This window comes from Sporosarcina sp. P32b, from assembly GCF_002743335.1.
In the GTDB taxonomy this organism is placed as follows: Bacteria; Bacillota; Bacilli; order Bacillales_A; family Planococcaceae; genus Sporosarcina.
On sequence record NZ_PDZB01000020.1, the window covers coordinates 1 to 57671 of the forward strand.

The window sequence follows — 57671 nt, forward strand, 5'->3', positions numbered from 1 at the left end:
ACGTATCACCTTTCTCTTTGACTTGTTTCTCGACAATTCAAGTATAAAAGAAATTGGTGATCACGTGCATTTTTTTGTTCAATTGTTTGAGAACCCCAACATTTATTATAGAACCAAAAAACCGACTCTCTTTCGTTAGTGAAAGAGAGTCGGTTTGGAATGGTTATTAGTTTTGTACTGTCGCTTTTTGTTTTGCTTTTGCTTTCGCTTCAATACGTCGAGCATGCAAGATTGGCTCTGTATATCCACTCGGCTGTTCTGCTCCTTTAAAGATCAGGTCAGATGCAGCTTGGAACGCGATGGAATCATCATAGTTCGGTGCCATCGGCTGATACAATTCATCATCCGCGTTTTGCTGATCCACTACTTTTGCCATTCTCTCCAACGTTTCCTCTACTTGTTCTTTCGTACAAACGCCATGACGTAACCAGTTTGCAATGTGCTGACTCGAAATTCGTAATGTCGCACGGTCTTCCATTAATCCGACATCATTGATATCAGGAACTGTTGAACACCCTACTCCTTGGTCGATCCAGCGAACTACATAACCTAGGATTCCTTGTGCGTTGTTATCTAGTTCCGATTGTACTTCTTCAGCAGACCAGTCCGCATTAGGTGCCAATGGAATATCAAGGATACCATCGCGGTAATCAATTGAACTATCGATTCCGGCTTGCACTTCTTTAACATTTACTTCATGGTAATGCAATGCATGCAAAATGGCAGCTGTTGGTGATGGAACCCATGCAGTGCTCGCTCCCGCTTTTGGATGAGCGATTTTCTGTTCAAGCATCGCAGCCATTAAGTCAGGCATAGCCCACATTCCTTTACCAATTTGCGCGTGTCCAGGTAGACCCGCTCCTATTCCTACTGCCACGTTTGCAGATTCATAAGAAGATAGCCATTCAGATGTCTTCATATCCGCTTTGCGAATGACTGGGCCTGCTTCCATAGATGTATGGATTTCGTCACCTGTACGGTCAAGGAATCCAGTATTGATAAATGCAATACGCTCTTTCACTTCGTTAATTGCAGATTTCAGATTCAGTGACATTCTGCGCTCTTCATCCATAACCCCAATTTTAATCGTATTGCGCTCAACACCTAGTAGATCTTCAATACGATCAAATAGTTTGTTTGCAAATGCCGCCTCAGCTGGACTATGCATTTTCGGCTTTACGATGTAAATGGATTTGTGAAGCGAGTTTTTAAACTCTGCGTTTTCTTTAAAGTTATGCGTAGCAATCAAAGATGTAAGAACACCGTCCAAGATGCCTTCAGGTACTTCGTTGCCATTTTCGTCGAGGATCGCATTGTTAGTCATTAAGTGACCTACGTTACGTACGAACATTAATGAACGACCACGCAGCGTCAACTGCTTGCCATCACCAGTATACGTACGATCGGCATTTAGTTTTCTTGTAACTGTTTTACTACCGCGCTTGAATGTAGATTCCAAGTCACCCTTCATTAGACCAAGCCAGTTACGGTATACGCCAACTTTATCTTCAGCATCCACTGCGGCAATCGAATCTTCACAGTCCATCAACGTAGAAAGTGCCGCTTCAAGTACTAGATCTTTCACGCCCGCTTTATCACTTTTACCGATTGGATTATTCTTGTCGATTGCGATTTCGATATGCAACCCATTATTCACTAACAATACAGCAGTCGGCGCGTCTTCACTGCCGTTATATCCAACGAACTTGGACTCATCTTGCAATAGAGCTGTGTTACCGCTTTCAAGCGTCACTTGAAGTTTACCTTCTACAATTTTATAAGCTGTTACGTCTGCATGAGAACCCTCAGCTAAAGGTGCTGCTTGATCTAATAAGTTCTTCGCAAAATCAATAACCTTCTGTCCACGAATCGGATTGTATTGAACACCAGCTTCAGCACCCGCTTCATCACTAATTACATCCGATCCGTAAAGTGCATCGTATAGACTTCCCCATCTAGCATTCGCTGCATTTAATGCATAACGAGCATTATCAATCGGTACTACTAATTGTGAGCCTGCTTGGTTTGCGACTTCATTGTCAACGTTAGCTGTTGTCACTTTGAAGTCCTCAGGAACTGGCTCTAAATAGCCAATCTCTTGTAAAAACTCTTTATATTTAGCGAAATCAATCTCGCCTTTATTATTTTGGTGCCATTCGCTAATGGTCTTTTGCAATTCATCGCGTTTTTCTAATAGCGCTTTGTTTTCAGGAGCAAGTTCATGAATGAGCGAATCAAAGTTTGTCCAAAATTGTTCATTTTGAATTTCTAAGCCCGGAAGAACTTCTTCTTTAACGAAGTTATATAGTTCTGTTGCGACTTGCAATTTACCTACTTTTTCATAGTTTGTCATGGATAAAAGCCACCCCTTAATATTTTTTGCGCTATTCTGTTGTATAACATATAGCGATGAACACCTATCATCGTCTAGTATTCGGCAACACCCCATAGCCTGTCGATCAAAAATCGACACATAAAAGACCAATGACTTCTTCGATTGAAGACGTGTTAGTACATATCATACCTAAAGTCTAGTATACTTTCAACCGAATTGTGAAAATTTCCACATCATTGCTATTTGGATTTAATACGTGCTATTTTCAACAGTTATATAACAGTAGAGCTATTATTCCGTTTCATTATTTAAGTTCACTATTTTTTAAAAAAGTATCCTTGATTAAATTCTGTTAGCAAGTTGACACACTATTTTGCATGTGATAGCTTTAGAGACAATCATCTGAATTGAATAGTTTGAAAAGTAGGTGGAATGAAAATACTTTCATTTCTTAAAAGGGAATCCTTTTCTCGGAGCGGTCCCGCCACTGTGAAGACGCTGATGCGTCCAGCCAGACACCTGCCTATTTTTCATGACGCTTAATCCTACGGTGAATAGGGAAGTGTTAGACAGACGCAGTCTATAAACGCATGTTATTTATGGCATGTTATTTTATATGTACTCGCATTTCTAACATTTCCCCTAGAAATGTTTTTTTATTGCAAAAAAATTCAAGGGGGAAATTATCCATGGTAAAAAGCAGCATAGCGGGCTATCCCGTAATAGGTGAAAATCGTGAATGGAAACGAGCACTTGAGGCATTTTGGTCAAAGAAGATTTCAGAAGATGAGCTTCTTCAAACAACGAAAGAGATTCGCTTAGCGAACTTGAAGAAACAGCAAGATGCTGGGGTTGATGTCATTGCTGTAGGCGACTTTACATTGTACGATCGCGTACTGGATACGTCTGCGATGTTCGGAATTATTCCTTCACGGTATAACTGGAAAGGCGGACAAGTTTCTACTTCGACATACTTTTCGATGGCTCGTGGTAATGATGAGGCAGTCGCTTCCGAAATGACAAAATGGTTCAATACGAACTATCACTATATCGTGCCTGAATACGAAGGTCAGCGTTTTGAACTGACTGAAAACAAACCGCTAGCTGCTTATCGTGAAGCAAAGAAAGAACTAGGTATTGAAGGTAAACCTGTTCTACTTGGCCCCTATACATTACTTAAATTATCTAAAGGGTTTGAAGATAAAGATGTACCATCCATCATCCTACAACTGATTCCACTTTATCAAAGAGTACTAAAGGAATTACAGGATGAAGGTGTACAATGGGTTCAAATCGACGAGCCAATTCTATGTACATCGATTAGCTTAGATGAAATGAAGACCGTTACAGAAATTTATTCACAGCTGACGAAAAATCTGAATGGACTGAACATTCTTCTACAGACATATTTCGATTCAGTAGAACATTATACAGAAACAATCGCGTTACCAGTTGCAGCGATCGGTCTCGATTTCGTCCACGGACGCGAGAAAAATTTAGAATATCTGAAGCAATATGGTTTCCCTGGAGACAAAGTGCTTGCAGCAGGGATTATAGATGGACGAAACGTATGGCGATCAAATTTACATGAAAAACTAACATTGGCTGAAACTATCCATCAGCAAGTCTCACTTGATAAATTGTGGATTCAACCTTCATGTAGCTTGCTCCACTCACCTGTGACGACTCGCTCGGAACAGAAACTAGATCCAACTATCTTGAACGCATTAGCATTCGCCGACGAGAAGTTGCAAGAAATAAAAGCTATTCAAACAGCTCTACAATACGGAAAAGAAAAATTCACTAATGTATTTGAAAACAGTGAAGCAGCATTGACTGCATTTAACGCCCTTCCCGCACGCAATAATAAAGAAGTGCGTGAAGCGACTTCCGGAAGTCTACTCTCTGATAGTAAGCGGAATCTTCCTTTCGCGGAGCGTAAAGTAAAGCAACAGGAAAAATTCCAATTGCCGCTCCTTCCCACTACTACAATCGGTAGTTTCCCACAAACACCAGAAGTACGGGCTACACGGAATAAATGGAGAAAAGGCGAAATTACGAATCAGCAATACAAAGACTTCGTTCATGCTGAAATTAAAGAATGGATCGATATTCAAGAGGACTTGGGACTTGATGTCTTGGTGCATGGTGAATTTGAACGTACAGACATGGTGGAATATTTCGGTGAAAAGTTAGACGGCTTTGTCTTTACTGAAAAAGCATGGGTACAATCCTACGGTTCACGTTGTGTTAAGCCACCAATTATCTTTGGAGATGTTGCGTTCACGAAGCCAATGACTGTTGAAGAATCTGTTTACGCGAAATCTCTTACTGATCATGAAGTAAAAGGAATGCTTACGGGCCCTGTAACCATTTTAAATTGGTCATTCGTTCGTGATGACCTGTCCAGAGAAGAAGTAACAAACCAAATCGCACTTGCTTTGCGTAAGGAAATTGAAGCGCTTGAGGCAGCTGGTATTCATATGATTCAAGTCGACGAGCCAGCACTTCGCGAAGGTCTTCCATTGAAGAAAACTGAATGGAAACACTATCTAGATTGGGCTGTTAATGCATTCCGCGTATCTACTGCTTCAGTGGAGGATACGACGCAAGTTCATACGCATATGTGTTATTGTGATTTCAACGACTTTATCGAAGCGATTAGCGCACTGGATGCAGACGTAATCTCTATCGAAACTTCACGTAGTCACGGCGACTTGGTCGAGGCTTTCAATGAGTATCATTATGACAAAGGAATCGGTCTAGGCGTCTACGACATCCATAGCCCACGCGTCCCTGCAGTCGAAGAGATGACGGAAATTATCAACAAAGGTCTTGAAGTTCTCGAGCCTAACCAGTTCTGGATCAATCCGGATTGTGGTTTGAAGACGAGAAAGCGCGAGGAGACTGTTGCAGCATTGAAGAATATGGTGATTGCGACTGTACAGGCACGAGAAAAGTTAGGCGTAGTAGCGGTAAAATAACGAATTTAAGACAGTTCAAGAAATCAACACGATTTCTCGGACTGTCTTTTGTTCGTATCGAGATGGATATAGAACAACATGTATAGGAGTTCATGATGGGTTTTGCGCTACACAGGGACTAGTTAGAAGACCCCGCCACCCCCTTGCAATGTCAGTGGGTGATGTAAGTACCCTCACTTGGTAAGTAGGATTGAAACGGAACCTCGAGCTTCAATCCTTTCGTTGACACACTATGAATTTGAATTACACAGTATAAAAGAGGACGCCCCGTGAAGTAAAGTAACTTCCAGGACATCCTCTTTTCACTTTATTAATAATCAGTCAAACTGCTTCGTTAGATTTGCCATCTCAATAGCGGACACTGCTGCGTCCCAGCCTTTGTTCCCCGCCTTAGTCCCTGCACGTTCGATTGATTGCTCAATCGTATCCGTTGTGAGTACGCCGAAGATTACCGGGACACCCGATTGCATGCCAGCTTGTGAAACACCTTTTGCCACTTCATTACAAACAAAGTCAAAATGAGGAGTTGCACCACGAATGACCGTACCGAGCGTAATGACTGCATCATACTTTTTCGAATCCGCCATTTTCTTTGCAATCAATGAGATTTCGAATGCGCCTGGCACCCATGCTATGTCTACATCTGCCTCGTCTACACCATGACGTTTAAACGCGTCCTGTGCACCTGAAAGTAACTTCCCTGTGATGAATTCGTTAAACCGCCCTACGACGATGCCTACCTTTAAACCCGTACCTACTAAATGCCCTTCGAATAAATTACCCATTTTCATCTCTCCTCATAAAGTTAATAAATGACCTAGTTTTTCCGCCTTTGTGTGTAAATACTTTTCATTTGCTTCATTAAAAGGTAGCTGGATTGCAACGCGTTCCACTACTTCCAATTCATATCCTTTTAAACCAGCGATTTTCTTTGGATTATTCGTTAACAAACGCATTTGCGTAATACCAAGTTCCCGTAGAATTTGTGCACCGATACCGTAATCACGTAAATCAGCAGCAAACCCAAGTTTTTCATTCGCTTCTACCGTGTCATAGCCTTGTTCTTGCAGTTCATAGGCTTTTAGTTTATTGATCAAACCTATACCTCTGCCCTCTTGTCGCATATACAACAATACACCGCGCCCTTCTTCTTCAATTTGGGAAAGAGCAGCTTGCAGTTGTGGACCACAGTCACAACGGCATGATCCAAAAACGTCACCTGTTAAACATTCTGAATGAACTCTAACTAGGACCGGTTCTAGCGTCGTAACATCACCTTTTACTAATGCAACATGTTCTTTTCCTGTCAAGGTTTCGGTATAGCCAACCATACGGAACTCGCCATAATCTGTCGGCAACTTAATCTCTGCTTCACGAATGACTAATTGCTCTCGCTGTAGACGATAATGAATGAGGTCTTGAATGGTGATTAGTTTCAAATCTAGCTCTTGCGCCATCTGACGTAACTCCGGTACACGCGCCATCGTTCCGTCCTCACTCATGATTTCACAAATTACACCGGCCGACGCGCTGCCTGCCAATCGCGCCAAATCTACTGCAGCTTCAGTATGTCCTGTACGTTCTAGTACACCACCTGACTTCGCTACAAGTGGAAATATATGCCCCGGACGTTTGAATTCGCCTGCTGTTGCATTCGTTTCCATCATTTTTACGATTGTATCTGCTCGTTCAAATGCACTGATTCCGGTATGCGTAGAGTTGTGATCGACACTAATCGTAAACGCAGTACCATGTGAATCTGTATTATTATCGGTCATCATTTGCAAACCTAGTTGTCTTGCTTTTTGTTCTGTTACAGGAACACAAATCAAGCCTCGACCTTTTGTTGCCATGAAGTTGATAATTTCAGGCGTAACCTTGTCGGCCAACGCCACAAAATCCCCTTCATTTTCTCGATCTTCATCATCCACCACGATGACAACTTTACCTTGACGTAAATCTTCTAACGCATCTTCGATTGTATGAAACATCTTCATTCACTCCTTCACATAAATCCGTGTTGTTGTAAAAAGTCTTTCGACATCGTTTGATCTGTATCTAATCTTTTTCGCAACATGTTCTCAACATATTTAGCGAGCATATCGCATTCGAAATTGACTATATCCCCTACTTGCTTTTTCGCAATGACGGTCATTTCTTGTGAGTGCGGGATCAACGAAATCGTTATATCCGTATCTTTCACTTCGAAGATCGTCAATGAAGTACCATCCAATGCGATTGAGCCCTTATGTAATAAATAGGGATTATATCCTTGCGGTAAGGACAAGCGTATATATAACGCATTATCAACAGTTCGCTTTTTACGGATTGTGGCTATTCCATCTACATGTCCCGTGACAAAATGTCCACCCAATCTGCCATTTGCTGCGAGTGCTCGCTCTAGGTTCACAGGACTTCCCGTTGCTAATTTTCTTAAGGATGTAGAGGATACGGTTTCAGGCATAACGTCCGCCGCAAACCGGTCTTTTGAAAAGCTCTTTACCGTTAAACAGACACCATTGACCGCGATACTGTCTCCAACACTCACATCTGTCAATACAAGAGATGCAGCGATCGTTAGAGTCATAGATTGAGCACCAGGTTGTATTTGCTGAACTAAACCAATCTCTTCAATTATTCCTGTAAACACTGTTCAATCACTCTCTTTCAGTACAGCTGTGATTTTAATGTCCGGACCGATCATTTCCACACTTTTAAATGTTAACGGAAGAGCCTCACTCATCAATAGGGGGTCCAGTCCACTAATCGGTGTCAAAGATCCAATTCCACCTAGTAATTTGGGCGCTACGTAGCAAATGACTTTCTGCACAGCTCGCGCTTTTACGAATGAAGCATTAATAGCCGCCCCACCTTCTACGAGCAACGTCATGACATTACGTCTTCCTAGCTCTAGTAGAATATCTTCTACAATTAGTTGAGGTTTCTGCATTCGGATAATCTGGACATGCGGTTTCTTGAGTAACTTTTCACGTGATAATTCCGCATATTTTCCGCAAAAAATCCACGTCGGTGCTTCTGCATTTTGAATGATCTGGCTAGATTCCGGTGTTCGTAAAGATGTATCTAAAATAACTCGAATAGGATGTTGTCCACCTAGGGGCAGTCTGGTGGTGAGAAGAGGATTATCATGAAGAAGCGTTTGCACACCTACTAAAATTGCATCTTGCGTATGTCGAAGCTGATGGACATCGAGTCGTGCTTGCTCACTCGTCACCCACTTACTATCTCCTTTTGAAGTCGCAATCTTACCGTCTATCGTCATAGCTGTTTTCATTGTCACATGAGGTGTTTTGTTTTTGATAAAATGAACAAATGGTTCGTATAGTTTTTTTGCGCGTTCAACACAAACCGCCTCCGTTACCTCCACTCCTGCTCCACGAAGTTTTGCAATGCCTTTACCTGCGACAAGCGGATTTGGATCCGTTATCGCAACATAGACACGTTTGATACCCGCTTGAATAACGGCATCAGCACAAGGTGAAGTTTTACCAGTGTGTGAACAAGGTTCCAGCGTTACAAACAAATCAGCACCCGTTGCATTTGCTCCCGCCATATCAAGTGCGACTCGTTCTGCATGACGCTCTCCCGCTTGTAAATGTGCACCCATTCCAATAATTCGGCCATCTTTTACGATGACTGCACCTACCGGAGGGTTAGGAGAGGTTTGACCTGCCACATTTTCAGCGAGTTGCAAAGCCATTTCCATATAATTTTGATTCATTGAGCAACACTCCACTTACGGTATTCCTCTAGTGACAATTCTACATACAAAAAGCCCCGCAAAAGAGTATGCGGGGCTTGTAACCATGACTAAATAAACGTTATAAACAGTAATGAAAAATTCATTACATGTAGTATATACGCACTGTTCCTTCTCTCATCCAGACTTTAACTGTCGGCTTTGGAGTTTCACCAAATCCACCTTCTGCTTTAAATAAAGCATCCGGGTCACGGACTAAGAGCCTGTAAGCTCATCACCGTCGGTAGGGAATTACGCCCTGCCCCGAAGGAAACATATTCGATTAATTATGAGTCTAGCACATGTGATGACTAAATAACAACAGCTGAATAATTATTCAGATAAAAATACCCATTTGTCGACTGTAAATTGTTCCACTGCTTTCATGTTAGGAATATACCCTATACCATCTTCGGTCGGAACCGTAATATAACCTTCAGTAGCCACTACTTCTGGCGTAATAATATCTTGTTCCCAATAACGTGAAGACCCTGCTGTGTCGCCTGGCAACGTGAAATTAGGTAATGTCGTCAAGGCGATGTTTTGCGCTCGGCCAATACCCGATTCCAGCATGCCGCCACACCATACATCGATACCTTTTGTTGCACAATAATCATGGATTTTCTTCGCTTCTGATAAGCCACCCACTCTACCAATTTTCACATTAATAATTTTACAACTACCCAGTTCGATAGCTTTACGTGTATCTTCCAACGAATGAATACTCTCATCTAGACAGATAGGTGTCTTAATTTGTTTTTGCAGTGTTGCGTGATCAATAATATCATCCGAAGCGAGTGGTTGCTCAATCATCATCAAATTAAACTGGTCCAATTCTTTCAACAACTCTACATCCTCTAGCGTATATGCTGAGTTGGCATCCGCCATTAATGGTACATCAGGATAGGCTTGTCGAATGGCGCGAATCACCTCCACATCATACCCCGGTTTAATTTTCACTTTAATGCGCTTATATCCTTCTTCTATAAAGCTTGTAATATTGGCCAATAAATCTTCAACATTTTCTTCAATTCCAATGCTGATACCAACTTCAATACGTTGACGTTTCCCTCCGAGTGCTGCGGCGAGCGTCATATGGTGATGCTTCGCATATACATCCCATATCGCCCCTTCAATTGTTGCTTTAGCCATATTATTTTTGCGGATATGTCCAAATAAGCCACTTACTTCATCAGGATGTGTAATAGTTTTGCCAAGTACTGCTGGAATCAAGAAATCGCGCAGCATATGAATCGTAGTTTCGGTCGTCTCTTCACTATACCAAGGTGCCGTAAACGCGACAGACTCTCCCCACCCCTCATGACCATCCGCGTCTGCGACAGTCGCCAACAGAAAGTCTTTCTTCTGAATCGTTCCGAAACTTGTAGTAAACGGATGTTTCATCGTCATGTTCATTCTACGAAGTGTAACCGAATTAATTTTCATTGGATAAGCTCCTTTAATTTTGCAACGGAATAATGGATTTCTTGCAGAACCGATAGTATTGTACAGATTCTTCTGTTCTGCATACATCAATCAAAGCAAATCCTTCGCCACTCAGTTGCTGAAATATAGTTCTCGTCTTCATTCGCCATTCATAAGACAATTGCGGATTTTCTTTCTTGATCAATTGAATATGTTTAGGAACTGGTACTTCTATCGCTTCCGCCTGTAACCATTCATTCGTTTCCGGCAATTGCATGATCGGGTGCGCCTCATCACTCAAGCGAATTGGAAAGGGACGACTATACACTAGATTAGGTTGCCATTTCTCCAACACACGCGGACTATCAATCCACCAGGCAACTTGAAAACGATCAGTCGGCAAGCCTTTGTTTAACCCATCGTCCATTTTCCCATAGCAATCCACTATATAGTCATAACACACACCGTATAATTTTGAAGTATTCAAGTAGGCGTTGCGACTTTCAAGGGGGTCAAATGTCCAGACTATTAACCGATAGCCCATTTCGCGCGCAAGACGTAGTTGCTCTTCTTTTAACAACTTGCCAATACCTTTCATCTGAAATTCTTCATCAACCGCAAGCATATGAGAGCATAAATATATTTGGCCATTCGAATAACCTGCAAAACTATAAGAATAGCCGATCATTCGCTCCTCTAGAAACGCCCCAACAATCAATCCACCATTTTTGACCGCTGTAATAGTCTGATGGACAGGGATTGGTTCCATTCCCCAAATTTGTTTCTCAAGCATTTGCATGGAATGGATATCTTCGATAGCTGTCACTTTTCTGAGCTGTAAATCCTTCTTCATACTGTCACCTTCTATTTTTTTGATTGGAATGTTAATTCGATGGCAGTAGTCAGAATTTCAACTCCCGTTGCCAGCGCGTCTTGATTAAATGTCATGTCCGGATGGTGAAGTCCTGGTGTTAAGCCGCACCCCAAACCTAGCATTGCACTTTTAACGGTGGGCCGTTTGACAGAATAAAAATGGAAATCTTCCCCTCCAGGCGTGACAACGGTACGTGTAGTTTTCTCTTCACCCACCACTTTAGCAATCGCCTGATACAGTAGATCTTCCGCTTCAGTATTTACTTCCGCCGCGACCATTTCTGCCATTACTTCATAGTTGATTTCTACATCGTATTGTTTTTCTATCGCTTGAATTACTCGCTCTACCTTTTCGTATAATTCATCCATAACTTTATTTTCCTGTGCGCGTAAATCCAAACTGAATTTTGCATTTCCTGGTATAATATTTGCAGATTCGCCTCCCGCTTGGAACATCGTCATCTTCGCTGAATGAGAAACCATTGGATTACAATGAATAGACTGTAAACCTCCCACTAACGAAGCGCCAACCTCAATGGCATTCTTTCCTTGATGCGGTCTTGCGCCATGTGCTTCCGTTCCTTTTATTGTTCCACTAATCATTTTCGCTGCACCGTGACGCAGTGAGGCAGCGGAGCAACCGTCAGCCATTTCATCTGCAGCCCGTACATGAACGCCAAATAAGTAATCTATATCATCGATCAACCCTTGCTCAAGAACAGCTAGCGCACCTTTCCCTTTCTCTTCTGCAGGTTGGAAGAATACTTTTAATGTTCCTTTTTGAGGAATTCCACGTTCTTTAGCCATAAGCAACGCGCCAACTCCCATTGTCATATGTCCATCATGTCCGCATGAGTGATTCGCTCGATAGACACCGTCCACTTCTTGCCACAATGCATCTATATCTACACGTAATCCAACTACTGGCTTGCCTTCACCGATCGTCACATATAATCCCGTTATTCCGTCGAATACATGTACATTAAATCCTTCACGCTCAAGATATTCCTTCAAATATGCCGTTGTTTTTGTTTCTTTCCAACTCACTTCCGGATGACTATGCAAATGCGCAAACACTTCATCCAATTTCGGCTTCAGTAACTGTACTTGCTCATTCATTAAAGCGCCTCCCAAAATCTACTATTCATTGTTATATATTGAATTATTTAATCCTGACTTTTCAAACTTCTCAATAATTCTAACATAAAAAAGACTTCTCTTTCACGTTGTGTGAAAGGAAGTCTTTTTCGCATGGTTTAAAAAGTCCAAAGGATCATCATGCCAAATAATAACGTCATGTAATTGACTGAGTATAAGAACATGAAGTTAGCCCACTTATAATCATCTTTTGCATAGAACCCGTAGATACTAGCCGCAATATATCCAAGGTTCATCAATGTCGCGATGAAAATGAATGTAGTGCCGAACATCGTTAATAAAAAAGGTAACGGCAATAAACATAGTACATACACGAGCATTTGGCGTTTAGTAAAATTAAAGCCATAAACGACAGGCAACATCGCCACATTAGCCGCACTATAATCTTTGTACTTCTTCATAGCGATCGCAAATGTATGAGGCATTTGCCAAATAAATAGTATAGCAACCAAAACAATCGGTACAACATGATCCGCCGGCATTATAGCTGCCCACCCAATGAGAGGGGTAACTGCGCCTGACACACTACCAATGACCGTATTTAAAGTATATTTGCGTTTAGACCACATGGTATAGGGTATTACATACGTAAACCATCCGATAAATGCATAAATTGCCGCTTCTAATGTAGTGAATAATAATAATAACATTCCAATTCCCGATAATATCAAACCAATATTTAATACGGTTTTTAGAGCAAAATTACCTGTCACAGTCGGACGGTTTTTTGTTCTTTCCATCACCGTATCAATATCAGAATCAAACCAGTTATTCATTACAAGCGCACCTGCAACAAGAAAGGTGCTACCTATCATGGTTAGCAGAAACACACCCCAGTTACCGGTGAGTGTCATACCTGAAAAATATAGTGCCAACCAAAACCCCGTAAAAACCGGAAATATATTCGCGATGAGTACAGGTCCTTTAACTAATGATTTAATATCCGAGAAGAAGGTAGACGCCGAGCGGCTTTGAGTAGTACTCGAAACAATATGGGCTTCTTTCGTCATATGGGTCCGTTCTCCTTTTACGTTACATTTAAATATTTTTTCCATTCGTACATATAACTATATCATTTTCTTAAAAGCAAAATCAAAAAATCAGGACAATTCCTTATAAACTGTTACAAAGATTTGTCCGAAGTGCATAAATAAACATATTGTATGATAAATTTTCCTTTTTTATACACAGTCAGCATACTATAAATTATCATTTGTCTCCATTATTCGACAAAGCCCGACCCTATACCCCTTATAGGCTAGCACCTCCGTTCACCCACCATGATCCATCGAACACCGTTTACTTTTTTCATTACAAAACACAGCTAAACATCTCTTTAAAAGCGCATAAAATCAATAGTTTTCTAAATAATTAAATTGATATTAATTTAATTATCCTGTAAACTCGTTTAATAGTACCACGAGAAAAATGATGGTTTTTCCTTGATCTCTTGAACTATCTACACATTATATCTCATGTCTGATTTTAAGAGATTCGAGCAAAAAACAGCATTTCGTGATGAAAAAATATAAAAAAGAAAGGGTTTGATTTTTTGAGAAGGATTATGTTGTTTTTATCTGTCTTTACATTACTACTATTAACAGCGTGCGGTAATAGTGACAGCAAAGATTCAATTAGTACAATTAAACTGGCAGATGCAGGATGGGATAGTATTCGTATCCACAACGGCATTGCACAAATTATATTAGAAGAAGGCTATGGCTATGACACGGAGATAGTAAACGGTACTTCTTCTGCAACATTGCAAGCGTTGCAGCAAGGTGATCTACAAGTGTATACGGAAGTTTGGTCTGATAACTTGGGTGATGCGTATACAAACGCAATTGACAGCGGAGACATTGAATCCGTATCGACAAACTTCGACGATAACTCACAAGGCCTGTATGTTCCTACATACGTTATTAAAGGCGATCCAGAGCGCAATATTGAAGCAGTAGCTCCAGATTTAAAAACTATTAAAGACTTAGAAAAGTATCCCGAACTATTCAAAGATCCTGAAAACAAGGATAAAGGACGGATCATCGGTGCACCATCTAGCTGGATAATTAGTAAACACTTAGATGAAAAGCTAACTACTTATGGATTAAATGAAAAGTTTACGTATTTGGCTCCAGGTTCAGACTCATCTATCGTAGCGGACTTAGCTAGTGCATATAAAAAAGGTGAGCCTTGGGTTGGATATTACTGGTCCCCTACTTGGGTGACTGCAACATACGATTTAACTCTTCTTGAAGACGAGCCATTTGATCAAGAGGCTTGGGATAAAGACAAGTCTGGCGCATTCCCTCCGAATGATGTTTTCGTCAGCGTTCACAAAGACTTGAAAACACAGGCTCCTGAAGTAGTAGAGTTCTTAAGCAATTACGAAACTAGCAGTGCATTAACTGAAGAAGCATTAGAGTATATGGGCGATAATGAAGCGAGTCCAGAAGATACTGCAAAATGGTTCATGAAGGAAAATGAAGAACTTTGGACTTCATGGGTACCTGAAGATGTTGCTGAGAAAGTAAAAGCAGCACTGTAATACTTCATAGATTTACGGGGTGGACGCTTTCCGCTCCACCCTTTTTAATTTGCACTAATACTAAAAGTAGAGAAAGAGAGGGACAAGCTAGTACGTCCTAGCTTACTGCCTATGAATGAATTCCCTAACGTCAGAATACCTATAGGAGATTATGTGGAGAAGTTTATTGATTTTCTTGCAATGAACTTTGGTTGGTTATTTGATTTTATCTTCACTATTGCTTCCACTACTATCCGAACGATTGAAACCGCTTTACTCGCAACACCTTGGTGGGCCATTATGATTATTGTTTTCCTACTTGGTTGGTATTTAAATTCCATTTTAAATGGTATCATGTTTGCCGCCTTTATCTTTTTGATTGGTTCCTTTAATTTATGGGAAGATACGATGACAACAGTTGCTATTATCGTCATTTCTGTTGTTCTATCCCTAGCAATCGGTATTCCAGTCGGTATCTTGATGGCATTTAGTAAAACTTTCTCTGTCATCATGCGTCCTCTATTGGATGCTATGCAGACGATGCCTACTTTTGTCTACTTGATACCTGTAATATTCTTCTTCCCTCTTGGGAACGTTCCTGCAATTATTGCGACCATCATTTACGCCTTACCACCAGTTATCCGTCTAACAGAACTCGGTATTCGAAATGTTGATTCTGAAGTGATTGAGTCAGCAGAATCATTCGGTTCTTCTCGAAATCAAATGTTGATGAAAGTACAATTACCACAGGCACTGCCTACTATGATGGCAGGAATTAACCAAACCACGATGATGGCTTTATCCATGGCCGTTGTTGGTTCTATGGTTGGTGCTCACGGTTTGGGTGAACGTGTACTATTCTCGATTAACCAAATCAATATTTCACTAGGATTCGAAGCGGGTATCAGTATCGTGTTCTTAGCGATTATTATTGACCGTTTAACAAATGGAGTGGCAAACCGCCTACAAAGTACAGGGAGGAGATCAGCATGACCGTAAAACTTAAAGTAGAAAATGTCACTAAGATCTTTGGTCCTCGCCCTAAGAAAATCATTCCAATGATTGAAAAAGGGGCTTCTAAGCGGGAAATCCTTGAAAAGACTGGACATACTGTAGGTGTCTATAACGCCAATATGGAAATCATGGAAGGTGAAACTTTCGTAATTATGGGCCTATCCGGAAGTGGTAAATCAACACTGATCCGTTGCTTCAACTTATTAAACAAGCCTACGTCAGGCGCAATCTATGTAGATGGTGAGAATATTGTCAAATATAATAAAGAACAACTGAAATTCTTCCGTCAGAAGAAAATCGCAATGGTTTTCCAGCACTTTGGATTATTCAGCCATAGAACGGTTATAGAAAACATTGAATACGGTCTGGAAATCCGCGGTTTATCAAAAAGTGAACGCCGCGATATAGCACAAAAGCATATCGATACGGTTGGCCTGAAAGGATATGAAAATCAGTATCCTGATGAATTATCAGGCGGTATGCGTCAACGTGTAGGTATTGCCCGTGCTTTGACGAATGATCCTGATATTCTTTTAATGGACGAGCCATTCAGTGCGCTTGATCCGCTCATTCGCAGAGAGATGCAAATGGAACTTTTAGATATCCAGACACGCCTCCAAAAAACTATCATCTTCATCACGCATGATGTCAACGAAGCATTCCGTATCGGTGACCGCGTGGCGGTTATGAAGGATGGTCACGTAGAGCAAATCGGTACACCGGAAGAGTTGTTAGAAACACCCGCAAACGATTATATTATTGACTTTACTCGTGAAATTGACCGTTCGAAAGTGTTACAAGCAATGAATATTATGTCAAAACCATTAAGTGTCATGAACGGCAAAGATGGTTTGCATGTAGCGATTAAGAATATGGAAGAGCACGGCATTTCCAGTGTCTTCATTACAAATCGCGAACGACAGTTGCTTGGATTGGTAACAATTGACGGTGCGATCGAAGGTGTCAAAAACAAAAAAACATTAGAAGAAGTGATGACAACCGATGTATTGACCGCTACTCCGGAGGAATATGTTCAAGATATTATTCCACGTGTACTGGATTCTAAATATCCACTTGTCGTTATAGATGAAACGAACCGTATTGAAGGTATTATTTTACGGGTTCATGTACTCTCAAGCATTATTAGCAACTCCGCTGAAGAAGAGGAAGACGAGGAAATACTGATTACTCCTATTGAAACAGTTAATGTAACTAAATAACCAAAAGGGAAGAATGGGCTACTGCCCATTCTTCCCTTTTTTATTAATTCTTTCCGGAAACACCAGCACTTTCAAAGGTTGCCATTTCATTGACCATTAATACAGCTGATTGAATGATACTGAACGCAACTGCCGCCCCAGTGCCTTCTCCTAGACGCATAGACAAGGACAATATAGGTTCTTTTTCTAAGTATTGAAATGCTTTTTGGTGTCCAGGTTCCATCGATTGATGACCAAGCAACATATATCCAGCTGCGCCTTTGCTTATGGTCTCCGCTGCACAAGCTGCCGCAGTGGAGATAAAGCCATCTAAGATAATGGGAACGCGTTTAGAAGCTGCCGCAAGCATCGCCCCTACCATGGCTACCAACTCTAGACCGCCGACCTTACGTAGCACATCATAGCCGTCTAAAGGATTAGGTTGATGAAGAGCTAGTGCCTCCCGAACTACTTTAATTTTATGAAGATGTTGATCAGACGATATTCCTGTTCCGTAACCAACTAGTTCTGCTGGATCTAGTCCTGTTATAGCCGCCACTACAGCACTGCTTGTCGTTGTATTACCGATTCCAACTTCCCCTACTACTAGGCAATCCACACCTTTTTCAAACAATGCTATCGCTTCTTCATAGCCAATCGTCAGTGCCTTTTCCACTTCTTCCTGGGTCATCGCCTCGGTGCGTAAGAAGTTCTCTGACCCTTGTCGAATCTTCCGGTCTTTCACCGGTTCTGGAAATGAGTCCCCTATTACACCCACGTCAACCAATGAAAACTCTGCTTGTTGCTGTCTGCTGAATACATTGATTGCCGCGCCACCTACCGCCATATTCTCTACCATTTGACGTGTAACAAGTTGCGGAAATGCGGAAATCCCTTCTTCTACAATTCCGTGATCTGCTGCGAATACCACTACACCTAATTGATTAATGCTAGGTATTTTTCGACCTTGTATCTCAGCCAATGTAATCACAATTTCTTCAAGTTTCCCTAAACTTCCAACAGGTTTCGTCAGTGTATCTACATATGCCTTCGCTTCCACTCCAGCTGATGTGTTTAATGCAGGGATCGTATACTGTTTCAAGTGATGACCTTCTTTCTTAAATATGTATAAGTATTCTTCTAGTTCTCTTTTAAGTATATCAGTAGACTATAATGTGTATCCAATTAAATATCTAGTATGCAAAGAATGTCGTTTAAAGGTATACTGAAGTTAGCGGATATGGCACACATTACGCTAGTTACATTACTATCAGAAAAGGGGCGATCCACATGATTAGTGAAAAATTAGCACAAGCGTTGAATGAACAAATGAACAATGAATTCGCCGCAGCACAAACCTACTTATCCATGGCATCTTACTGTGAATATCGCAATTACAACGGATTTGCGCACTTCTTTCTACAACAAGTAGAAGAGGAGCGTCATCACGCAATGAAAATTTATACTTATTTGAATGATCGTGGGATTCGTGCGATTATTACAGAAACACCTGCACCAGCTACTTCTTTTGATAACTTAGTACACACGTTTGAAGTGGCATTATTACAAGAAAAAGAAGTAACAAAATCATTTTATCAAATCATGGATATGGCATGGGAAGAAAAAGAGCACGCAACGATTTCTTTCTTGAATTGGTTCCTTGACGAGCAAGTAGAAGAGGAAGCGACATTCGATAGACATATCGAGTATTTAAAGCGTATCCGTGAAGATAAAAACGCACTGTTCATATACGAGAAAGAAATTTCTACACGTTCATTCGAAGCCGAATAAAAAAACAGGCAAGTTAGCGGTCCATAGACCTCTTGCTTGCCTGTTCTATTTCCGTGATATGGTTCAAACACGTTTCACATATACACTGTTTGTGTAGTTCTTCTTTTGGTATTTGTCGAAACACTTCTTCCGGAAAGTGCTTCTTAGTACACCAGCAACGCTCATCACTCGCGATTGTAGTACCACACAAGTTATTCCCCCTGCAAATCGGACATTCGCTTTTCATATATTCCCCTTTCTACAACCGATGCTTGTCCAACTCGGCCGTATTTTTCTTCTCTAACTCTTCTACACGATCTTCTAATTCCTTATTTCGTTTCATACTTTCCATTGAATACAAACCTGCTAGTAAAGCGACCACAAATGTTGCGTAGTTAAACCACTCCATACATTCCGCCCCTTTTTACTTTTGTTTTTTCAAATATATTTCATATACTTTTTTCAATGTGTCAGGTGTGAGTTCCATATTATTTTCATACATGTATTTCACTGCAAAACCTAGCGCCACCGTCATAGATCCGGCCACACTTGCGGCAACGACCATTCCCGCACCTGGAATCACTTTAACAATTTGACGGAAAGCCGTTTTTCCAACATTCCCTACTATGGTTGCTATAATAAGCTCTTTGGCATGGTCTTTCGTAATCGGTTTTCCATATAATGTAGACAACTTCAACATGAGGCCCACTTGCAATGTTGTCAACGGGATAAAGTCAGCACCCGGAATGGGAACTGCTCCAATTGCAGCAGCTGATGCACCGGCTGCGAGAATCCATCGTTTGGCAATGGACGATTTATCAGCCATGTTTGCTGCGAGTAAAAGATCTTTATTGGTATCTTTTAATTGCTGAAGAATTTCTTTTTGCAGAAATTCCATTTGCTCCCCTGTCATTGACGAGATAGGAATAACTGGATAGGCAAACCCAGTATGCTCCAAAACATAGTTCAATAAACTCGGAATATCATCAGCTGCATCTATTTTATTTAGCACGAGAATGATTTTCTTGTTAAGCGTGGCTATTTTATTCAATGATTTTAGTTCCGTATCTGACAATACCGTACCCGCAGCATTCAAGAAGAAAAGAATCACATCTGCTTGATTATAAAATTTTAGCGTCTCATTTGAATGTTCTTGATAAATATCATCAAGTCCTGGTGTATCAACAAACAGTATATTATCTGTGTAATAAAATTTTTTAACTTCCTTCGTTTCCCCAGGTTGCGCTCCCACTTCCGCTACATCTTTTTGCATCAGACGGTTTAGTGTGGACGACTTCCCCGCATTGACGTCCCCTACCAATGCAATAAGGATTTCCTTTTTTAATTGCTCATTGATTAGATCAGATTCTTGTTTAAACACTTCATCAAATGATTCATCTGACATGAAATTCGGTGTTTTCATTGTAGCACTTCCCTCTGTTAAATTTGATTATTCTGACTACCTTATTGTGAAAAAGAGCATCAGTCATTCACTCTCTTTTGACTGATGCCCTACGCTATTTATCTAATTACTTAATAGTACGGTGAAATCAAGATATACACAAGTACTCCGGTGAAACTAACATATAACCAAATAGGCATCGTCCAGCGTGCAATTTTGCGGTGACGCGGGATCTCCATATTCCATGCTCTTGCGACACTTGTTAATGCTAATGGAACGATTGCAGCTGCTAGCACAATGTGTGAGAACAGGATGAAGTAATAGAATCCTGCTAAGAAACCACTACCGCCAAATGGTGTAGACTCCGATAAAAAGTGATATGCGACATACGTCACTAAAAATAGAGCGGTTGTGCTAAACGCTGCATAGATAAAGCGTTCATGCAGTTTGATATTCTTTTTCAAAATCGCCACTAATGCACAGACGAGAAATATGAAAGTGAAACTGTTAAATATGGCATTCAATAGAGGTAAGATTGTAATATCGAATGCTGTGAAATTCTCTACACCCGGCATGCCTGCCAAGATGCCAATTGCACCGATGAGAATGACCGAAATAATGATAATCGCCGGACGGTAATTCCGTTTTTTGAAATTTGCAGGCGGTGTTGTTTGATTCGTATAGTTCATCTAGTAGCACTCCTAATTCTATATTCATAACTACCTTATATCGTATCATACGTAACACGCTATGCAGGTCAAATTTGTGTCGATTTTTGAAATTGCTCATCTGCTTCTTCTCTGAATTCATCAATAACTTTTATAAACTTGGCAATAGTAGGTGTCAAATAGGAATCTGCACGTCGTACAAAAACCGTTTTAATTTGGCTGTATTTTGGCGGCAGATGATAGCAATAAACTAACCCCTGATCTAACAGGTGGGAAACTGTTGATCTTGGAACGAATGTCACACCTAATCCTGCTGCTACACTTCCAAGGATCGTCTCCAATGTTCCGAACTCCATCATTTTCGTTGGCTTAAATTGCTCATCTTCAAGCCATGACTCTAGGCGTGCCCGATAACCACAACCCTTTCTAAAACAAAGGATTGGCTCATCTTTAATATCGTCAATGGATTGGAACGGTTTACTCGAAAGTAGCACGAGCTCTTCTTCGAGCACATCATGTACAGCTAGGTCAGGATGCATCGTACCTTCCGATATGAAAGCCCCGTCAAGTTGATGGTGAAGAACCTTAAACTGCAACCCTTCTGTTACACCTGTCAATAATGAAATATCGACTTGTTTATATTTCTTATTATATCTCGATAAAATAATCGGCAATTTGATGACAGTTTCTACAGAGCCTAGCTCGAGCTTTCCTGAAGGCTCTTTGTCATTCTGCACAACTTTTCTCATTTCATTAGTTAGCGATAAAATTTTCTCACTATAGATGAGAAGACGTTTCCCCTCTGGCGTCAAGATCATCCCCCGGTTATGTCTATTAAACAATGGCGTCTTTAGTTCAGCTTCGAGCTTCTGTATACGGGATGTGATATTTGACTGTACATAGCTTAATTCTTTCGCTGCCGCCGTGATTGTTCCCTTCTCTGCGACCATCTGGAATATCTCTAAGTCTTTAAATTCCATAGTTAGCCTCCTAGTAAAGTACTGTTATTTATATGATATCAATAAAATTGATAGTAGTCATCATTATTATTCGTTTTACGTGATGTCCAATATGGTGTTTACTAGAGATAGTACTTCAAGGAGGTTGCGTCTGTTGAAAAATAAAATTATCTGGGGAGCGTTTCTATGCTTTATAGCCAGTGTGTCATGGGGTGCAATGTTCCCAGTTGCCAATAGCGCGTTCAAAAATATCGACCCATTTTATTTCACATTAATTCGTTACGTTTCGGTAACACTACTACTTGTCGGCATACTATGGTTTAAAGAAGGAAAGGAAGCTTTTCGATTTGAAAAGAGAGGCTTATCGCTTTGGTTCTTCGGAACGATGGCATTCGTTGTCTATAACCTCTTTATTTTCTGGGGGCAAGACTTAATGGGACAACCTGGAACAATGGTTGCGTCCATTTCAGAGGCTATGATGCCGATGATTTCTATTGTTATTGTATGGATGATTAGTAGACACAAACCGCATGGCTTCACGCTGACTTGTGTATTTACTGCATTTGTCGGTGTAATGCTCGTGATCACAAAAGGTGACTTACGCACCTTCTTCACAGCAACAGATGACATCGTCCCTTCATTACTGATCTTCATAGCGGTAATCGGCTGGGTCATTTATACAATGGGTGGAAATCGATTTAGTGAATGGTCCGCATTGCGTTATTCTACTTTGAGCTGTTTACTTGGTACATTAACTGCATGTATAGTGGTATTCTTCGTAACGTTGACAGGTTATATTTCTGTCCCAACTGTAGAAACATTACAAGTGGTAACACCGCACATGTTGTTTATGATTGTATTCCCAGGTATTATCGCGTTAGTAGGTTGGAATGTTGGCGTACGTATCTTGTCTCCATTAAATGGTTTGTTGTTTATCAATTTCGTGCCGGTGACCACACTGGTGATTTCCTATATACAAGGATATCAGTTAACTATTTTTGATTATATTGGTACGGTATTTATCATCGCGGCGCTATTAGGAAATAACATATTCCTTCGTATTCAGCAAAAACGCAAAGATGAAGCCCGTCAATATAAAAAACATAGTATGCAACCTAGTGTATAATTCTACGTTAGAAATCTACTATATTAATTGAAACATAAAAACAAAGACACATTCCAAAAGTTTGGAATGTGTCTTTGTTTATTTGATGCGAAACTTTAAATCCCATATTCGTTCTATCTAAAGGCACAATAATTTTCATAATAGTTCCCCTTGTGTTATTCATGAAATATTGGAACTTTTTATATTTATATCCTACTTTACTCATTCTATTTTTACAGTAGTATTTCCTCTTTAATATGATCATTTAAGTTGAGTTAATTGATTTATCTAACATAAGCTTTTACACTGTCAACACATGAAATAAGATAAACAGGAGTGAATGTATATGAAAAAATGGTGGCTTTTACCTGCACTCGCTGTATTTTTGGTTGCGTGCAGTAACGATCAGGAAGCAAAACCTGTAGAAGATAAAGACATCTCAGTTGATGAGATAGAGCCTGAGGAAGAATCAGCAGAACTTGAAGGTACTAAACCTGCCGACACTAAAGCTCCTCAGGAAGAAGCACCTGTAGAAGATGTGCCTGGTGAAGAACCAAAAGCCTCATACGAACCTTCTAATTCTAACTTGTTAGGACATGAAGAAGCTGAAGTGTTAGCAGAGCATATTCCGATGAATGAGTTAATAGCACAAGTGGAAGTGGATAATCAGAACAAACGTATCATCCTGTATGAAAATGAAAGCGGACAAAAGGTATATAAGAGTATCTTCATAAAAGAAGATAATTATTTAAAAGTTATTGATTTGAATGACGATAATATATTGTATGAAGGAAACTTGTAATATAGATGAAAAACGCACAGACATCAGTTGTCTGTGCGCTTTTTCATTTTAAATATCTTCTAGCTGAAACATACTCTGACTTATACGGTTCCACTGTCATTGGGATGATTTCCACAGTACGCTTAGGGTTTGGCGCATGGATCATTTGACCGTTCCCTGCGTACATCCCTACATGATGAATGATTCCTTTACCTTTATTATAAGCAAAGAACATTAAGTCACCGGGTTGTAGATCGTTTTTCTGTATTAACGTTCCGTTCAATGCTTGCACAGATGCATCACGCGGTATATCAATTCCATGCTGACGATAGACCGAGTATGTGAATCCGGAACAATCTAGGCCAAATCCTGAAGTACCTGCCCATAAATACGGTAATCCATCGAAGAGCTTGGCTGTATCCATGATTTGCTGGGTTGTAGGCTTTGGCATGACACCATCCGCTCCTACTATTTTCACTGAACTTTTATCCACGTACTTCACTCCGTCAGCAGGTGTCTGGACAGCAAGTTTATTATCCATAACATCCATGATCGGCAATGTCGTGTTGAAGCTAATTGAACGATGAGGTTGTTTACCGTTTTTATCCATCGTAAGTGTAGCTGATTTCGTCGTCACCATGGCTGTGTCGCATGTTGCATAGTTAGGATATACTGCCGTTAGATGATTCTTCGGCATCCATCCTGGGTAGCCTGCTGCGTTTTTTGGGGAGCTTTGATCTGTTACAACCACTTGAACCCAGTCCCCTTTTGTTTGCAGGACTTTAACTGTTTGACCATATAGTGCTTGGGTTTCTAATTTACCTACTAGCCATTGTTTTTCACGTAAACTCATTGTAGCAATCCATTTCGTGATATCAGGTGTTTTGTTTGTAGCATAAGCATCTACTGTTCGCGACTTTCCTGGCTCTTTCCAAAGTGTCGTAACAGGTACATTGACTGTTTGAACGGGAGTGTTATTCGGCTTGTAACAGGCAGGTTGCTCTCTGAAGTCCGGCTCAAGAATTCGTGCCAGAAATACTGCAAAGTGTCCACGAGTTAACGTTTGATTTGGCTTAAACGTGTTATCCAAATAACCTGTCGTAATGGCATTTACAGATAGTTTTTGTATGTCGGATAACCCCCAATACGTTGTAGGTACATCACGAAATCGATACGTCGATTTGCCTGTCAGATTGAATGCGCGAACGAATACCGCCGCCATCTGCCCACGTTTCAAATTACCATACGGTTGAAATTCTTTTTTCTCATTGCCCATGAAAATACCTTCATCAACCATTGTGGCAATGAGTGCGTAGTGTGGATGAGACAACTTTACATCCGACAGTTTTGCATCTGGTCTATTATCTACAGGGATTTTCAGCGCACGTTGGATCATACCTGAAGCTTCGAGGCGTGTGATCGGTTCGTTTACACGGTATTTAGTGTTTGGTTTTTCTATGATGATTTCTTTTTCAACTAGATAGTGTATTTCATCAGCTGCCGAGTGCTGAGGTCGCACATCTTGGAAGACGTTGGCAAGTGAGGTGGTGGGGATTGCATATAGGACCAGCATTATAGTTAGTGCTATTGCATATATCTGTTTCAAGTCTAGGACACTTCCATTCTTTTAGGTAGTTTTGCCTTAACTATACCTGAGCGATAATTCTTTGTATAGAAAGAATTCAAATAAGTGTAACTGAGCTTAACTTATACCCACGCAAAAAAAGAGATCTCCCTGAAGTGTTGAGACTTCATGGAGATCTTTTGTTTACTGAATAGCAGTTCGCAGACTACTTTAATTCAATTTGCTATTACGTTAATATATTCTTTAATATCGCTATCGCTTGGTCAATTTCTTCTTTTGAAACTGTCAGTGGTGGTAATAGACGGATGACATTCGTTCCCGCAGGTACAAGTAGTAATCCTTGTTTTTCGGCCTCTTGGATAAATGGAGCGATTTCTTTAGTTGAATGAACCCCAACTAATAAACCTTTTCCGCGAATCGAATACTTATCTTTTGGAAGTTCTGACTGAAGTTGTTGCTTCAGATACGTAGATTTTTCTTGAACATCCTTTAAGAATGCAGGATCAAATATATGATCGACTACTGTTTGAGCAACTGAAACGGCTAAAGGATTTCCACCAAAAGTTGTACCATGTGTACCAGGTCCGAATGTATGGAACAGCTCTTCACCAGCTAGCAATGCACCAATAGGGAAGCCGCCACCAAGGCCTTTAGCCAATGAGACGATATTAGGTTTTAGTGCAGTTTGCTCGTAGGCATAACGTGTTCCTGTCCGTCCAATCCCTGTCTGTACTTCATCGATAATGAGAAGGATATTATGTTCATTACATGCAGCCATAACCGCTTCAGCGAAAGCCGGTTCGATAGTGTTAACTCCACCTTCCGCTTGGATGACTTCCAGCATGATAGCAGCCACGTTATCGTTAGTCGCTTGTTTCAAAGCTTCGACATCATTAAATGGCAACGCTTCAAAACTTTCAAGCATCGGACCAAATCCTTGTTGAATTTTATCCTGCCCCGTGGCAGCCATCGCGCCAAAAGTCCGCCCATGGAATGACTGTTTAAACGATAAAATATGGTGCTTGCCTGTATGTTTACGCGCTAATTTAATCGCCGCTTCATTCGCTTCGGCACCACTGTTACAAAACAATGCATAGGATAGATCCGTACCTTTTGTTAATGATTCAGCTAGTTTTTCCTGTTCTGGACTTTCAAATAGATTGGAAGTATGCCATAGCTTTTCGCTTTGTTCTTGCAATGCCTTAACGATTGCAGGATGAGCATGTCCTAAACTGACGACCGCGATGCCGCTAGTAAAGTCTAAATAATCCTTCCCTTTATCGTCTGTCACTACGGTCCCCTGTCCTTTTACGAGATGTACCGCACGTCTTGCGTAGTTATTGAATAAATACGTCACACAATTGCCTCCTCATTGGTAATGACCGTGCCTTTTAATTCCTGACAGACGATTTGTACAGATGGAATACCCGCTTCTAGACAATCAATTGCCGCCATGACTTTCGGAATCATTCCTCCGTAGATATCTTCTGTTTTAATCCAGCCATAAATAGCTTGCGGTTGCACTTCTGTCTGGGGCTGATCTTGAATCCGGATTCCAGATGTATCTGTCACCAATAATAAACTTTCGGCTTCGACAGCTAATGCTATTCGACTTGCGACTGTATCCGCGTTAACGTTCAATGGATCTCCAGATACGGTTGCACCGATACACGAAATAACTGGAATTATTCCTGCATCCAAAAGCGTATCTACAACTTCTGTTTTAACGGTTTTAATCTCTCCCACATAACCATACGTTTCAAAATCAAGTACATCACACGTAAATAAGTTCGCATCGAATCCACTTAATCCAACCGCTTTGACCCCTTCGCTATTGAAGCGATGAACGAGCGCTGGATTCACTTGGCCAATTATGATCGACTGGACGATGTCGATTGCTTCAGCACACGTAACACGGAACCCTTTAACAACAGTCGAAGTGACTCCACGATTTTCAAGCTCTTGATTAATGTTTGGTCCCCCACCATGAACAATAATTACTTGAACACCATCTTGCTGTAATTTTTTCACACCCTGGAAAAAATTATCACTCAATTCGTCTAGCATACTGCCACCTAGTTTAATAACCTGTCTTTTACGTACGATATGTTGCGTTGATTTGGACGTAGTCATAAGTAAGATCGCACCCCCATGCCATTCCTTGACCAGCTCCCTGGTTTAGTTCTATTGCAAATTTCACTTCATGCTGTTTAAGATAAATCAACAATTTCTCTTCTGAAAATGGAATAGGTTCCCCACCTTCTACTACTACTGTATCGCCGATATAGATTTTGATATCTTCAGGATCTATTGTGGCACCGCTATATCCGATGGCTGCAATAATTCTTCCCCAGTTGGCGTCACAACCAAATACCGCCGTCTTGACAAGCGGTGAGCCTACTACAGATTTTGCGATTTGACGTGCTTGTTCATCCGAAACTGCACCTGTCACTTTCGCTTCGATCAATTTAGTAGCACCTTCCCCATCTTTAGCAATCATTTTCGCTAAATCACGTGATACAGCATGCAATGCATCGACGAAAGATTGCCATTCGGGATGATCTGGAGTTAATGAGTGGTTACCCGCTAGTCCGTTTGCCATAACAAGTACCATATCATTCGTTGATGTATCACCATCTACCGTAATAGAGTTGAATGTCACATCTGTAATTTCTTTTAACGCTGTTTGTAAATGTTCAGATTCGATATTGGCATCGGTTGTGATGAAGCCAAGCATTGTCGCCATATTCGGTTCAATCATTCCTGAACCTTTTGCAACACCCGCTACCACGACTTCACGATCATCGATCACCGTTGCATAGGCAGTATTTTTCGTTACGGTATCTGTAGTTAAAATCGCTTGTGAAAATTGAATGGAACCTTCTAATGTGTCCATCGGTTGAAGCTTTTCAATACCGGATAGTAAAGGGACCATATTCATTTGTTCACCGATCACACCTGTAGAAGCAATGCCTACAAGATTGGAATCGATTCCTAAGTGCACAGCGGTTTTTTGTTGCATAGTCATTGCATCTTGCATACCTTGCTTACCTGTACATGCATTCGCGTTACCGGAGTTTATGACAATCGCCTGCATCTTTTGCGTTTCATATACGACTTTTTTTGTGACTTGAAGTGGAGCCGCTTGGATTACATTCGTTGTGAAGACACCCGCAACACTCGCTGGGACTTCGCTGACTAGTAGAGCCAAATCATTTTTCTTATGTTTTAGCCCACAGTGGATGCCGACTGCCTTGAATCCTTTTGGTGAGATAATATTTTTACGCGAGATGCGCTTCATGCTTTCGATGGTTTCCATAGTAGTGCTCCCCTCAATTCTTGTGTTCAAATTAATAGTTCAAATCCATAATGGAATAATATCGATCCCTGTTTTTTCAGGTAGACCATATTGAATATTCATATTTTGTATAGCTTGTCCAGCGGCGCCTTTCACCACATTATCAATGACTGCTATAATCGTTGCTTGATTCGTTCGTGGATCCACCTTGACATGGATATCGCAATAGTTGGAGCCATACACCTGTTTCGTACTGACCTTTTGTACGTCTGTCAAAATACGAACGAACGGACTATCTTTATATGTTTCATGCAAGCAACTTCTAAGCTGTTCTTCCGTAACTTGTCCATTCACTTCCGCATAGCTCGTCGTCATGATACCTCTTGTCATAGGAACAAGATGCGTTGTGAACGTAATAGGTTTAGGTTGATCAGCAAATATATTCATTGCCTGTTCAATTTCCGGTATATGCTGATGTTGATGAATCTTATATATAGAGAAATTTTCATTCGTTTCACTGAAATGGGTCGCTTGGCTTGGCTTGTTGCCTGCACCAGATATACCACTTTTTGCATCAATAATTAATCGGCTACCGTCAATTAAATTATTTTTCAATAACGGCAGTAAAGATAGAAGAACCGCTGTCGGGTAACATCCTGGGTTCGCAATTATTTCTGCATCCGCAATGTCCGGTTTATTCCATTCTGGAAGTCCGTATACACTTTTCTCCAAGTGTTCAAGTAGTGGTGCATCCTTTTGATACCACTGCTCAAAAGCCGCTTGATCTTTCAGTCTAAAATCTCCCGATAAGTCGATCAATTTAGCACCTGCTCCCACCAATGGAGGAAGTAACGTAGTTGTAACGCCAGCTGGTGTACTGAAAAAAACTGTGTCCAACTTGCTAATATGTTCAGGTTCTATAGCCTTCATCGGCTGATCGTGAATATTCACAAGATGTGGATATTTTTGAGAAAAGACCGTTCCCACTTCTGAGGAAGTGAATAAATCTATCTGTTCAATTTCCGGATGGTTTTGCAGCAACCGTATCAACTCTAGGCCACCATATCCAGACGCTCCTACGATTCCAACCTTCAACGCCCTCACCTCTTTATTCATTAAAGACAAGTATACGGATGTATAATTATAAAGTCAACTGTATTTTTATTTATTGACAGTCTATTTATAAATTCTCTTTTCGTTCTTATATAGAAAATCTATAACTTCCTCTTCACTATATGTTATTATTATGGAGAGTATAATATGATCAAATGAATAAGAAACTTTCAGGAGGCTATTATGGTAGACTTATTAAAATTATCCGGTAAAAACATTGTGATTATGGGTGTGGCAAATGAACGTAGTATTGGTTGGGGAGTCGCAAAAGCATTATTCTCCGTTGGTGCGAATGTCATTTTTACATACCGTAAAGATCGCTCTCGTGATAAATTAGAAAAAGCTTTAGCTAAAAGTGAATTTACAGCCACACAAATTGTACAGTGTGATGTGAATAGTGATGAGAGCATAGAGCAAGCTTTCAAATCGATTGGCGAACACGTTGGTGTTATTCATGGCGTAGTTCACTCCATCGCATTTGCACATCAACAAGACTTGCATAATCCATTCGTGGAAACGACTCGTGAAGGATATGCATTCGCACAAGATTCTAGTGCATATTCATTGGTAGCGGCAGCACGTGAAGCCCGTCATTATATGACAGAAGGTGGAGCGATCATTACGATGAGTTATTTAGGAGCGGAACGAGTTCTTGAAGGCTATAACGTAATGGGTGTTGCAAAAGCAGCTCTTGAAGCTTCTGTACGCTACTTAGCATCTGAGCTAGGTGAACAAAATATCCGTGTCAATGCAATCTCTGCCGGAGCGGTTCGTACATTGTCCGCAAAAGGTGTTCCTTCCTTTAATACCATCCTTAGTCAAATTGAGGAACGCGCGCCACTAAAACGTAATGTCAAACCTGAAGAAGTTTCAGATATGACTGTGGCGATGCTAAGTAGTTTATCGAGTGGTGTGACAGGTGAAGTTATCTATGTAGATGCTGGCTACCACATTATGGGGTAATCTTATTAAGGATTCTCTTAGGAGAATCCTTTTTTATGAGCTCTTTCCACAAAAATACAATTAATTATCGAAATACATACACTTTTCAAAGTACTTCAGGAGGAATTTCAAATGAATAGATTTACCAAATTCGATACGTTCAAATTGGGGCTGACGATGTTTGCTCTCTTTTTTGGTGCTGGAAATATGATTTTCCCACCGCTGCTAGGTCAACTAGCAGGAACACAAACATGGATCACGCTGGCTGGTTTTTTAATTACAGGAGTCGGCCTTCCCTATCTTGGCATAATTGCAGTCACTATGAGTGGCAATCAATTAAATGATTTAGCTGGAAAAGCATCACCTGTATTCGCCATGATATTTCCATTAGTTATATATTTAGCACTTGGACCGTTCTTCGGTGTTCCGCGTACAGCGACTGTTTCATTCGAAATAGCCGTTTCACCATTTGTACCGGATTCGTATTCTAGGTTAGCATTGGTGCTCTTCTCCATTATATTTTTTGCGGTGACGATTTGGCTCTCATTTAAGCCGAATAAAATAGTCGATCGCTTCGGAAGTATTTTAACTCCGATATTGCTAGCTATCGTAACGTTCATTGTCGTGACGGGTATTATTAATCCCGTAGGCAAAGCGGGCGTGCCACAAGGATCTTATGCAGAAGATTATTTTTACAAAGGATTTATTGAAGGATACGGAACAATGGACGCAATGGCAGCGCTAGTCTTCGCTATTATCGTCATTAATGCCGTGAAGGCGAAAGGTATTACAGATAGAAAAGCGATTACTTCCATTACGATGAAAGCAGGATCTATCGCAGTTATCGGGCTGAGTTTCGTCTATGCTGGATTAGCCTATTTAGGGATGACAAGCCGCTCTGTAGCGGAAGGCGCAACGAACGGCGGAGATATTTTAGCAAAACTTGCGTATGCCTTGATGGGTAATAACGGTTTATACTTACTTGGGCTTGCAGTAACACTAGCTTGCTTAACGACTTCGGTTGGATTGACGACTGCAAGTGCTACCTATCTTTCTAAAATCGCTCCTAAGATTTCTTATAAAGCGTTCGTCTTTATTATTTGTTTGTTTTCTACGATAGTCGCGAATGTCGGCCTCACGCAGTTGCTTGCAGTGATGATTCCAGTACTAGGTGGAGTATATCCTCTAGCCATTGTCTTAATTACCTTTAGATTGTTACACCCGTTATTTAAAGGCTATCATGAAGTATATAATTACGGTTTACTAGCAGCAGGTCTTATTGGATTCTTTGATGTGTTACGAGCATTCAATATCGATCTGGTACCGGTTACATATATATTGGAATTCTTACCTTTATATGAGCAAGGCGTTGGATGGATGTTGCCTGCAGTTATGTTTGGTGCAATAGGTTTTATTGTCGCTTCCATTCAAGGTAAGCCTCGCGTTGAATAGTAAAAAGCCTGCAGACATTCCGCAGGCTTTTTATATGCTTATTACATTTCTTTCATCAATCCCTTATTCCCTTTTGTAATAATGGATTCATAATCGATGTATTCGTAGATGTCTTCTTCCATGTGGTCGCTGAAGTTTTTGAGTTCGCCTACTGTCAGGTCCTCGATCGCTTTATTTTCCTGTTCACAATAAATGATGATTTTACCGACGATTTCATGCGCGTCGCGGAATGGCGTACCTTTTGCGACTAAATAGTCCGCTACTTCTGTCGCATTCAAGAATCCACCTTTAATTGCAGCTTTCATATGCTCTGCATTGACTTGTAGAGTGTCGATCATTTTAGACATAATTTCTAAGCAGTCAAGAACAGTATCCAATGCATCAAAGAATTGTTCTTTGTCTTCCTGCATGTCTTTATTATATGTTAATGGCAAACCCTTTAACGTCGTCAGTAAAGCGAATAAAGAACCATAAACTCGGCCAGTTTTACCACGGATCAGTTCTGCCGCATCTGGATTTTTCTTCTGAGGCATTATACTACTTCCTGTTGAGTAAGCATCTGAAATCGTGATAAAGCGGAACTCTTGGCTACTCCAAAGAATAAGCTCTTCACTCAATCTACTCATGTGCATCATGATTAACGAGAAGTCGGACATCAATTCTATTAAATAGTCACGATCGCTGACACCGTCTAGAAAGTTATCTACCGGCTTATCGAACCCTAGTAATGAGGTCGTCACTTGGCGATCAATATCATGCGTCGTACCGGCAAGTGCACCACAGCCAAGTGGATTTTCATTCAAAATCTCGGCCGCATTTTGCACACGTTTTTTATCGCGTTTGAACATTTGTGCATAAGCACCTAGATGATGTCCGAAAGTGACGACCTGCGCGCGTTGCAAATGTGTGTAGCCCGGCATAATAACGTTGTTTGCTCTTCCCTTTGCTTCAAGTGAATCAATTAAGACTTGCAGCGCATCCATGACGACAGAAGTTTGATTTCTAGCATACTGTCTCATATCGACTGCTACTTGATCGTTTCGGCTGCGGGCTGTATGCAATTTCTTACCCGTCTCCCCTACTCGCTCTGTGAGATTCATTTCAATAAACGAATGAATATCTTCATAATTGCCTTCGATTTGCAATTCACCCGATTCGATATCCGCCAAAATCGACTGCAAACCATCCACTAGCAATTCACCTTCTTCAGGTGACAATAAATCTGAATGAACTTGCATCGTTACGTGTGCGATACTACCTGCGATATCCTCTCTATATAAACGATAATCAACAGGTAAAGAGCTATTAAATTTCTCCATGATTTCATCTGCTTTACTACTAAAACGACCGCCCCAAAGCTTCATTATTCATCAAACCTCTCAATTCGTATTTTTATACGTATCATTGTATAGAAATTATGTTCATCATGATCTTGTATCTTTTCTATTCTTTTATTTTGACACAGTAGACGACATTTTTCTACTCTGAGTGATGTAGTACATTCTTGCATAAACCGTATAGCTATGGGATAATGATTGAACTACAAATGAATGAGTGATGACAATGAGAAACTTTGTCCCAATCCAACAATTAAAATCATGTATGACCTCGCCCAAATTAAGCGAGGTTTTTTTGTTGCTTCGAGGAAACACTGTTAGAGGAGGGAAACATTTATGACCATTCAAGTACGTGAGCATTCCACTTCTGCGATTATGGCTATCTGGATCAGTTTATTGAGTAATGTGATCTTGACTATATTAAAACTGGTCGTCGGATTTGTTTTCAGAAGTCCGGTTTTACTTGCGGATGGCTTTCACAACGCAGGTGATGTGGTAGCTTCTGCAGCCGCACTGACTTCCATGCAAATTTCAAAACGTCCTGCTGATGAAGATCATCCATATGGACACGGCAAAGCGGAAGTCATTGGTTCAAGCATAGTCGCTATTATTTTAGGGTTAGCTGCAATCTATATTGCTTTCGAAGCGATCATGGCATTATTTGAAGATCCTGCAACAGCAAGTAGGATCGCCTTACTCACCGCGTTCGTGTCATTAATTTGGAAGTATATACTCTATATTTATACAATACGTATAGGTAAAGCAGAAAACAGTAAAGGGCTAATTGCGACGGCATATGACCACTTAGCTGATGTTTATGCTTCACTTGCTGCAGTAGTAGGTATTGGACTTGCTTTAATCGGAGATGCTTACGAATGGCCGCTACTCACGTATGGAGATCCCATCGCGGGTATTATTGTCTCTATTCTGGTCTTTAAAATCGCTATGGAGATCGGTAAAGAAAGTATTGATATATTGATGGAAAAAAGCGTCTGTGATGAGCGTTTAATCGCGTTTGAAGAATTGATTCATTCCATTCCGGAAGTAAAACGAATTGATCGCTTGCGCGCAAGAGAACATGGACATTATGTATTGGTTGATATTCGAATCGGTATTAATGGTGATTTGACGATACAAGAAGGCCATATTATCTCGAGTAGATTACGTAATTTGATCATGGCGAAAAATGAAGACGTGGATGAAGTATTAATTCACTTAAATCCGTGGTATCCCGAAAAACAATCCGGTATACTTACTAACGAGGAGTGAATAAAATGAGTACAGTAACAATCAAAACAATAGAAGTATGTGTAAAGGAAACAGAGGAAACCGTACGCTTTGCAGATGAGCGTTTTTTACAAGAACCCATCTCTTATTTGAAATCTAATATAGCTGAATTTCTTTTTGTCGAGTCCCCTGACTTCGATGAGATCAAAGTGGATTCGCTGGCACTTGAAGTAGATGACATGTTCAAAACGTATATGGCATTATTTGGTTTGCAAGGTAAGAAAAAAGAAGGCGAAACTATTCGTACATTTATTGAGGAAAAACTTCAGCATAATCTACATGGCTTTAGTATTTCTTTTTCCGACAATGAAGGCTTCTGGGAATTAAATATTCCGCTTGATTCTCTCAAAGGGTTTGATGAGACGATGCCTATTCAAGATGCACTACAACTTCTGTTTGAAGTACTTGGCGATTTGCATAAAATGAGAGCAAATAACTAATGGCTTCGCAATTTATATATACGTATATTCGGCACCGCGATGAAAAGGAATTATGTCGAATGGAAATGCGAGCGTTTTTCGGTTATGACGTAGAAGACAACGTGATTATAAGTGATATTGGCGTTGATCCGTCACGAAGCCCGTTCATACAAACTCGACTCGAAATCTTACTGGATGCAGACAGTTTAGAAATGCTGGCAGACAAAGCTTCTAAGCTGGAGACCGATCAATTATTTAAGACCGTCTGCTTGAATGATATGACGCTATCAACGACAGCTAAAATTGGTCATGACACGCGTCGTGAAATTGAGCGTACGATTGGATTGCAGATCAAAGGCGAGCCTGAACTTGACCATCCTGAAGTATTCATTGGGATTATGCAATTAGACGGTCGTTGGTACGCAGGAAATGTGCTTTACAGTTCTTCTGACTGGCATGTTCACCAGCAGAAGCCCCATATGTATTCCACTGCGCTTGGTACACGTCTCGCTAGAGCTGCCGTCAATATTGCAGTACCGCACCCTGAAGGGAAACGCGTCATCGATCCTTGCTGTGGGATCGGCACTGTCCTTGTTGAAGCATTATCTATGGGAATCCCTATTGAAGGTCGCGATATTAATCCGCTTGTCGTCTATGGCTCAAGGAAAAACATCGACTACTTCAATTTAGAAGGCAATGTCACAATAGGTCCAATTGCTGAAGTTGACGAAGAATACGATGTGGCTATTATCGATATGCCGTATAATTTATTTACGCATATTACAGCAGATGGCCAACTCGAAATTTTGAAAGAAGCTCGACGTTTTGCCAAAAGCTGTTTAATTATTACGATTGAAAATATGGATGAAATGCTCGAAATTGCTGGATTTGAGATAGCGGATCGTTGCCTTGCACATAAAGGTACGTTTTCGCGTGAAGTTGTCCTATGTAAATAATGAAAGACGAGTGAGTTTTTCTCTCACTCGTCTTTTTCATTGTGTATAACTATTTTCTGAAATATGATAAAGACAGATTGGAGGTACGATTATGAAACGTTTTATATCAGCAATTATAGCCGTTATCTTATTCGCAATTATTTATTCAGCCATTTCCTATGTACCTGAATCACAGCGCGAACCGAATACCTATTATTTTGGGTACGCTGAAACAATGGTATTTGTCATGTTATACGCAGGGCCTATCTTTTTACTGATTGGAATTCCGCTATCTATCATGATTGATAAATTAATGAAAAATAAAAAGTCGCAGTATGTAAAGAAGCTAGTTTTCTATTCAGTGGCTGGTCTTCTAATTGGTGCATTATTCCCTCTGATTCTACTGCCCGGACTGAATTCCGTGTCGCTGATTGTCTTATATGCCGGTATTGGTCTCATGGCAGCAAATATTTATTTTCACACATTACTCTTATTGCCTCCACGTAATAACATTTCAATAAATAAGGAGACATAATACGATTCGTTTACGTATACAAAAACAGTAAAGAAAATGCAATAGTTTCTACTGACTTGGATATCCTACTTATATTTTTTATTGGAAGAGTGTGAATTTTGTAAAATAGGGGAAACAAAAGTATCAGAGCATTTATTTATCACGTCATTCTTTTTTACAGTGAGCTCTTATTACTATCCAAGGAGTGAAGTCTATGTTTATTAGTATTATGAAGCTTTTGAGTGTCCTCTATCTATGGACATGGTTCGTCTGGCCGTTCGTTTTTGTTATTTCTATAATTTATGCGATTAAGGAGCTCGTGCAGGAAGAACCTGCATTTATGAAGCCGGCCATTATTGCGTCGGTATCCTTGCTAATCATCCTCTCAGGAATCGCATCCCCTGCTTTGTTTTTATGAGTCTTTGAAAAGAAGCGATCGAAGTTATGGTTTTATGACTTCGATCACTTTTTTGTTCTTATTTTTTGATATGGAAAATGTGCATCAACTGGAGTTTCCATCCCCACGCAAACACTATTTAGTGCTCCTCTTCCAATACTCCCAACCAACACAAAAAAAGGATGCCCAGTTAGGACATCCTTTTAAATAGTACTTATTTAGTCAATGACACCGTATAATCCGCAAGCAAACGTGCTCCGTAGCCCGTTGCTGACTTCGTATAATACCCCTTTGACTTCTGCTTATCCATAACGCCGGCCATGTCGACATGCAACCAGTTGTTCTTCGGTGCGAACTTACGCAAGAAGAGACCAGCTGTGATCGAACCTGCCACAGTTAGAGAACTCATATTGTTGCAATCTGCATAGGCGCTATCAAGTGTTTCTTCATACTCATCAATTAAAGGAAGTGGCCAAACGAAGTCACCGTTTTGATCGCCAATTTTCTTCATTTTATTAGACAACTCTTCATCACCAAACACTCCGCCTACTTCCGTACCAAGCGCTGCCACAACTGCGCCAGTCAATGTAGCGATATCCACAGTGTAGTCTGCGTTTAATTCACCTGCGCGAATCAATCCGTCTGCTAAAATCAAACGGCCTTCTGCATCGGTATTACCGACTTGTACGCTAATACCATTCTTGTATTGAATCACTTCGCCCGGCATAACAGCATCAGGTCCAGGTGTATTCTCAACCATTGGAATCAGCACGACGACATTCACTTTGGCATCTGAATGAGCTAGAAGTGATAAAGCACCGCTTACAGCAGCTGATCCGCCCATATCCATACGCATATCACTGTCATCACGTCCGCCTTTCAAGCTAATACCGCCTGAATCATACGTTACGCCTTTTCCGACAAGAGCAACAAGTGGTTTTGATGCATCCGTCTGCAAAGTCATCTCTACGAATGAAGGCTCATATTTACTACCGCGGCATACCGTTAATACACCATTCATTTCGCGTTCTTCAATTTCTTTTTTACCAAGAACATCGACTTTCACTTTTGTCCCTTTGAAATGATCTTTTAATACTTCTGGGTATGTCTCTGGATTGAGCACATCGGAAAGTTCATTCATTAAGTCACGAGAAAATGCCATAGCTGCTGCACGCACTTCTCCTGATTTGACTGCGGCTTTGTCTGCGCCTTTAACATCTAACGTAGTGACAGGATCCGCTTTTTTAGATTGATAGCGGTCAAAGTTATAGGCACCAAGATGCCATCCTTCGACGAAAGCTGTGACTGCTTCATCTTGAGACGACCACTTATGTCCTAGCTGATCTGCTTGAATCGAAGCAGAATCTACTTTTTGTGCCGCAAGACTGCGAGAAATTTCACCTGCAATACTGCGAATTGCATCTGCTGTTTTCCATTCTTTATCTTTTATAACGACTAACTGTTTTCCATCATGTACAAACGTGGAAAATCCTCCAGCTTGATTGTCGACAAATTGTTTCACCAACAGGTTCTTCGTTATTTGTGCATCAGTTGCGAATAAAATTTCTACATTAATTTTCATAGTCATAATAGCTCCCTTCACTATTTCGGTTTCCTAAATAGTTTATCACTTTTTACCTGATAGCGCTAAGAAGAGAGTTGCCAGCGGTCCTAAAAACAAAGAAAGTATAAACCAGTTCAATCCACTTCTATTTTTCCCTTGAGCTAATACTGCATTAATTAAAGCTAACGTGCCCCATCCTACGAAATATCCTTCATTCATTTTTCATCACTCCGTTATCTAGTTGTATAGTATGTATACGATATACCTAACAGGTTGGTTTCATTTGTAGCTTTTAACGCAAAAAAAGGAACATCCATGATGTCCCTAGTGTTTCTCATAGCTTTATTAGCTCCCTATTGATGTAGGGGCACTATCATCAGTCGCATTTTTGAAATTCTGATTACCGACTTTTGCTCGTACTTCTTCTTCTGTTAACGGCGGTGGAATTTCGTGTTCTGCCAACTCTCTGCTTTCAAGTGGAATTTCAATGTTCTCCATGGCAGCATTCTTCGCATCCATTTCGCGCCCATATTGCTCACGTTGCTCTGCAGTCGTTTGTTGTTCTTTTGATAAATCAGCCATTTCATCACCTCAATCGTACATTTTTACTTATCTTTCCCGTTATTTGTTATACTAAACCTATTAAGTGTAGCGGAAGGAGAGGTACTACGTGATAACGATTTTAGTAGATGCGGATGGCTGTCCAGTAATCAATGAAACGATTGCGATTGCTAAAGAGTACGACCTACCTTGTGTGTTAATATGTGACACTGCACATGAAATGCACCGGGAAGGCGCAGAAACGATTACTGTTTCCAAAGGTGCCGACGCAGTCGATTTTGTATTGGTGAACCGCATAAAAAAAGGCGATATCGTCGTAACTCAAGACTATGGATTGGCCGCTATGGCGTTGGCAAAACAAGGTTTGCCACTTGATCAGAATGGCAGATGGTACACAAATGACAATATCGATCAATTACTAGCGGCACGTCATAAAGCTCAGAAAATCCGCCGAGCAGGAGGTCGTTTGCGAGGTCCCAAAAAACGAACTGCTGAACAAAATGAAGGATTCATTATTAGTTTGCGTGAATTATGTAAAACCATTCAACCTTAAATTAGTCCATATTATACAACAAGAGATCGCAAAGATTACTTGCGATCTCTTGTTGTATAATCTTTACGGCTTTACGAGAATAACTAAAACATCAGAGTCTTCTACTGCTTGTAAACTATGTCTTTCTAACGGTACCATATGCAAAACATTATCTGGTGTTACATCCACCGGCTCGCCTTCCACTATGAACCGTACCTTTCCTTTACGCACGATGATGAATACTTCTTTATTCGCATCATGCTCAGCTACTTCCTCTCCTGTACGCAATTGAATATTCATAAAAGTTGCATTGTCGACATTCGCTACTTTCTCCACATGCTTTTTCTTTTCAGACAGTTGATTTTTTGTATCAATCAATTTCATTAGTCTTCTCCCCTTTCAGAATTTCTTGCATAATCAGTTCATACGACTTCAGTTTATCATGAAAGTTATATGTAATAGAAACGAGCATGATTTCTTGTGCTCCAAAATCTTGCGCTATTTGTTCCAACTGCCTACGGGCTGATTCTGGTGTCCCTACAATCATCCGCTCACGGTTTAATTGAACCAACTCCCGTTCCAGTTGACTATATGGATATGCTGCTGCTTGTTCTGGTGAAGGTGTACCCTCTACTTTCATTCCTTGCTGTTGCATAATCATTAACAGATCCAATGAAGACGCAATCCAGTCTGCCTTTTCTTCCGTCTCTGCACAAAACAAAAATACCGCTACTGCTTGCTTTGGTGAAGACGTAAACGCAGAAGCTTGAAAATGCTCTCGATAAAACTTCGCTGCTTCCCTGCCCCCTTCACTATTGATGAATTGTGCAAACATATAAGGTAAACCTTTTTGAGCCGCTAAACTCGCTGACTCTTTGCTTGTGCCTAACATCCAGACGGGTGGTGCATTATTTGTGAGTGGGGTTGCTTTCAATCCTTCATATCGATGATCTTTAGGCAATGTATCGTGAAGATACATGTGTAGGTCATCAATTTGTTGAGGATATTGATCACGATTTAGATATTCACCGTTGTTAAGAGCATAAGTTGCTCGAGGCATTCCCGCTGGTGCACGCCCTATACCCGCATCAATTCTCCCAGGAAACAGAGCTTCTAACACTTTGAAGTTTTCCGCCACCTTATAAGGGGAATAGTGAGGTAGCATGACACCGCCTGAACCAATTCGGATAGTCGAAGTGACTGTAGCCAAATGCGCCATCAGAATTTCAGGGGATGAACCTGCTAGAGTTGGAGCATCGTGATGTTCAGAGACCCAAAAGCGGCTATAGCCTAATTCTTCGGCTTTCTTCGCCAAGCAGGTAGTTTGCTGAAAAGCTTCATGAGCATCGCTGCCGGATGTAATGGGAGATTGATCTAATATACTTAATTGTATCTTCAAGACAAGTCCTCCTCTTCTTTTGCATATAGTCTACAAGAAGCCACGGCATAATTCACTGCTCGCGCTCGCCATCAATTTAAATGGAGGTTACCCTATGCCAATCATCCAATCAGTTAGTACAGTTAGCCCACCTGTTGATTTGCCACAGGAAGAAGCTATGACATTTGCACGCTCTTTATTTTCGGATTCATTTAAAGATATCGACCGCTTATTGAAAGTGTTCCAAAACGGCGAAATTGATTCACGACAAGTATGTATGCCGTTAGAATGGTACGCGGAGCCACATGATTTTGAAACGAAAAACAACTTATATATTCAGCATGCTGTTGCACTTGGTAAACAGGCAGTCGAGCAATGCCTCAACAATACGACAACACTTGAGCGCTCAGTGAATGCAGCTGAAATAGATGCGATATTCTTTGTTTCAAGTAGCGGAATTGCCACACCAAGTATCGATGCCCGTCTTATTAATCAATTACCATTTCGACATGATATTAAACGTATTCCTATTTGGGGTCTGGGTTGCGCAGGTGGTGCTTCAGGTATGAGTCGTGCTTTTGATTACTGTAAAGCCTATCCTGAATCGAATGTTCTCGTTCTCGCTATAGAGCTTTGCAGCTTAACGTTTCAACGAGACGATGTATCAAAAAGCAACTTGGTCGGTGTATCGTTATTCTCTGATGGTGTAGCTTGCGCACTTGTTTCTGGAGAACAGTCTACCGTTAAAAGCCTACGTCCGATGCCCCATATCCGTGCTACTTCTTCACGTTTCATGCCTGATTCAGAGGATGTGATGGGCTGGGACATTAAAAATGATGGTTTGCATGTTGTATTTTCAAAGAGTATTCCAAACGTCATTAAAAGTTGGTTAGGACCATTTGTTCATCAATTCGTGGAAGAACATGATCTTTCAATGGAGGATGTACAGCATTTTGTTGCCCATCCAGGCGGTAAAAAAGTATTAGATGCCTATCAAAAAGCACTGGATATGGATCAAGAGCAAACCGCTACGTCGAAAAAGATACTGCAATATCATGGAAACATGTCGTCTCCTACTGTGCTCTATGTACTCAAGGATTTTATTGAGCAACAGCCTGCCGAAGGAGAATTCGGTTTAATGGCAGCACTTGGTCCAGGTTTCTGCGGTGAATTATTGTTGTTGGAGTGGCAGTAAGATGGGCAGGCTTTTCCTGTTCGTTTTTATCATCGTCGTCGTTCAACGCTTAGTCGAATTGGTCGTCGCTAATCGTAACGAGAAGTGGATCCGCAATCGAGGCGCAATAGAAATCGGCGCGTCTCATTATAAATGGATGGTTTTGATGCATACCGCATTTTTCATTTCCTTGCTAGTCGAAGTCCTTGTATTCGATCGCCCACTATCGCCCGTCTGGGGGATCTTACTTGCAATTTTCCTATTGATGCAAGTACTGCGTGTCTGGTGTCTATCGTCGTTAGGAAAGTTCTGGAACACTAAAATTCTCATACTACCTGGAGCGAACGTACAGAAAAAAGGACCTTACCGTTGGATTCGTCACCCCAATTATGTCATTGTAACAACCGAACTAATTGTATTGCCTTTACTATTCAGTGCGTACTTCACGGCGGGACTGTTTCTATTGCTGAATATCTGGATGTTGTCTGTCCGGATTCCTACTGAAGAACGTGCACTACGAGAACTGACAAATTATAATGAAGTGTTTTGATGAAAAAAGAATGAAGACAAATCCTGGATAACGAGGACTTGTCTTCATTCTTATTATTTTTTTCATTCACGTTTGCCTATAAGCACACTTAGGTAGTTGATCGTAAGTGTCACATAGCATCAAGGTGCCATGCTAGTTATTTAGTTTTTATTTTATTCACAAGCTCGTCCGTCTTTATTGCCGTCCATCTGTTCTTTATATGCCGGATGGCCTTTTTTAACGCCTTGCGGGTATACTTTACGAAGCTCTGTACAGTTCTTGAAGTCTTGGGTTTCGCCATATACAGGAATCTTCACAGAATCTGCAGGATATTTCTCACTGTCAAAACCTCGGTCAGTTGTATAGTCTTCCAACGTCCAAATTCCGATACCCGACTTCTTCGCTTGTTGCTCCGCTTTTTCAAATGCATCTAGATGCCGTGTATTAGGTGGATACACATAAGCGACTCTCGCTAATCCTTCTTTCAATAACTGTTCTTGCACACTCTTTCCGTCTATGTAAATATACGCCAATAATCTGCCGTATTTATCATATTTCCCGCCAACATCAAACTCAATTTCGAGCTGACCTTTTTGCAGCAGTTCCTGATTACGAACCTTTGCTTGTTGTCCATACGGCTGCTTGCCAAGACGTGGATGATTCGTTTCTGGTGTATCAATTAATAAATATCGTACATTTTCTTCCTTACCTTCATACATAATCTTAATCGTATCGCCGTCAATTGTTTTCACTAATTCAACAGGAATCAAACCTTGACGACTCGGCTCTTGTTCCTCGTCTTCAAACAGTTCAGGGAAATATATGGCGAAAACCGCAATCCCTACTGCTATTAAGAATGAATTGATCATTTTCTTACGTTTATTATGTGTTGTTTTTTGCGTTGTTTTGTTATTCATTAAGACCTCTTTTCTATAAGCTTAAACCTAAAAAGGCTAAGCCTATTCCTACTATGAACGTGACAAGTGTATAACCAACGGCTTGGAGTTTTTGACCTTTAGTCCAGTACGTCCAAATCTCTTTCATTAATGTAGAGTAGGTCGTTAAAGCACCTGCTACGCCAGTTGCTAAAAATAATGTCCAACCGATTGAAAGGTTTGAACCTATAATCCAACCGATGAAGAAACTGCCTATAGAATTAACGACTAGTGTTCCATAGGGGAAACGGTCACGATTGAGCTTGGCAGATACTTCGAAACGCAAAAGTGCTCCTATAAATCCACCACACCCCACTGCTATGAGATGCCAGATCATGACGATCGCCTCCTAGCAAATGAAAAACCAATCGCCGCCATAGCTAATCCACCTACTAGACTACTACCTACGTAGACACCCGCAAGTACAAAAAATCCGTCACGTAGCAATTCAACCGTTTCTACACTGACTGCGGAAAATGTCGTGAATGCGCCGAGGAATCCTGTAGTTATTATCGTCACTGCTAATGCGGTGAGACTTCCTCCAAGACGAGCACGTTCCACTATATAGCAAAGTACAAACGTACCGACCATGTTTACTAAGAAAGTTGCGACAGGAAAAGAACCACTGACGATCAACAACTGACCGATCAGCAGCCTTGTGCTCGCTCCAAAAGCCCCAGCCACACCTATGTACAGACGCTTTCTCATATGTTCACGACCTTATTTCATTCGATAATATATCCGAGTGAATGAAGTACATTATTGATGAATGATTGTGTATATAAATAAACCCCTTCACGCTCTGGTGCTTGGATCACATCATGCTCAACATCTCTCCATCGCTTCCATTGTAGTTCAGATAAATTTTGAGCAAATGCCCACTTACGTGTGTAATCGGTATTCGTAATTTGATCGGCTTCTCCCGTATGAAGTAATAACGGCACATCTTGAATAATTAAATCTGGTTGCAAGACCGATTTCATAAGGGTCTGTAATTCACGGTACCAGCCGCCTGTCACTATCGGAACATACATTGGATCTTCAGCGTATTGCTCTAAGAATTCGGGATTACGCGATAAAAGTTCAGGCGTAATTTCATGATCCAAAGTCATCGATTGAGACCATTTTGTAAACATTTTCGCCCGTATTGGTGGATGATGTTCCAAGTGTAGCCAAGGTGATGTACAGATCACTCCCGCACATTCGATACGTTCCATCTGTAATAACCGAAGTAGGAATGTAGCTCCTAAACCATGACCAAATAAAAATACGGGTAAATTATCATCTAAGCCGCTTCGGATCATTTTCTTGATAAATCTGCGGTAATCCTTAAATGCTTCTGCATGTACCTCGACACTTTCTTTACCGTGGCCAGGTAAATCTCCCGCTACAACGTGAAAACCATCACGTTGAAATTTCTGTATAAGCCATTCATATCTTCTATGATGTTCATAGGCATTATGTACGAGAACAATCACACCTTTTGCCTTACCTTCTGCTTCCCATTTCCACAAAGTTATCACTCCTTATTTAGCTATCTTATTCTATCTATTTCATTCTTATGTTTCACAAAAACTAAATGTTTGTTACGATAAATTATACATGATTATTTAGAAAAGAGGAGATTTGATTGATCTATCCATACGAAGGTAAATTACCAGAGATTGACCCATCCGTCTATGTTGCAGACTACGTAACGATTTCAGGAGATGTAACGATAGGACCCGAATCATCTATATGGTTCAACACCGTTATACGCGGGGATGTATCGCCTACTATTATTGGACGCAAAGTAAATATCCAAGATTTCTGTTGTCTACATCAAAGCCCCAAGTTTCCATTAATTCTCGAAGATAACGTGACGATCGGCCACAAAGTAATGCTTCATAGCTGCACAATTAAAACCGGTGCACTCGTTGGCATGGGCGCCACCGTGCTCGATGGGGCTGAGGTTGGTGAAGGTGCATTCATCGGCGCTGGCAGCTTGGTAACCCCAGGCAAGAAGATCCCACCTAATACATTAGCACTCGGCTCTCCTGCTCGTGTCGTTCGTGATTTGACTGATGAAGATCGGGCAGATATGACAAGAATCGTCAATGACTATGCACGTAAGGGTCAATTATATAAAGCGTTGCAAGGTTAATCGAGGCGCCCGTGACTAGCGGGTGCCTTGTTAGCTCCATCCCTGTGTCCGATACACACTCCATTAACATATCATAGATTAACAGACGATTCGCATGGCCCGCCTTTTAGAATGATAAGAACTTTACTTGACCTAATCTAATCAGTTACAGGTTTTCACTGTATATATGACTTAAGTTCGACTCGAAATGTTTCTACTACGTAAAAAATCAGTAGTTTAAATTTTTTCAGAAACAAAAAAGCAGCCCAAGAGCTGCTTTTTTGTTGAACTTATTTCCAGCCTACTTCATTCATCAATTCTACAGCTTTCGGATTATACTTTCCGTAATCTGCGAAGTCCACTTTTTGTGGTGTGAATGTACCCCATTCAGCCATTACTTCTGGTAATTTTGCTTCTTCGTTCACTGGGTACTCAAAGTTTTCTTCAGAGACTTGTTCTTGTGCTTCCGCAGTCGTTAAGTACTCGATTAACTTCACTGCATTTTCTTTGTTTTTACTATGCTTAATTAAGCCAGCACCACTGATATTAATATGTGTTCCTGTCGTTTCTTGGTTCGGGAAGAATACGCCGATCTGGTCGAACACTTTAACATCTTCCGGTTCGTCTGAAGCAGACATATGACCTACGTAGTAACTATTCATAATCGCTACGTCACCAACACCTGCAACGATGGCACGCGCTTGGTCGCGGTCTCCACCTTCAGGTTCACGTGCTAAGTTATCTGCAATTCCTTGCGCCCATTCCTTAGCTTTTTCTTCGCCATCAATTGCGATCAATGATGCCACCAACGATTGGTTATACAAGCTGTCGGATGAACGAACAAGTAATTTGTCTTTCCACTTGTCTGTTGCAAGATCTTCATAAGTTGATAATTCTTCAGGCTTCACACGATCTTTTGAATAGACAATCACACGTGCACGAGTAGATAATCCAATCCACTGATTGTCTGTGTCGCGAAGCTCTGCTGGTACTGTTTTATCGATTTCTTCAGATTCAACGGGTTGCAAAAGACCTTCCTCTTTTGCTGTGTTCAAGATTCCGCCATCTACTGTGATGAATAAATCAGCAGATGTATTTTGTCCTTCACGCTTTAGACGCTCTATCAATTCTGGCGCTTTTGCTTCGATCACATTTACTTTAATGCCTGTCTTCTCTGTGAAATCTTCGTAAAGAACTGCGTCTACGTCATAATGTCTAGCCGTATAGACGTTCACTTCTCCACCCGTTTTCTCATCTTCTGTTGCATCTGTTGTATCTTCAACAGGAGTATCTTCTTTTGCTGGTTCGTCCTTCTGTTTCCCTTGATCGGAACTAGAGCTACAAGCGCCTAAAACTGCGGCAAGCATCAATAGTGCGACTGCCCATAAAAACTTCTTCAAATTGATTTCTCTCCTTGTTTTCTCATCTACATTGCCTATCTCTACGCTTTAATGAGAATCGTTTTCAGTGTTAAAGAAATTGTAATACAATTCCGAGTATAAGTCTAGTATTCGTTTTCTTTTATTACTGTAGATAAAATAAGAGTATCGGAATCCCTTCCGACACTCTCTATTACCGCATTATACAGTTATTGATTCTTTGTCTGAACCAACATATGTTGCACAATCAATATAGATTGTTCGATCACAAATTGCGTCCACATCTGCTTGATCATGTGATACAAACAAACATGTAATATTTGCTTTTCGCAAGATATCTCGAACTTCCATTCGAATCAACGACTTTAAATTTGTATCCAGATTACTGAATGGCTCATCCATTAACAGGATAGAAGGTGAAGGCGCCAAAGCTCTTGCCAATGCTACACGTTGCTGTTGTCCCCCACTAAGTTCATGAGGATAGCGTTTGGCGAAATCTTGCAATTGAACGAGTTCCAACATCTCATCTAAACGCTTCTTTTTCTCTGAACGCTTCATTTTATGCAGGCCAAAGCAAATGTTTTCACTTACTGTCAGATGTGGAAACAGTGCATAGTTCTGAAACACCATTCCCACACCGCGTTTTTCTGCCTCAATATATGTCTTATCTCCTACAATCAGTCTGCCGTCCAATTCGATACTACCCGCCGTAGGATCTTCTAAGCCCGCAAGTAAACGCAGCAAGGTACTTTTTCCGCTACCGCTCGCACCTACAATTCCTACGATTCCCCCTTTTTCAATTGAAAATGAAAAGCGATCAATGACAGGCGGCTGTTTTTTTGAATACCGAAATGATAAATTTTGAATGTCTACGAACATAGTTTTCACTTCTCCTCAAATTTTAAAATAATAATCACCGACAAGATGCTTAAACAAATTAATAACAAGGAGGATGGTGCTGCTTCATAAATTCGTTCATCAATCGCATATTGATACGTCCGTGTCGCCAGCGTATCAAAGTTAAATGGACGCAATAATAAAGTCAGAGGCAATTCCTTCATAATTTCAAGGAATGCTAGCGCAAAGCCAATTAAGATTGAACCGCGTAATAATGGAAACTCTACTTTCCAAAAGGTGTATGTCAAACTACGTCCTAGTAGGAATGAAGCTTCACGATAAGATGGTGGCACTTTTGTATAACCAGACTCTATTGAGTTGAATCCTTGTGCCATAAACCGAATCACGTATCCCGTGATCAGCATGGCAATCGACATACTTAATACAAGTGTGCCCGATTCTACACCAAACAACTTTGGATAAATAAATGCCAGTTTCTCATCTAACGTAATAAATAACGCCAGCACACCTATTGCGACGACTGCTCCCGGTACCGCATAACCGGACGTCATAATACGCGCTAGTAAATTAGACGAAGCCGATGGATACAAGTTAATCGTACGAGCAGCCAAGATTGCAAAGAAGCTAATAATTAATGCACCGATGAAAGCGGCAAGTAAACTATTGGTTATTAAGCTGATGAAGTCCGAGCGCCATACTTTTTCATATGTTTTTAGTGACCAATAGATCAGTTGAACAAAAGGAATTAAAAAGGCACTCAAGAAAATAGTAAAACAAGAAAGGAATGCTAGCCAAGCAGTCCATCCACGTAACTTTTTGCGTGCGAGTGGTCTGCTTTGTGTCACGTTCGTATCATACTTCCGACCTTTGCGTAAAAAACGCTCGAGCATGAAAATCCCTAATATAATGACGAGCAACCAAGCAGCCAAACGCATAGCTGCATTGATATCATACATTCCGAACCACGTTTGAAAAATTGCAGTGGATATCGTTCGTACACCAAAGAAACTGGCTACTCCATAATCACTTAACACTTCAAAGATGACTAGCATCGATCCTGCAATGATAGCAGGTCGTGCAATAGGCAGTCCCAAACGGAAGAACATTTGGAAGCCATTCAATCCAAGAGTTTTAGCACTCTCAATATACGATGCGCTTTGTTTTTCAAAATAATTGAGCGCAATCATATAGACATACGGGTAGAGAAATAACGTGAGGACAAAAATTGCTCCACGCAATGACATGATCTCGATTGTGCCAGGTGTGAATTGATAATCAAAATGATTGCGAAAAAACGATTGGATGACACCAGTATAGCTTGTCATCGTACTGTATGTGTAGGCCGCTATATAAGGTGGTATAGCTAACGGTATAATCAATAGCCATTTAAACTGTTTACGAAATGGAAATTCATAGGCTGCAATGATCCAAGCCAGTATCAATCCGATGGTCGTCGAAAGGAATCCGACAGAACCAACTAAAATAACTGACCCTTTTATATAATCAGCAAGCAAAAATTCTTTAATATGTTCCCAGTTTTCGCCTGTCGGCTGGAAGAAACTTAATACCACATAGGCGACGGGCATAATAATGATAAGTGCGCCAAGCATTGTAATGATGAACCAGCTATTTGCACGACGACGAATCTCTCTTAGCCATACAGATGTTTTCATATACATAAACCAACTTTACTACGCACTATGGCGGTTATGATGTACTTTAATTATGACTTACATAATGAAAGTCACTCTCAAGTATATACAATATCTCTGTGCTTTCCAATGTTTTCACAAGAATTCAACAAATCTCTACTGTTTATGTTCTAATCAATAAAATGAAATATATAGAGGGATTACACCGCTACTATTTTCACTGGAAGATCCTTGTATTTAAAAATGAAGACAAACTCTTTTTACGGAGTTTGTCTTCATGCAAAATAATATAGTGGGAATTTATAATTGATTGTCTAACCTAAGCTAGTTTCTCATTTTCTTTTCTAAAGAAACCAAAGATCCCTACTGTTTGTACGATATTAGTAAAGGCTTGCGGATCTGTTTCATTAATAATCCGCTCCAAATCGTATAGTTCATATCTTGTGATGACAACATACAGCATATTCTTATCTTCTTTCGAGTAAGCACCTTTAGCAGGTAGTATTGTGATTCCACGTACCATTTGACGATGGATTGCTTGTTGAAGATCGTCTGCGTGCCGTGTAATAATCATCGCGGTTACTTTTTCATGTCGCGTATGAATCATGTCTATTACTGACGTCGTTACATATAACGCAACCATTGTGTACAGTGCGTTTTCCGGTTCATATAGAATGCCTGCGAATACGATAAGTATACCGTTTAGCAGGAGAAAGTATATACCGATTGGTTTATCTTGCATACGTGATAGAATCATTGCAACAATGTCCATTCCGCCGGTAGATGCACCTAGCTTCAAAGATATCCCTACACCAACCCCTGCTAGCACTCCACCGAATACCGCATTCAGCATAATGTCGTCTGACATAGAACGCAATGGCAATAATTCAAGAAATAGTGTAGTGAACGCAACGGATAAAATACTATAAATTGTGAAACCTTTCCCTACTTTAAACCAACCAAGAATAAAGACTGGTATGTTGAAAAGTAATAATAAAATACCTGTACTAATGGTCATATCCAAGTGGTCCTTTAGAACACTTGATACTAACTGGGCTGCACCCGCAAACCCACTCGCATAGACATTTGCATTGATAAGAAAGAAATTTAATGATAGAGCCATAAGTAGCGATCCTAAAATTACAACCGTCACCCGTTTTGCTTCAATGAAAAACATAGCGACCTCCTATGGTAAATAACAATTTAATGCACGAACTAGATTATATCTATTCTTCCCTCATAATGGTACCCCTAAGCGTCATTTAACATAAAAATAGCCACTAAAAATGCAATTATCCTCCTTACCATTCTTACTATGCCACCGATCCGCCACCTGTTCTACTGTCACTACCATTCACAAATATCACGTCTACCGGAATAAATAATGAATCAATTGATGAATTTACGTCAGGTTTGATGCGTCTTCGATTTATTTCGTCATCAGACAAAATAAGCTTCCGAACTACTATTTCTGTCATTCAATGTCGTATATGATAACATCCACACATTATTCTTTCACTAGTGTGAATCTACTATAAATCACAAGTCCCTATTACACTACCAAAACAAAATTAAATAATTAGTTGAACGGTTCGAAAGTTTCAACTATGGATTATACGGTTTAATTCGGAAAAATATCGGCTATATTTAGAGGGGGAATCAAGGAGGAAATGTACGATGAAAACAAACAAAAGGGTATGTGAGTCAAAACGAGACAAAATGATTGAAGAACTCGTTTCAAAAGGGGTATTTAAAATTGATGGGAAACAACTGTACGAATTACCGCTTCAATTATTAATGAAAGAATACGAAGCATTCGGTCAAACCGATATTCAAATGTAATGAAAAATGAGACGTACCCAATTGGGCACGTCTCATTTTTATTTATGCTTCTATAGCTGAAACTTTAGACTTTCTTAAAATCTTAAACAAAATGATGAGTAAAACCGTGATGCCTAGCGCAATTCCTATCACGGAATACTGGAAACGAATTGTCGGAGAGCCTGCTATTGCTGCAATTCCGTCCAATATTAAAGGTGAACTAAATTGTCCAATGAAAATCGAACTCGATACGATTGCAATCACGCGGTCACTATGAAGAGGATTAACTAGGCTGAGCGCTTTAACGTTGATCAATGGGAACAAAATCCCTTGGCCAAAACCAATTACGCATGTACAAGCTAAAATTAGTGGGACAGAATGACTTAAAGCCAAACCAGTGAATGCAATACTCATTAAGAATATACTGATCGGCATAATATACGATTTCAGGATATCTTGTAGCTGAATCAAAGTTAGGCTAGTAATCATTCCCCCTACAGTTGTAAAGGATATCACTGTACCTGCCAATGCGGAGCCACCTATATTGCTTTGCTCTAGGTAGAGTGCCATATTCGTTGCAACCGAATAGTAAACTAACATAATACCTGCAGAAGCTGCTGCATATCCAAATACAGTCAATGGCATTTTCCGTTTCTCTACACTCTTATCTTGTTTAACCGGTGTATCTTTCGGTAAGAATATAAAGACCAGAATGAAAATCACGACACCCATTAAATACACATTAAACGGAGCTCTCCAACTGATAGCTGCTAAGTAACCTGCTAGCATCATAGTGATGATTCCACCAAAGTTACTGAATGCAGAATTATACCCCATCATCTTCACTTGTTCACGGCCTCTAAAATGATCACTAATTAACGTAATCCCAAGCGGCATGACTAAGCCGACACCAGCTCCTAGCACGAATCGAAAGGCTAGTAACATTTCAATCGTATTGGTAAACTGTGCGCCTACCCCTGCCAAGACATATATGAATAAGCCGATTAGAGCAACAGTCCGTTTCGGTATCCTTGACGTTAACCAACTAGAGATGAATGTAAATGGAATGATCAATAATGAAGGTGCCGTTAATATCAATTTGATAAATACGGGACTGGCCTCTGGGAAGTTTGCGGCAATCAATCCAAGGGCTGGAGATATAGCGGCTCCTGCCATAACCGTGGCCATCGAGATGGATATGATCGTTGGTTTCAACATGCGGTTCATTGGTCATCCCCCTGTTCTGGATGACGTTTTAGTTGGCGTAATACTTTTTCAGCTGATACTTTAATAGGTGAAATCTTACGAGCATTTGTTAATAATAAGCCATGCACTAATGATAAATGATACACGGCTAATTCTTCTGCATCTCCTTCAATAAACTCCTCAGCAATTTGTCCTTTAATAATAATATGTTCAATTCTTTCGACCATGAATCGATATTTTTCCACAATTTCTTCTTTCACTTCTTGTGTTAAATAATCAGAATACAAAGCTTGCATGATCAGGATATGGCGGTGTACTCCATCACGTAATGAACCAGAATGAGTTGCTTCAGTAAGCCATTCCAATTGCTTTAAAGGACTGTTATGTTTTTCCTCCGCTTGATCCACTGTATCAATGAGTACAGTTAGTAACTCAAGAATCACCGTGACGTATAGGTCCTCTTTTGATTTGAAGTAGTGATAAAACAAGCCATGACTTTGTTCAGCTTTGTTTGTAATGTCACTAATTTTTGTTGCTGCATATCCTTTCGTACCAAATAATACGATAGCGGCTTCTTTTAAATCATGTTGCCGAGTATCGCGAATCTCTTGAATCTTTTCATTCTTTCGGGGTGACATAAAGGGTTTTCAACTCACTTCTTTTTATTGATTGACTCACGAGTCAATGTTGACCAGTTTACTGTCCTGTTGGGTTTTTGTCAACTCCCAAAAAAAGTAGCGCAAGAGTAACTTGGAGAAATGTGTTGGATTTTAACCAAGCTTTATTCAATAGCGAATTTTGCAAAATAAAAACTGAAGAACAAACACCAATTGGGTTAGTCCTTCAGTCTTATATAAAATGTATTAACTATCAACGGTGTAATCTTTTTTCAACATCTTCTACAATATCTTGTACAGAGTTGCCTTCAATACTCACCACAGGAAAGTCGAATTGGTCGATATTGACATCGCTCAATGCACGTACAACGCCCATGTCATAGCCACTTAAATTTTCATCACTTGCGAACATCTTCACTTCATGACCCTTTTCCTCTAATGCTTGTTTCACATCTTCAAATGGTATTTCTACTGCAATTTTCGCCATACTCTATTCCTCCTTAGTCCTTACTTGATTTCGCTAATACTTTATAATTTCCCCACTGTCAGTTAAGTTAAACATGGCTTCTTACGGAATGCATTTATATTTGGTAATAACTAGACGATTCATTTTGTAAGAAGTGGGTATTTTACTATTACAGCCTTAGAGTCATTATATGAAATAGATTTTATAAAGGGAGTAGACGTGATTATGTTTGGGTTATCGGATCTCATTGGCTTGGTTATTTCTAGTTTCATCATTTTACCTGTCGTGACTTTTCTGCGAGAGGCAGGATATTTTGTTATCAGTGGATTATTCGGTGTGAAAAACGCCAGACTTACTATTGGTTCGGGACCCAGGTTATTTCAATTGGGCGTTTTAGATATACGTAAGTATTATCATGTCAACAGCTGGTTTTCCTTCGATTCAGTCAAAAGAAAAAGTAATTTTGCTTATATATGTATTTATGCCGGACCTATCTTAATTAACGTAGTAGTAGCTGTCACGATGAATGCTTTGATCGCAAATGGATTCTTTGAAGACTCCAAGACATTCTGGAATCGCTTTATTTTCTACGCATTCTATTTTGTACTATACGACTCTATTCCGATGAAAACCGTAAATGGCAAACCGAATAACGGTATGATCATTTATGAACTTCTACGATATGGCAAACGTGTCGATTTCAATGAAGAACCCATTATTCCGGGGACTACAGAAGCAGATGAAATGTATCAGGAAGAAGTCGAGAAAATTGAGAAAATAGAAGAAGAGATAAAAGAAGAAATTATACAAAATGACGGCATTCCACCCGACAAGAAAGGATGAACTGAGATGATTGTACGTGAACATGAGAAGTCATTTATCTTCGTACAACAACATCATCATGGACACCTAGCTGAAGAATTAATGAAACATTGGAAAAAGGATATGTTTCCTGATGATCAATGGCGCCCTTCTGTACTAACCGCCATTAGGAACCACGACATCGGCTGGTCTCCTTTTGACGAACAACCTTTTTGGAATGATGCGACGTCTGCACCTTTTCAATTCACCGACTTCCCTCTTCTCCCTAAAACCGTCCTTTATCGTCAAGGTATCGATGAGGTGGAAAAGATAGATCTTTACGCAGCTATGCTTTGCAGTTTTCATTATGAACAGTTTATACAAAGCAGTAACGAGAAAGCAGCACACCTTTTTATCGAGGGCGAACAAAGTCGTAGAGAACGGTTGTCTAGAGAAGTCGAGGGTTTTACTAAAGAATTATTCGAAAAACATTACGCTTTGCTGCAGCTTGGGGATAATTTTTCTTTATATTGTTGTGTGAATGATTCTGGGGTCGACAAAGCGGATGAGCATGCATTTTTTCGTAACGGCATTCCTTCCTCGAGTATTTTCCATTCATTACCGATAGAACGAATTGGGATATACTTTGCAGATCAACACACTATTAAGGTAGAGGATTACCCATTTTGCTGTTCGTTTGATGTGGAAGTGAAGCAAAAGAACGTGTTGAAACAAGATATTAAGGATAAAGGATTGCAAGTAGCTTATGAAGAGGCGGACTACGAAGTAATTTCTTTTCACATTTCACCTGCACCCAAATAAAAAGTGCAGAAAGAGGTAATAACTCCCCTTTCTGCACTTCATGACTTTATTGTTTCACGCGTACTTTACTAGCAAGTTCTTTCAACGCTTCCACTTTATCTGTCTGCTCCCATGGCAATTCGATATCAGTGCGGCCAAAGTGACCGTATGCTGCTGTTTGTTTGTAGATTGGACGACGTAGGTCAAGCATTTTGATGATTCCTGCCGGACGAAGGTCAAACAATTCACGTACGAACTCCACTAATTGCGTTTCCGATAGTTTACCCGTGTCAAATGTGTTGATTGAGATAGAAACCGGGCTCGCTACTCCAATAGCATAGGCCAACTGAACTTCACAGTGCTCAGCTAATCCTGCTGCGACAATGTTCTTTGCAACATAACGTGCTGCATAAGAAGCGGAACGGTCTACTTTTGTTGCGTCTTTCCCTGAGAATGCACCACCGCCATGACGGGCATATCCACCGTACGTATCGACGATAATTTTACGTCCAGTCAGACCGGAGTCTCCTTGAGGTCCACCCACAACAAAGCTGCCAGTAGGGTTAATGAAGTATTTAGTCTGCTCGTCCAACAAGTTTTTTGGAACTACTGCATCAATAACAACTTTCTTTATATCCTTCTCAATTTGCTCGAGTGTTGCCTCAGGATGATGTTGTGTGGAAATAACGATTGTGTCAATTCGCACAGGATTATTATCTTGATCGTATTCTACTGTTACTTGCGTTTTTCCATCAGGACGTAAATAAGAAATCAGTTCTTCTTTACGAGCTTGTGCCAGGCGTTGTGCCAATCTATGGGATAAACTGATAGGTAAAGGCATTAATTCCGGCGTTTCATTACATGCATATCCAAACATTAGACCTTGGTCTCCTGCACCGATTGCATCTAATTCTTCATCAGACATAGAACCTTCGCGTGCTTCGAGTGCCACGTTAACACTTGCAGCGATTTCAGGTGATTGTTCATCAATGGAAGTAAGTACAGCGGACGTTTCGTAATCAAAGCCGTATTTTGCACGAACATAGCCAATTTCCTTAACCGTATCGCGAACAACTTTTGGAATATCCACATACGTTGTCGTAGTGATTTCTCCCATTACTAATACGAGTCCAGTCGTAATACTCGTTTCACATGCCACACGCGCATTTGGATCTTCCGTTAGGATCGCATCTAAAATTGCGTCTGAAATTTGGTCGCACATCTTGTCAGGATGGCCTTCTGTAACTGATTCTGATGTAAACAGTCGACGGTTTGTCATTTTGTTTCCCCCTATATTAAGCATCATGATACGGTACTCTCATAAGTCCCTGGTAAAGTTCCACGCCTAGACGTCAAGCATATACCATAAGGATTCAGGGCTAGACAATATAAAAAGCCCTCTACTCATATTCAATCCATGAGTAAAAGGCAAAATTTCACGCGCAGCACCTTTCACTCTTATCGTCCAAGGAATTAAACCTTGCTTCAGGTTTGGCACCTTCGCGTTAGACTTACGTCTATTGCAGGTTGCCGGGTTTCACAGGGCCTGTACCCTCCACCAACTCGGGATAAGAGTATCCGTTCATGTCACATCGTATTAAAAAGTTTGGATTTTGTCAAATTATTTATCCTAAATCACTTGAGTTTTCCATTAGTATAGATTAATATTCTTAATGTGTTATACTATTTACGAATTAGGATATTCTCATCAAGATAAAAATAAATCGACTACGCAAAGGACGGTATGTAAACATGATATCTGCAAAAATTGATGATAGTTTAAAAAGTCTTCTTAGTGGAAGCAACGTGACGATCCAAGCGTCTGTGGCGGAATTAACAGAAAAAGCAGTAGCAAGAAACGAAGCTAAACTTTCTGCTGATGGTGCAATCACTGCACGTACAGGTAAATATACAGGACGCTCACCTAAGGACAAATTCATCGTTGAAGATGCAGTGTCTAAGGATAAAGTAGATTGGGGTAGTACGAACAGTCCGATTTCAGAAGAGATCTTTGATTCATTATACACGAAAGTCATCGA

Annotated in this window: 60 protein-coding genes and 3 riboswitches (1 of these 63 running past the window's edge); of the genes, 22 read left to right on the forward strand and 38 right to left on the reverse strand. The window is 40.5% G+C overall.

From position 1 onward, the window contains the following. Nucleotides 1-166: 166 nt before the first annotated feature. A complete protein-coding gene (locus CSV64_RS12760) occupies nt 167-2353 on the reverse strand; it encodes a malate synthase G (protein ID WP_099634967.1) in 2187 nt (728 codons plus the stop codon). Nucleotides 2354-2743: 390 nt separating this feature from the next. Continuing rightward, a riboswitch (cobalamin riboswitch) is annotated at nt 2744-2876 on the forward strand. Between the two features lie 148 nt (nt 2877-3024). On the opposite strand from CSV64_RS12760, the gene metE reads away from it, so the two are divergent. Continuing rightward, nucleotides 3025-5319, forward strand: coding sequence for a 5-methyltetrahydropteroyltriglutamate--homocysteine S-methyltransferase (metE, locus tag CSV64_RS12765; RefSeq protein WP_099634968.1), 2295 nt, complete (start codon nt 3025-3027; stop codon nt 5317-5319). Nucleotides 5320-5636: 317 nt separating this feature from the next. On the opposite strand, the gene ribH is transcribed toward metE, so the two are convergent. The 8 genes from ribH to cyoE all read right to left on the reverse strand — a co-directional run bounded on the left by ribH (nt 5637) and on the right by cyoE (nt 13545). Beyond that, nucleotides 5637-6104, reverse strand: a complete 468-nt coding sequence (gene ribH / locus CSV64_RS12770) for a 6,7-dimethyl-8-ribityllumazine synthase (RefSeq protein WP_099634969.1) — start codon at nt 6102-6104, stop codon at nt 5637-5639. A gap of 12 nt (nt 6105-6116) precedes the next feature. Continuing rightward, nucleotides 6117-7310 carry a bifunctional 3,4-dihydroxy-2-butanone-4-phosphate synthase/GTP cyclohydrolase II gene (locus tag CSV64_RS12775; protein ID WP_099634970.1) on the reverse strand — a complete coding sequence of 398 codons (1194 nt, stop codon included), beginning with the start codon at nt 7308-7310 and terminating at the stop codon, nt 6117-6119. A gap of 14 nt (nt 7311-7324) precedes the next feature. After that, nucleotides 7325-7969 (reverse strand): riboflavin synthase, encoded by a 645-nt coding sequence (gene ribE / locus CSV64_RS12780; RefSeq protein WP_099634971.1) that lies wholly within the window; start codon nt 7967-7969, stop codon nt 7325-7327. A gap of 3 nt (nt 7970-7972) precedes the next feature. Then, on the reverse strand, nt 7973-9061 hold the full coding sequence (gene ribD, locus CSV64_RS12785; protein ID WP_099634972.1) for a bifunctional diaminohydroxyphosphoribosylaminopyrimidine deaminase/5-amino-6-(5-phosphoribosylamino)uracil reductase RibD: 1089 nt from the start codon (nt 9059-9061) through the stop codon (nt 7973-7975). Between the two features lie 144 nt (nt 9062-9205). Further along, nucleotides 9206-9355, reverse strand: a riboswitch (FMN riboswitch). A gap of 57 nt (nt 9356-9412) precedes the next feature. Continuing rightward, nucleotides 9413-10525 (reverse strand): o-succinylbenzoate synthase, encoded by a 1113-nt coding sequence (gene menC / locus CSV64_RS12790; RefSeq protein WP_099634973.1) that lies wholly within the window; start codon nt 10523-10525, stop codon nt 9413-9415. A gap of 13 nt (nt 10526-10538) precedes the next feature. Then, nucleotides 10539-11357, reverse strand: a complete 819-nt coding sequence (locus CSV64_RS12795) for a GNAT family N-acetyltransferase (RefSeq protein ID WP_099634974.1) — start codon at nt 11355-11357, stop codon at nt 10539-10541. An 11-nt stretch (nt 11358-11368) separates the two neighbouring features. Continuing rightward, nucleotides 11369-12496, reverse strand: coding sequence for a M20 peptidase aminoacylase family protein (locus CSV64_RS12800; RefSeq protein WP_099634975.1), 1128 nt, complete (start codon nt 12494-12496; stop codon nt 11369-11371). Nucleotides 12497-12633: 137 nt separating this feature from the next. Continuing rightward, the gene (gene cyoE, locus CSV64_RS12805; protein WP_099634976.1) at nt 12634-13545 is read right to left on the reverse strand and encodes a heme o synthase; all 912 of its coding nucleotides are present in this window, start codon (nt 13543-13545) and stop codon (nt 12634-12636) included. Between the two features lie 542 nt (nt 13546-14087). Here cyoE and CSV64_RS12810 point away from each other — a divergent pair. The 3 genes from CSV64_RS12810 (at nt 14088) to CSV64_RS12820 (ending at nt 17293) form a co-directional block, all read left to right on the forward strand. Then, the gene (locus CSV64_RS12810) at nt 14088-15080 is read left to right on the forward strand and encodes an ABC transporter substrate-binding protein (protein WP_233190470.1); all 993 of its coding nucleotides are present in this window, start codon (nt 14088-14090) and stop codon (nt 15078-15080) included. A gap of 153 nt (nt 15081-15233) precedes the next feature. Further along, a complete protein-coding gene (locus CSV64_RS12815) occupies nt 15234-16052 on the forward strand; it encodes an ABC transporter permease (RefSeq protein ID WP_483315627.1) in 819 nt (272 codons plus the stop codon). After that, on the forward strand, nt 16049-17293 hold the full coding sequence (locus tag CSV64_RS12820; RefSeq protein WP_099634979.1) for a quaternary amine ABC transporter ATP-binding protein: 1245 nt from the start codon (nt 16049-16051) through the stop codon (nt 17291-17293). The genes CSV64_RS12815 and CSV64_RS12820 overlap by 4 nt, the downstream gene beginning before the upstream one ends. 43 nt (nt 17294-17336) lie before the next feature. Here the strand turns inward: CSV64_RS12820 and cobT are convergent, their stop codons facing one another. Further along, nucleotides 17337-18374: a nicotinate-nucleotide--dimethylbenzimidazole phosphoribosyltransferase gene (cobT, locus tag CSV64_RS12825; protein WP_099634980.1), complete on the reverse strand. Its 1038-nt coding sequence runs from the start codon at nt 18372-18374 to the stop codon at nt 17337-17339. Nucleotides 18375-18562: 188 nt separating this feature from the next. Between cobT and CSV64_RS12830 the strand changes: the two genes are divergently transcribed. Further along, complete coding sequence (locus CSV64_RS12830; protein WP_099634981.1) at nt 18563-19063, forward strand: ferritin; 501 nt, start codon at nt 18563-18565, stop codon at nt 19061-19063. A 13-nt stretch (nt 19064-19076) separates the two neighbouring features. On the opposite strand, the gene CSV64_RS12835 is transcribed toward CSV64_RS12830, so the two are convergent. From CSV64_RS12835 to CSV64_RS12850, 5 genes are all read right to left on the reverse strand, one after another. Continuing rightward, a complete protein-coding gene (locus CSV64_RS12835; protein ID WP_099634982.1) occupies nt 19077-19289 on the reverse strand; it encodes a cysteine-rich CWC family protein in 213 nt (70 codons plus the stop codon). 12 nt (nt 19290-19301) lie between these two features. Next, the gene (locus tag CSV64_RS16680; RefSeq protein ID WP_158231548.1) at nt 19302-19451 is read right to left on the reverse strand and encodes a hypothetical protein; all 150 of its coding nucleotides are present in this window, start codon (nt 19449-19451) and stop codon (nt 19302-19304) included. Nucleotides 19452-19466: 15 nt separating this feature from the next. Next, a complete protein-coding gene (locus CSV64_RS12840) occupies nt 19467-20465 on the reverse strand; it encodes an Era-like GTP-binding protein (RefSeq protein WP_099634983.1) in 999 nt (332 codons plus the stop codon). A 110-nt stretch (nt 20466-20575) separates the two neighbouring features. Continuing rightward, nucleotides 20576-21133: a DUF420 domain-containing protein gene (locus CSV64_RS12845; protein WP_099634984.1), complete on the reverse strand. Its 558-nt coding sequence runs from the start codon at nt 21131-21133 to the stop codon at nt 20576-20578. Nucleotides 21134-21201: 68 nt separating this feature from the next. Beyond that, nucleotides 21202-22092: a LysR family transcriptional regulator gene (locus tag CSV64_RS12850; RefSeq protein WP_099634985.1), complete on the reverse strand. Its 891-nt coding sequence runs from the start codon at nt 22090-22092 to the stop codon at nt 21202-21204. Nucleotides 22093-22225: 133 nt separating this feature from the next. On the opposite strand from CSV64_RS12850, the gene CSV64_RS12855 reads away from it, so the two are divergent. Both CSV64_RS12855 and CSV64_RS12865 read left to right on the forward strand, forming a co-directional pair. After that, on the forward strand, nt 22226-23197 hold the full coding sequence (locus tag CSV64_RS12855; protein WP_099634986.1) for a DMT family transporter: 972 nt from the start codon (nt 22226-22228) through the stop codon (nt 23195-23197). 325 nt (nt 23198-23522) lie between these two features. Next, nucleotides 23523-23978, forward strand: a complete 456-nt coding sequence (locus tag CSV64_RS12865; protein WP_099634988.1) for a hypothetical protein — start codon at nt 23523-23525, stop codon at nt 23976-23978. A 43-nt stretch (nt 23979-24021) separates the two neighbouring features. Here CSV64_RS12865 and CSV64_RS12870 read toward each other — a convergent pair whose 3' ends face one another. The 5 genes from CSV64_RS12870 to argC form a co-directional block, all read right to left on the reverse strand. Next, nucleotides 24022-25563: an NlpC/P60 family protein gene (locus tag CSV64_RS12870; RefSeq protein ID WP_099634989.1), complete on the reverse strand. Its 1542-nt coding sequence runs from the start codon at nt 25561-25563 to the stop codon at nt 24022-24024. A 205-nt stretch (nt 25564-25768) separates the two neighbouring features. Beyond that, a complete protein-coding gene (locus CSV64_RS12875) occupies nt 25769-26899 on the reverse strand; it encodes an acetylornithine transaminase (protein WP_099634990.1) in 1131 nt (376 codons plus the stop codon). Continuing rightward, complete coding sequence (gene argB, locus CSV64_RS12880; protein WP_099634991.1) at nt 26896-27675, reverse strand: acetylglutamate kinase; 780 nt, start codon at nt 27673-27675, stop codon at nt 26896-26898. The genes CSV64_RS12875 and argB overlap by 4 nt, the downstream gene beginning before the upstream one ends. Next, nucleotides 27638-28861: a bifunctional glutamate N-acetyltransferase/amino-acid acetyltransferase ArgJ gene (gene argJ, locus CSV64_RS12885; protein WP_099634992.1), complete on the reverse strand. Its 1224-nt coding sequence runs from the start codon at nt 28859-28861 to the stop codon at nt 27638-27640. The genes argB and argJ overlap by 38 nt, the downstream gene beginning before the upstream one ends. Before the next feature lie 39 nt (nt 28862-28900). Further along, a complete protein-coding gene (gene argC / locus CSV64_RS12890; protein ID WP_233190471.1) occupies nt 28901-29935 on the reverse strand; it encodes an N-acetyl-gamma-glutamyl-phosphate reductase in 1035 nt (344 codons plus the stop codon). A gap of 201 nt (nt 29936-30136) precedes the next feature. Here argC and CSV64_RS12895 point away from each other — a divergent pair, with 201 nt between their 5' ends. Next, nucleotides 30137-30916, forward strand: a complete 780-nt coding sequence (locus CSV64_RS12895; RefSeq protein ID WP_099634994.1) for an enoyl-ACP reductase FabI — start codon at nt 30137-30139, stop codon at nt 30914-30916. Nucleotides 30917-31027: 111 nt separating this feature from the next. Then, nucleotides 31028-32347 (forward strand): branched-chain amino acid transport system II carrier protein, encoded by a 1320-nt coding sequence (gene brnQ / locus CSV64_RS12900; RefSeq protein WP_099634995.1) that lies wholly within the window; start codon nt 31028-31030, stop codon nt 32345-32347. Nucleotides 32348-32388: 41 nt separating this feature from the next. Here brnQ and argH read toward each other — a convergent pair whose 3' ends face one another. Continuing rightward, entirely contained in the window at nt 32389-33711 is a 1323-nt protein-coding gene (gene argH / locus CSV64_RS12905) for an argininosuccinate lyase (protein ID WP_085426728.1), read from the reverse strand. A gap of 309 nt (nt 33712-34020) precedes the next feature. Here argH and CSV64_RS12910 point away from each other — a divergent pair, with 309 nt between their 5' ends. The 5 genes from CSV64_RS12910 to CSV64_RS12930 all read left to right on the forward strand — a co-directional run bounded on the left by CSV64_RS12910 (nt 34021) and on the right by CSV64_RS12930 (nt 37257). Further along, on the forward strand, nt 34021-34953 hold the full coding sequence (locus CSV64_RS12910; protein ID WP_085426729.1) for a cation diffusion facilitator family transporter: 933 nt from the start codon (nt 34021-34023) through the stop codon (nt 34951-34953). A 5-nt stretch (nt 34954-34958) separates the two neighbouring features. Next, the gene (locus CSV64_RS12915) at nt 34959-35411 is read left to right on the forward strand and encodes a protoporphyrinogen oxidase (RefSeq protein ID WP_099634996.1); all 453 of its coding nucleotides are present in this window, start codon (nt 34959-34961) and stop codon (nt 35409-35411) included. A 59-nt stretch (nt 35412-35470) separates the two neighbouring features. After that, the gene (locus tag CSV64_RS12920) at nt 35471-36346 is read left to right on the forward strand and encodes a TRM11 family SAM-dependent methyltransferase (protein WP_233190472.1); all 876 of its coding nucleotides are present in this window, start codon (nt 35471-35473) and stop codon (nt 36344-36346) included. A 91-nt stretch (nt 36347-36437) separates the two neighbouring features. Then, nucleotides 36438-36860 carry a hypothetical protein gene (locus tag CSV64_RS12925; RefSeq protein ID WP_099634998.1) on the forward strand — a complete coding sequence of 141 codons (423 nt, stop codon included), beginning with the start codon at nt 36438-36440 and terminating at the stop codon, nt 36858-36860. 193 nt (nt 36861-37053) lie between these two features. After that, the gene (locus tag CSV64_RS12930; protein ID WP_085426733.1) at nt 37054-37257 is read left to right on the forward strand and encodes a hypothetical protein; all 204 of its coding nucleotides are present in this window, start codon (nt 37054-37056) and stop codon (nt 37255-37257) included. 193 nt (nt 37258-37450) lie between these two features. Here the strand turns inward: CSV64_RS12930 and CSV64_RS12935 are convergent, their stop codons facing one another. The 3 genes from CSV64_RS12935 to CSV64_RS12940 all read right to left on the reverse strand — a co-directional run bounded on the left by CSV64_RS12935 (nt 37451) and on the right by CSV64_RS12940 (nt 39382). Beyond that, nucleotides 37451-38818: a leucyl aminopeptidase family protein gene (locus CSV64_RS12935; RefSeq protein WP_099635018.1), complete on the reverse strand. Its 1368-nt coding sequence runs from the start codon at nt 38816-38818 to the stop codon at nt 37451-37453. Nucleotides 38819-38863: 45 nt separating this feature from the next. After that, nucleotides 38864-39019, reverse strand: a complete 156-nt coding sequence (locus CSV64_RS16760) for a hypothetical protein (protein WP_169535198.1) — start codon at nt 39017-39019, stop codon at nt 38864-38866. Nucleotides 39020-39145: 126 nt separating this feature from the next. Further along, on the reverse strand, nt 39146-39382 hold the full coding sequence (locus CSV64_RS12940; RefSeq protein ID WP_085426734.1) for a hypothetical protein: 237 nt from the start codon (nt 39380-39382) through the stop codon (nt 39146-39148). A gap of 88 nt (nt 39383-39470) precedes the next feature. Here CSV64_RS12940 and CSV64_RS12945 point away from each other — a divergent pair, with 88 nt between their 5' ends. Next, a complete protein-coding gene (locus CSV64_RS12945; RefSeq protein ID WP_099634999.1) occupies nt 39471-39914 on the forward strand; it encodes a YaiI/YqxD family protein in 444 nt (147 codons plus the stop codon). Nucleotides 39915-39977: 63 nt separating this feature from the next. Here the strand turns inward: CSV64_RS12945 and CSV64_RS12950 are convergent, their stop codons facing one another. Together CSV64_RS12950 and CSV64_RS12955 are read right to left on the reverse strand one after the other, a co-directional pair. Further along, complete coding sequence (locus CSV64_RS12950; RefSeq protein WP_099635000.1) at nt 39978-40277, reverse strand: cupin domain-containing protein; 300 nt, start codon at nt 40275-40277, stop codon at nt 39978-39980. Next, the gene (locus CSV64_RS12955; protein WP_099635001.1) at nt 40264-41292 is read right to left on the reverse strand and encodes an LLM class flavin-dependent oxidoreductase; all 1029 of its coding nucleotides are present in this window, start codon (nt 41290-41292) and stop codon (nt 40264-40266) included. The genes CSV64_RS12950 and CSV64_RS12955 overlap by 14 nt, the downstream gene beginning before the upstream one ends. Nucleotides 41293-41386: 94 nt before the next feature. Between CSV64_RS12955 and CSV64_RS12960 the strand changes: the two genes are divergently transcribed. Together CSV64_RS12960 and CSV64_RS12965 are read left to right on the forward strand one after the other, a co-directional pair. Continuing rightward, on the forward strand, nt 41387-42466 hold the full coding sequence (locus tag CSV64_RS12960) for a type III polyketide synthase (protein WP_099635002.1): 1080 nt from the start codon (nt 41387-41389) through the stop codon (nt 42464-42466). Between the two features lies 1 nt (nt 42467). Next, nucleotides 42468-42995 carry an isoprenylcysteine carboxyl methyltransferase family protein gene (locus tag CSV64_RS12965; protein ID WP_099635003.1) on the forward strand — a complete coding sequence of 176 codons (528 nt, stop codon included), beginning with the start codon at nt 42468-42470 and terminating at the stop codon, nt 42993-42995. A gap of 152 nt (nt 42996-43147) precedes the next feature. Here the strand turns inward: CSV64_RS12965 and CSV64_RS12970 are convergent, their stop codons facing one another. From CSV64_RS12970 to CSV64_RS12985, 4 genes are read right to left on the reverse strand one after another with little or no spacing between them, the layout of a single operon-like run. Then, nucleotides 43148-43891, reverse strand: a complete 744-nt coding sequence (locus CSV64_RS12970; RefSeq protein ID WP_099635004.1) for a thermonuclease family protein — start codon at nt 43889-43891, stop codon at nt 43148-43150. Nucleotides 43892-43904: 13 nt separating this feature from the next. Next, a complete protein-coding gene (locus tag CSV64_RS12975; protein ID WP_099635005.1) occupies nt 43905-44246 on the reverse strand; it encodes a fluoride efflux transporter FluC in 342 nt (113 codons plus the stop codon). Further along, a complete protein-coding gene (locus CSV64_RS12980) occupies nt 44243-44617 on the reverse strand; it encodes a fluoride efflux transporter FluC (RefSeq protein WP_099635006.1) in 375 nt (124 codons plus the stop codon). Before CSV64_RS12980 ends, CSV64_RS12975 begins: the two co-directional genes overlap by 4 nt. A gap of 17 nt (nt 44618-44634) precedes the next feature. Next, complete coding sequence (locus CSV64_RS12985) at nt 44635-45432, reverse strand: alpha/beta hydrolase (RefSeq protein WP_233190473.1); 798 nt, start codon at nt 45430-45432, stop codon at nt 44635-44637. Nucleotides 45433-45539: 107 nt separating this feature from the next. Between CSV64_RS12985 and CSV64_RS12990 the strand changes: the two genes are divergently transcribed. Beyond that, nucleotides 45540-46052 (forward strand): gamma carbonic anhydrase, encoded by a 513-nt coding sequence (locus CSV64_RS12990; protein WP_099635007.1) that lies wholly within the window; start codon nt 45540-45542, stop codon nt 46050-46052. Nucleotides 46053-46321: 269 nt separating this feature from the next. On the opposite strand, the gene CSV64_RS12995 is transcribed toward CSV64_RS12990, so the two are convergent. From CSV64_RS12995 to CSV64_RS13010, 4 genes are all read right to left on the reverse strand, one after another. Then, nucleotides 46322-47431, reverse strand: a complete 1110-nt coding sequence (locus tag CSV64_RS12995) for a Fe(3+) ABC transporter substrate-binding protein (protein WP_369823535.1) — start codon at nt 47429-47431, stop codon at nt 46322-46324. Between the two features lie 180 nt (nt 47432-47611). Beyond that, complete coding sequence (locus tag CSV64_RS13000; RefSeq protein WP_099635008.1) at nt 47612-48289, reverse strand: ABC transporter ATP-binding protein; 678 nt, start codon at nt 48287-48289, stop codon at nt 47612-47614. A 5-nt stretch (nt 48290-48294) separates the two neighbouring features. Then, entirely contained in the window at nt 48295-49941 is a 1647-nt protein-coding gene (locus tag CSV64_RS13005; RefSeq protein ID WP_099635009.1) for an ABC transporter permease, read from the reverse strand. Nucleotides 49942-50239: 298 nt separating this feature from the next. Then, on the reverse strand, nt 50240-51097 hold the full coding sequence (locus CSV64_RS13010; protein ID WP_099635010.1) for a YitT family protein: 858 nt from the start codon (nt 51095-51097) through the stop codon (nt 50240-50242). A gap of 500 nt (nt 51098-51597) precedes the next feature. Here CSV64_RS13010 and CSV64_RS13015 point away from each other — a divergent pair, with 500 nt between their 5' ends. Then, nucleotides 51598-51762 (forward strand): Fur-regulated basic protein FbpA, encoded by a 165-nt coding sequence (locus tag CSV64_RS13015; protein WP_099635011.1) that lies wholly within the window; start codon nt 51598-51600, stop codon nt 51760-51762. Nucleotides 51763-51804: 42 nt separating this feature from the next. Here CSV64_RS13015 and CSV64_RS13020 read toward each other — a convergent pair whose 3' ends face one another. The 3 genes from CSV64_RS13020 to CSV64_RS13030 form a co-directional block, all read right to left on the reverse strand. Beyond that, entirely contained in the window at nt 51805-52968 is a 1164-nt protein-coding gene (locus CSV64_RS13020; protein WP_233190474.1) for an MFS transporter, read from the reverse strand. Next, a complete protein-coding gene (locus tag CSV64_RS13025) occupies nt 52965-53585 on the reverse strand; it encodes a TetR/AcrR family transcriptional regulator (protein WP_099635012.1) in 621 nt (206 codons plus the stop codon). The genes CSV64_RS13020 and CSV64_RS13025 overlap by 4 nt, the downstream gene beginning before the upstream one ends. Before the next feature lie 232 nt (nt 53586-53817). Beyond that, nucleotides 53818-54051, reverse strand: a complete 234-nt coding sequence (locus tag CSV64_RS13030) for a YkuS family protein (protein WP_099661343.1) — start codon at nt 54049-54051, stop codon at nt 53818-53820. A 204-nt stretch (nt 54052-54255) separates the two neighbouring features. Between CSV64_RS13030 and CSV64_RS13035 the strand changes: the two genes are divergently transcribed. Together CSV64_RS13035 and CSV64_RS13040 are read left to right on the forward strand one after the other, a co-directional pair. Next, nucleotides 54256-54873, forward strand: a complete 618-nt coding sequence (locus CSV64_RS13035; RefSeq protein WP_099635014.1) for a hypothetical protein — start codon at nt 54256-54258, stop codon at nt 54871-54873. Between the two features lie 6 nt (nt 54874-54879). Next, nucleotides 54880-55653: a DUF3891 family protein gene (locus tag CSV64_RS13040; protein ID WP_099635015.1), complete on the forward strand. Its 774-nt coding sequence runs from the start codon at nt 54880-54882 to the stop codon at nt 55651-55653. A 46-nt stretch (nt 55654-55699) separates the two neighbouring features. Here CSV64_RS13040 and metK read toward each other — a convergent pair whose 3' ends face one another. Beyond that, on the reverse strand, nt 55700-56911 hold the full coding sequence (metK, locus tag CSV64_RS13045; RefSeq protein ID WP_099635016.1) for a methionine adenosyltransferase: 1212 nt from the start codon (nt 56909-56911) through the stop codon (nt 55700-55702). 176 nt (nt 56912-57087) lie between these two features. Then, nucleotides 57088-57207: riboswitch (SAM riboswitch) on the reverse strand. Between the two features lie 177 nt (nt 57208-57384). Between metK and pckA the strand changes: the two genes are divergently transcribed. Further along, on the forward strand, nt 57385-57671 hold the beginning of the coding sequence (gene pckA, locus CSV64_RS13050) for a phosphoenolpyruvate carboxykinase (ATP) (RefSeq protein ID WP_099635017.1). Its footprint extends 1306 nt past the window's final position; the window shows 287 of its 1593 coding nt (coding positions 1-287); it begins with the start codon at nt 57385-57387; the stop codon falls past the right edge of the window.

Coding starts and splice junctions, on each gene's coding strand:
- CSV64_RS12910 (WP_085426729.1), top strand. CDS start 34,021: ATGACCATTCAAGTACGTGAGCATTCCACTTCTGCGATTATGGCTATC.
- CSV64_RS12940 (WP_085426734.1), bottom strand. CDS start 39,382: ATGGCTGATTTATCAAAAGAACAACAAACGACTGCAGAGCAACGTGAG.
- CSV64_RS12820 (WP_099634979.1), top strand. CDS start 16,049: ATGACCGTAAAACTTAAAGTAGAAAATGTCACTAAGATCTTTGGTCCT.
- menC (WP_099634973.1), bottom strand. CDS start 10,525: ATGAAAATTAATTCGGTTACACTTCGTAGAATGAACATGACGATGAAA.
- CSV64_RS12895 (WP_099634994.1), top strand. CDS start 30,137: ATGGTAGACTTATTAAAATTATCCGGTAAAAACATTGTGATTATGGGT.
- brnQ (WP_099634995.1), top strand. CDS start 31,028: ATGAATAGATTTACCAAATTCGATACGTTCAAATTGGGGCTGACGATG.
- CSV64_RS13010 (WP_099635010.1), bottom strand. CDS start 51,097: ATGTTTTTCATTGAAGCAAAACGGGTGACGGTTGTAATTTTAGGATCG.
- CSV64_RS12975 (WP_099635005.1), bottom strand. CDS start 44,246: ATGATCTGGCATCTCATAGCAGTGGGGTGTGGTGGATTTATAGGAGCA.
- CSV64_RS12950 (WP_099635000.1), bottom strand. CDS start 40,277: ATGAAATTGATTGATACAAAAAATCAACTGTCTGAAAAGAAAAAGCAT.
- CSV64_RS12845 (WP_099634984.1), bottom strand. CDS start 21,133: ATGAACTATACGAATCAAACAACACCGCCTGCAAATTTCAAAAAACGG.
- CSV64_RS12850 (WP_099634985.1), bottom strand. CDS start 22,092: ATGGAATTTAAAGACTTAGAGATATTCCAGATGGTCGCAGAGAAGGGA.
- CSV64_RS13015 (WP_099635011.1), top strand. CDS start 51,598: ATGAAAACAAACAAAAGGGTATGTGAGTCAAAACGAGACAAAATGATT.
- CSV64_RS12920 (WP_233190472.1), top strand. CDS start 35,471: ATGGAAATGCGAGCGTTTTTCGGTTATGACGTAGAAGACAACGTGATT.
- CSV64_RS12800 (WP_099634975.1), bottom strand. CDS start 12,496: ATGAATGAGCAAGTACAGTTACTGAAGCCGAAATTGGATGAAGTGTTT.
- argJ (WP_099634992.1), bottom strand. CDS start 28,861: ATGGAAACCATCGAAAGCATGAAGCGCATCTCGCGTAAAAATATTATC.
- CSV64_RS16680 (WP_158231548.1), bottom strand. CDS start 19,451: ATGGAGTGGTTTAACTACGCAACATTTGTGGTCGCTTTACTAGCAGGT.
- CSV64_RS12925 (WP_099634998.1), top strand. CDS start 36,438: ATGAAACGTTTTATATCAGCAATTATAGCCGTTATCTTATTCGCAATT.
- ribH (WP_099634969.1), bottom strand. CDS start 6,104: ATGGGTAATTTATTCGAAGGGCATTTAGTAGGTACGGGTTTAAAGGTA.
- argB (WP_099634991.1), bottom strand. CDS start 27,675: ATGACTACGTCCAAATCAACGCAACATATCGTACGTAAAAGACAGGTT.
- CSV64_RS12760 (WP_099634967.1), bottom strand. CDS start 2,353: ATGACAAACTATGAAAAAGTAGGTAAATTGCAAGTCGCAACAGAACTA.
- CSV64_RS13030 (WP_099661343.1), bottom strand. CDS start 54,051: ATGGCGAAAATTGCAGTAGAAATACCATTTGAAGATGTGAAACAAGCA.
- CSV64_RS13035 (WP_099635014.1), top strand. CDS start 54,256: ATGTTTGGGTTATCGGATCTCATTGGCTTGGTTATTTCTAGTTTCATC.
- CSV64_RS12980 (WP_099635006.1), bottom strand. CDS start 44,617: ATGAGAAAGCGTCTGTACATAGGTGTGGCTGGGGCTTTTGGAGCGAGC.
- CSV64_RS12915 (WP_099634996.1), top strand. CDS start 34,959: ATGAGTACAGTAACAATCAAAACAATAGAAGTATGTGTAAAGGAAACA.
- metK (WP_099635016.1), bottom strand. CDS start 56,911: ATGACAAACCGTCGACTGTTTACATCAGAATCAGTTACAGAAGGCCAT.
- CSV64_RS12935 (WP_099635018.1), bottom strand. CDS start 38,818: ATGAAAATTAATGTAGAAATTTTATTCGCAACTGATGCACAAATAACG.
- CSV64_RS12830 (WP_099634981.1), top strand. CDS start 18,563: ATGATTAGTGAAAAATTAGCACAAGCGTTGAATGAACAAATGAACAAT.
- ribD (WP_099634972.1), bottom strand. CDS start 9,061: ATGAATCAAAATTATATGGAAATGGCTTTGCAACTCGCTGAAAATGTG.
- cyoE (WP_099634976.1), bottom strand. CDS start 13,545: ATGACGAAAGAAGCCCATATTGTTTCGAGTACTACTCAAAGCCGCTCG.
- argH (WP_085426728.1), bottom strand. CDS start 33,711: ATGAAGCTTTGGGGCGGTCGTTTTAGTAGTAAAGCAGATGAAATCATG.
- CSV64_RS12960 (WP_099635002.1), top strand. CDS start 41,387: ATGCCAATCATCCAATCAGTTAGTACAGTTAGCCCACCTGTTGATTTG.
- CSV64_RS13005 (WP_099635009.1), bottom strand. CDS start 49,941: ATGAAAACATCTGTATGGCTAAGAGAGATTCGTCGTCGTGCAAATAGC.
- CSV64_RS12965 (WP_099635003.1), top strand. CDS start 42,468: ATGGGCAGGCTTTTCCTGTTCGTTTTTATCATCGTCGTCGTTCAACGC.
- metE (WP_099634968.1), top strand. CDS start 3,025: ATGGTAAAAAGCAGCATAGCGGGCTATCCCGTAATAGGTGAAAATCGT.
- CSV64_RS12795 (WP_099634974.1), bottom strand. CDS start 11,357: ATGAAGAAGGATTTACAGCTCAGAAAAGTGACAGCTATCGAAGATATC.
- CSV64_RS12835 (WP_099634982.1), bottom strand. CDS start 19,289: ATGAAAAGCGAATGTCCGATTTGCAGGGGGAATAACTTGTGTGGTACT.
- CSV64_RS13025 (WP_099635012.1), bottom strand. CDS start 53,585: ATGTCACCCCGAAAGAATGAAAAGATTCAAGAGATTCGCGATACTCGG.
- CSV64_RS12840 (WP_099634983.1), bottom strand. CDS start 20,465: ATGAAAACACCGAATTTCATGTCAGATGAATCATTTGATGAAGTGTTT.
- CSV64_RS12865 (WP_099634988.1), top strand. CDS start 23,523: ATGAAAAAATGGTGGCTTTTACCTGCACTCGCTGTATTTTTGGTTGCG.
- CSV64_RS12930 (WP_085426733.1), top strand. CDS start 37,054: ATGTTTATTAGTATTATGAAGCTTTTGAGTGTCCTCTATCTATGGACA.
- CSV64_RS12970 (WP_099635004.1), bottom strand. CDS start 43,891: ATGAATAACAAAACAACGCAAAAAACAACACATAATAAACGTAAGAAA.
- CSV64_RS13040 (WP_099635015.1), top strand. CDS start 54,880: ATGATTGTACGTGAACATGAGAAGTCATTTATCTTCGTACAACAACAT.
- CSV64_RS16760 (WP_169535198.1), bottom strand. CDS start 39,019: ATGAATGAAGGATATTTCGTAGGATGGGGCACGTTAGCTTTAATTAAT.
- CSV64_RS13020 (WP_233190474.1), bottom strand. CDS start 52,968: ATGAACCGCATGTTGAAACCAACGATCATATCCATCTCGATGGCCACG.
- CSV64_RS12775 (WP_099634970.1), bottom strand. CDS start 7,310: ATGTTTCATACAATCGAAGATGCGTTAGAAGATTTACGTCAAGGTAAA.
- CSV64_RS13000 (WP_099635008.1), bottom strand. CDS start 48,289: ATGTTCGTAGACATTCAAAATTTATCATTTCGGTATTCAAAAAAACAG.